General features: G+C 60.3%; 43 protein-coding genes and 1 pseudogene. 27 read left to right on the top strand and 17 right to left on the bottom strand.

Features of this window, described 5'->3' with window-relative positions; all coding sequences use genetic code 11:
- Positions 1–181: hypothetical protein (locus BN2475_RS34950; protein ID WP_218023676.1), on the top strand; the 181-nt coding region annotated here is incomplete at its 5' end.
- Positions 182–641: 460 nt separating this feature from the next.
- Here the strand turns inward: BN2475_RS34950 and BN2475_RS00010 are convergent.
- From BN2475_RS00010 to BN2475_RS00025, 4 genes are all read right to left on the bottom strand, one after another.
- Positions 642–1,076, bottom strand: coding sequence for a hypothetical protein (locus tag BN2475_RS00010; protein ID WP_094777531.1), 435 nt, complete (start codon positions 1,074–1,076; stop codon positions 642–644).
- 103 nt (positions 1,077–1,179) lie between these two features.
- A complete protein-coding gene (locus BN2475_RS00015; RefSeq protein ID WP_094777532.1) occupies positions 1,180–1,389 on the bottom strand; it encodes a hypothetical protein in 210 nt (69 codons plus the stop codon).
- Complete coding sequence (locus BN2475_RS00020) at positions 1,386–3,026, bottom strand: patatin-like phospholipase family protein (protein ID WP_094777533.1); 1,641 nt, start codon at positions 3,024–3,026, stop codon at positions 1,386–1,388. The genes BN2475_RS00015 and BN2475_RS00020 overlap by 4 nt, the downstream gene beginning before the upstream one ends.
- Positions 3,027–3,477: 451 nt before the next feature.
- Complete coding sequence (locus tag BN2475_RS00025; RefSeq protein ID WP_094777534.1) at positions 3,478–5,370, bottom strand: hypothetical protein; 1,893 nt, start codon at positions 5,368–5,370, stop codon at positions 3,478–3,480.
- Between the two features lie 275 nt (positions 5,371–5,645).
- Here BN2475_RS00025 and BN2475_RS00030 point away from each other — a divergent pair, with 275 nt between their 5' ends.
- From BN2475_RS00030 to BN2475_RS00040, 3 genes are all read left to right on the top strand, one after another.
- A complete protein-coding gene (locus tag BN2475_RS00030; protein ID WP_094777535.1) occupies positions 5,646–6,464 on the top strand; it encodes a hypothetical protein in 819 nt (272 codons plus the stop codon).
- Positions 6,465–6,470: 6 nt separating this feature from the next.
- A complete protein-coding gene (locus BN2475_RS00035; protein WP_094777536.1) occupies positions 6,471–8,267 on the top strand; it encodes a site-specific integrase in 1,797 nt (598 codons plus the stop codon).
- Between the two features lie 125 nt (positions 8,268–8,392).
- Positions 8,393–8,731: a hypothetical protein gene (locus tag BN2475_RS00040; protein ID WP_094777537.1), complete on the top strand. Its 339-nt coding sequence runs from the start codon at positions 8,393–8,395 to the stop codon at positions 8,729–8,731.
- A 445-nt stretch (positions 8,732–9,176) separates the two neighbouring features.
- Here the strand turns inward: BN2475_RS00040 and BN2475_RS00045 are convergent, their stop codons facing one another.
- The 4 genes from BN2475_RS00045 to BN2475_RS00055 form a co-directional block, all read right to left on the bottom strand.
- Positions 9,177–9,398, bottom strand: coding sequence for a hypothetical protein (locus BN2475_RS00045; protein WP_094777538.1), 222 nt, complete (start codon positions 9,396–9,398; stop codon positions 9,177–9,179).
- A 144-nt stretch (positions 9,399–9,542) separates the two neighbouring features.
- Entirely contained in the window at positions 9,543–9,749 is a 207-nt protein-coding gene (locus tag BN2475_RS33305; RefSeq protein WP_143325700.1) for a hypothetical protein, read from the bottom strand.
- A gap of 879 nt (positions 9,750–10,628) precedes the next feature.
- The gene (locus BN2475_RS00050; RefSeq protein ID WP_143325701.1) at positions 10,629–10,871 is read right to left on the bottom strand and encodes a hypothetical protein; all 243 of its coding nucleotides are present in this window, start codon (positions 10,869–10,871) and stop codon (positions 10,629–10,631) included.
- Positions 10,872–11,350: 479 nt separating this feature from the next.
- On the bottom strand, positions 11,351–11,893 hold the full coding sequence (locus BN2475_RS00055; RefSeq protein WP_094777540.1) for a hypothetical protein: 543 nt from the start codon (positions 11,891–11,893) through the stop codon (positions 11,351–11,353).
- Positions 11,894–12,599: 706 nt separating this feature from the next.
- On the opposite strand from BN2475_RS00055, the gene BN2475_RS00060 reads away from it, so the two are divergent.
- Both BN2475_RS00060 and BN2475_RS00065 read left to right on the top strand, forming a co-directional pair.
- Positions 12,600–13,253, top strand: a complete 654-nt coding sequence (locus BN2475_RS00060) for an AAA family ATPase (RefSeq protein WP_094777570.1) — start codon at positions 12,600–12,602, stop codon at positions 13,251–13,253.
- 4 nt (positions 13,254–13,257) lie between these two features.
- Entirely contained in the window at positions 13,258–14,286 is a 1,029-nt protein-coding gene (locus BN2475_RS00065) for a ParB/RepB/Spo0J family partition protein (protein WP_094777541.1), read from the top strand.
- Between the two features lie 104 nt (positions 14,287–14,390).
- Here the strand turns inward: BN2475_RS00065 and BN2475_RS00070 are convergent, their stop codons facing one another.
- The 3 genes from BN2475_RS00070 to BN2475_RS00080 form a co-directional block, all read right to left on the bottom strand.
- Complete coding sequence (locus BN2475_RS00070) at positions 14,391–15,233, bottom strand: replication initiation protein (RefSeq protein ID WP_094777542.1); 843 nt, start codon at positions 15,231–15,233, stop codon at positions 14,391–14,393.
- A 1,110-nt stretch (positions 15,234–16,343) separates the two neighbouring features.
- Positions 16,344–16,964 carry a hypothetical protein gene (locus tag BN2475_RS00075; protein ID WP_094777543.1) on the bottom strand — a complete coding sequence of 207 codons (621 nt, stop codon included), beginning with the start codon at positions 16,962–16,964 and terminating at the stop codon, positions 16,344–16,346.
- A 135-nt stretch (positions 16,965–17,099) separates the two neighbouring features.
- Entirely contained in the window at positions 17,100–18,179 is a 1,080-nt protein-coding gene (locus BN2475_RS00080; protein WP_143325702.1) for a ParA family protein, read from the bottom strand.
- A 638-nt stretch (positions 18,180–18,817) separates the two neighbouring features.
- Between BN2475_RS00080 and BN2475_RS00085 the strand changes: the two genes are divergently transcribed.
- From BN2475_RS00085 to BN2475_RS00150, 14 genes are all read left to right on the top strand, one after another.
- A complete protein-coding gene (locus BN2475_RS00085) occupies positions 18,818–19,519 on the top strand; it encodes a VirB8 family type IV secretion system protein (RefSeq protein ID WP_094777545.1) in 702 nt (233 codons plus the stop codon).
- Complete coding sequence (locus BN2475_RS00090; protein WP_094777546.1) at positions 19,516–20,394, top strand: TrbG/VirB9 family P-type conjugative transfer protein; 879 nt, start codon at positions 19,516–19,518, stop codon at positions 20,392–20,394. The genes BN2475_RS00085 and BN2475_RS00090 overlap by 4 nt, the downstream gene beginning before the upstream one ends.
- 8 nt (positions 20,395–20,402) lie before the next feature.
- Positions 20,403–21,734, top strand: coding sequence for a TraB/TrbI/VirB10 family type IV secretion system protein (locus BN2475_RS00095; RefSeq protein WP_094777547.1), 1,332 nt, complete (start codon positions 20,403–20,405; stop codon positions 21,732–21,734).
- On the top strand, positions 21,727–22,545 hold the full coding sequence (locus BN2475_RS00100) for a transglycosylase SLT domain-containing protein (RefSeq protein WP_094777548.1): 819 nt from the start codon (positions 21,727–21,729) through the stop codon (positions 22,543–22,545). Before BN2475_RS00095 ends, BN2475_RS00100 begins: the two co-directional genes overlap by 8 nt.
- On the top strand, positions 22,542–23,837 hold the full coding sequence (locus BN2475_RS00105; RefSeq protein WP_094777549.1) for a TrbG/VirB9 family P-type conjugative transfer protein: 1,296 nt from the start codon (positions 22,542–22,544) through the stop codon (positions 23,835–23,837). Before BN2475_RS00100 ends, BN2475_RS00105 begins: the two co-directional genes overlap by 4 nt.
- Positions 23,837–24,265: a lytic transglycosylase domain-containing protein gene (locus BN2475_RS00110; RefSeq protein WP_094777550.1), complete on the top strand. Its 429-nt coding sequence runs from the start codon at positions 23,837–23,839 to the stop codon at positions 24,263–24,265. Before BN2475_RS00105 ends, BN2475_RS00110 begins: the two co-directional genes overlap by 1 nt.
- Before the next feature lie 4 nt (positions 24,266–24,269).
- Positions 24,270–24,890 carry a toxin co-regulated pilus biosynthesis Q family protein gene (locus BN2475_RS00115; protein ID WP_094777551.1) on the top strand — a complete coding sequence of 207 codons (621 nt, stop codon included), beginning with the start codon at positions 24,270–24,272 and terminating at the stop codon, positions 24,888–24,890.
- A 4-nt stretch (positions 24,891–24,894) separates the two neighbouring features.
- Positions 24,895–26,526 carry a type II secretory pathway protein gene (locus BN2475_RS00120; protein ID WP_094777552.1) on the top strand — a complete coding sequence of 544 codons (1,632 nt, stop codon included), beginning with the start codon at positions 24,895–24,897 and terminating at the stop codon, positions 26,524–26,526.
- 8 nt (positions 26,527–26,534) lie between these two features.
- Positions 26,535–27,863: a type IV pilus inner membrane component PilO gene (locus tag BN2475_RS00125; RefSeq protein WP_094777571.1), complete on the top strand. Its 1,329-nt coding sequence runs from the start codon at positions 26,535–26,537 to the stop codon at positions 27,861–27,863.
- A gap of 124 nt (positions 27,864–27,987) precedes the next feature.
- A complete protein-coding gene (locus BN2475_RS00130) occupies positions 27,988–28,569 on the top strand; it encodes a hypothetical protein (protein WP_245841108.1) in 582 nt (193 codons plus the stop codon).
- A 2-nt stretch (positions 28,570–28,571) separates the two neighbouring features.
- Positions 28,572–30,833 carry an ATPase, T2SS/T4P/T4SS family gene (locus BN2475_RS00135; RefSeq protein ID WP_094777554.1) on the top strand — a complete coding sequence of 754 codons (2,262 nt, stop codon included), beginning with the start codon at positions 28,572–28,574 and terminating at the stop codon, positions 30,831–30,833.
- Positions 30,834–30,859: 26 nt separating this feature from the next.
- Positions 30,860–31,963, top strand: coding sequence for a type II secretion system F family protein (locus tag BN2475_RS00140; protein WP_425435433.1), 1,104 nt, complete (start codon positions 30,860–30,862; stop codon positions 31,961–31,963).
- 16 nt (positions 31,964–31,979) lie between these two features.
- Positions 31,980–32,588 (top strand): type 4 pilus major pilin, encoded by a 609-nt coding sequence (locus BN2475_RS00145; RefSeq protein WP_094777556.1) that lies wholly within the window; start codon positions 31,980–31,982, stop codon positions 32,586–32,588.
- Positions 32,589–32,618: 30 nt separating this feature from the next.
- A complete protein-coding gene (locus BN2475_RS00150; RefSeq protein WP_342744558.1) occupies positions 32,619–33,743 on the top strand; it encodes a hypothetical protein in 1,125 nt (374 codons plus the stop codon).
- A gap of 766 nt (positions 33,744–34,509) precedes the next feature.
- On the opposite strand, the gene BN2475_RS00155 is transcribed toward BN2475_RS00150, so the two are convergent.
- The 5 genes from BN2475_RS00155 to BN2475_RS00175 all read right to left on the bottom strand — a co-directional run bounded on the left by BN2475_RS00155 (position 34,510) and on the right by BN2475_RS00175 (position 38,707).
- Positions 34,510–35,484: a CAP domain-containing protein gene (locus tag BN2475_RS00155; protein WP_094777558.1), complete on the bottom strand. Its 975-nt coding sequence runs from the start codon at positions 35,482–35,484 to the stop codon at positions 34,510–34,512.
- Between the two features lie 198 nt (positions 35,485–35,682).
- Positions 35,683–36,048: a hypothetical protein gene (locus tag BN2475_RS00160; protein ID WP_094777559.1), complete on the bottom strand. Its 366-nt coding sequence runs from the start codon at positions 36,046–36,048 to the stop codon at positions 35,683–35,685.
- A 4-nt stretch (positions 36,049–36,052) separates the two neighbouring features.
- A complete protein-coding gene (locus BN2475_RS00165; RefSeq protein WP_245841109.1) occupies positions 36,053–36,238 on the bottom strand; it encodes a hypothetical protein in 186 nt (61 codons plus the stop codon).
- Entirely contained in the window at positions 36,225–37,412 is a 1,188-nt protein-coding gene (locus tag BN2475_RS00170) for a FlhC family transcriptional regulator (RefSeq protein WP_094777560.1), read from the bottom strand. Before BN2475_RS00170 ends, BN2475_RS00165 begins: the two co-directional genes overlap by 14 nt.
- 44 nt (positions 37,413–37,456) lie before the next feature.
- Positions 37,457–38,707 (bottom strand): hypothetical protein, encoded by a 1,251-nt coding sequence (locus BN2475_RS00175; RefSeq protein ID WP_094777561.1) that lies wholly within the window; start codon positions 38,705–38,707, stop codon positions 37,457–37,459.
- 86 nt (positions 38,708–38,793) lie between these two features.
- On the opposite strand from BN2475_RS00175, the pseudogene BN2475_RS00180 reads away from it, so the two are divergent.
- A pseudogene (locus tag BN2475_RS00180) lies at positions 38,794–39,848 on the top strand (RNA-guided endonuclease InsQ/TnpB family protein).
- Positions 39,849–40,252: 404 nt separating this feature from the next.
- Here the strand turns inward: BN2475_RS00180 and BN2475_RS00185 are convergent.
- A complete protein-coding gene (locus tag BN2475_RS00185) occupies positions 40,253–40,969 on the bottom strand; it encodes a nuclease-related domain-containing protein (RefSeq protein WP_094777562.1) in 717 nt (238 codons plus the stop codon).
- Between the two features lie 172 nt (positions 40,970–41,141).
- On the opposite strand from BN2475_RS00185, the gene BN2475_RS35220 reads away from it, so the two are divergent.
- From BN2475_RS35220 to BN2475_RS00220, 6 genes are all read left to right on the top strand, one after another.
- Positions 41,142–41,798 (top strand): hypothetical protein, encoded by a 657-nt coding sequence (locus BN2475_RS35220; protein WP_245841110.1) that lies wholly within the window; start codon positions 41,142–41,144, stop codon positions 41,796–41,798.
- A 130-nt stretch (positions 41,799–41,928) separates the two neighbouring features.
- The gene (locus tag BN2475_RS00200) at positions 41,929–42,357 is read left to right on the top strand and encodes a hypothetical protein (protein WP_094777565.1); all 429 of its coding nucleotides are present in this window, start codon (positions 41,929–41,931) and stop codon (positions 42,355–42,357) included.
- Between the two features lie 10 nt (positions 42,358–42,367).
- The gene (locus BN2475_RS00205) at positions 42,368–43,210 is read left to right on the top strand and encodes a hypothetical protein (RefSeq protein WP_094777566.1); all 843 of its coding nucleotides are present in this window, start codon (positions 42,368–42,370) and stop codon (positions 43,208–43,210) included.
- A gap of 11 nt (positions 43,211–43,221) precedes the next feature.
- Positions 43,222–43,782, top strand: a complete 561-nt coding sequence (locus BN2475_RS00210) for a single-stranded DNA-binding protein (RefSeq protein ID WP_094777567.1) — start codon at positions 43,222–43,224, stop codon at positions 43,780–43,782.
- Between the two features lie 248 nt (positions 43,783–44,030).
- Entirely contained in the window at positions 44,031–45,170 is a 1,140-nt protein-coding gene (locus BN2475_RS00215) for a primase-helicase zinc-binding domain-containing protein (RefSeq protein WP_094777568.1), read from the top strand.
- Positions 45,171–45,273: 103 nt separating this feature from the next.
- The gene (locus tag BN2475_RS00220; protein ID WP_094777569.1) at positions 45,274–45,498 is read left to right on the top strand and encodes a hypothetical protein; all 225 of its coding nucleotides are present in this window, start codon (positions 45,274–45,276) and stop codon (positions 45,496–45,498) included.
- The last annotated feature ends 151 nt before the right edge of the window (positions 45,499–45,649 follow it).

The following is a 45,649-nucleotide window of genomic DNA, read 5'->3' on the forward strand; positions in this document are numbered from 1 at the left end:
CATGGTGGACTCCTTGCGGTTCGCCGCGCGCGTTGCCGCTTCGGACTACGTCCTCCGCGCCCACGCGCAACAGCACGAGAAACCGACCACTGTCAGATTTAGTCTAGGCTATTCCACATTAATTCTGCTAGCGCGGCTTTTCTACCGCAACGCGAACTCACTGCCCGACTCGACTGACTAAGCGCAGGACGACGCCGCGCTCCGACATCCGCACAAGGGCATGTTGAAGGCCGCCGAAGTTCCACACAGAGTGCCATACAGTATGGCGTTTTTGATCTGCGCACTCAGATGGGCGCCTTCCAAAGATCAAGAAAAATGACACCTGGGTTTGCACTTGCTGCCGCTTCAAGCGAATGCACCTATCGCGCTCCTCTACAACCGCATTAGCCGAATTTGCGGACACGCCACACGCGTTAGCAAAATCAAAGGACATCAAGCGTGCGTGGGTTGCTGAAACGCAACGCATAAAAAATCGTGCGAAACCGCTGATATGCCTTGATTTGCGGTCGCAAACTGAAATCTTACATTAGCGTAATCCACGGACACGATTAGCAGTTACTACGGACTTCAACAGGAGGCGCCAACACGAGCCCTGAGTGGCCGCCGCTGGCGGACGACACGTTATTTCGAGTCAGCCTCGGCTATGGTTTTTGTGACGGCAGGCTCAAATCGCCGATCGCTACGACGAGCCGGGCCGCAGCGCCTCGAAGGATGGCTTCCAGCGGTGCCGCGGCCTTGCTGTCGGCCGGCATCGAAAGTGTCACTTGTACATTGTCAGAGATTGTTGTCAGGTTGCCCGTTTTCTCGTCGTTTTCGCTGAATGTCCAGACCACCGAATGAAGCGACGGAAGAAGCTCGTCGAGCAGGGCAATGCTCAGCGTCTCGCCATGTGATAGCGAGAGAAGCGGAGATGACGGCGAGCGTAAATCACTTGTCTCTTGCACCGACAGGCTGATCGACGTGGAAAGCAACGGGGCAACGCGCAGCCGTCGCTTCGCGTATGCCTCGATTTTCCCGAAACGAATGTTGAGCCTTTCGTGATGATCCCGCCCGTGGCTTATGTCACCTGTTTTCATTCTTGAGGCTTGCGGGACGCGTGCTCGAATTAGGCCGCGAACGGAGGGGGCGCCTCGGCGTGGAGGGACGCCAAAAGACAGGACGCGCGGCGCCCAATGGTGCTCAGGAAACGGCGACCGTCACTGAACCGGCCTTCTTGACCCGCTTCCGGCGCTCGTCGGACTCATTGATCGCCTGGTCGATCTTGGCCTCGAGATTGCGGGCCCCGTGCTCGATCGCCAAGTCCTTGAATCGCTTGGCGCGCGCCGACTCGTATAGAGGGTTCTGCGCCGCCGCCTTCTTGATGATCTTCCTGATGATTACCTTGGTCATGACGTTCCGGTACTCCGTTGAACCGCCTCGTAGACGCGGTAGTCTTGGACAAACGCTACCACGCTCTCTTCAAGGTCGGCAAGAAAACTTTCGAACTCGTCAGCCGATTCTGATCGAACCCTAATATCCGTTTCGATTACCACCACCAGCGGCTGTTCGGTCTTGCGCGACCCCGGCCTCCGCGCTTCATCCGCGTTGGAGACAGGAAGCAATATGACCTGGTGCTCGGTACTCCACACTTCGTCTGGAGGGGCGGTAAACCACCCCGGTTCGAGGCTCTCCCAGGCTCCGTCGAGAATCTCCGGATCAATGTCCGGTCCGCGAAGATCGGCGTATCCGAAGTGATAAGGGGTCGAGAGCTGCCATTCATGCGGTGCCTGCACCGCGAACGCAACCTTGAATAACGTGGGCTCCGACGGATCATTTTCCCACCATACGCGGTCCTCAGACAGGAGCAGGGCGACCGCACTTTCTGTAATCTGCCTGCAGCCGCTCCGGAGAATGGTCGGGAACTGCGTCAGCTGCTTGTCGAGCACATCGGCGATCGCGTCACGGGCCTTGTCCACGGCCTCGCACAGATCCTTCAACTTGGCATCGAAATCAAAAAGGTCCAGGCTGCAGCTGATCGGGACGTGCACCATCCTGTCGACCGCTCGCGTATGGATCTCCATCGATCCGGCGATGATCGAGGACATCAATGCGCCGGCCCAGTGCCCGCCGGTCCCGTCGTGACGATGATCGGGCTGGATCGAAAAGGCGATCGTCGGCAGATCGCTTGCCGCTGCGCGTTCCCTGTCGAGCGTCCACACCGGTAAATTTGAAGTGACGCCACCATCCAGGAAAGCGCGGCGCGTTACATCGGCCCGAACACCTGAACTCCGCTGACACGAGAAGGACCATGGCCTGAACACGACCGGCAGGCAGATCGACGCAGCGACCGCATCGGCAACAACGACGTCGGGCGTCCGCTCGTAGGAGAAGACCTCCACGCACTGGTCCGTCACGTTAGTCGCAACGACTTTCAGGGGTGTGCCGGTAATCGTGCGCAGCTGTCTGAATGTGACTTCCGCCTCGTAGCGCCCCCTCGACTTCTCTGCAATCGCATGGTCCACAAAGTCTCGCACATGCCGCACGGAACTCACCCCGCGTGACACGGTGCGGTAGATGCGCCAACCGATGAAAAGTAGCGCTATCCCGAGAGCCATACCAGTAAAAGGACGCCATATTTCGAGCGCGCCGAGCAGCACCACCAGCATCAGGAGTAGCGCTGGCGTCCACTTCACATGAGGCACGATTAGCCTCAGTACCCGGATGAATGCCCAGCCCTTGCGGGAAAACAGGTCCGTTGGCCCACGAAGCCGGAACTTCGCCCCTAGGGACGCGATGATATTTGAGCAGGTCGCGGTGTCCAGCATTTCCTTGCTCGAGTAACCGGCGGCCAGTAGTGCGGCGATCATCGCACCGGCCGAGGTGCCCGCGACGCCCTGGATGCGGATTCCCAGTTCTTCGACCGCCGCCAGGGCACCGACGTGCACGATCCCTTTTGCGCCACCGCCCTGGAAAACCACAAAGGCCGATCCTGGTGCGGTTTCAACGTCGGACCGTGAGTTGATTGTTGTGTCGTCGTTTGTGTGCATGAGCAGGAAAATTTCGTGAGCGCCGGGCGCGCGTGCGTGAGACAGGTAGCGGCCCACCGCGGGCCGCGACGACAGGCCCGTGGAAGGCACGCTGTGCCGGGCCTGCGGCAATTCGCGCCGCACCTTCGCCGGCCTCTCGACCTCTAACCGCCAAAACTTCTGCCGTTAAATCGACGACCTGGCGCGCAATCCGGCCCGATGCGAAGTGACAAATTCAATGCGGATTGAGGCGAAGTGACGCCATTCATTGCGTTCAGAGCGGAAGCAAAACTGTCAACGGAGCGCCGCCTTTCCCTGTCCTGCCGTTGGTCGGCTGTTGACAGGTTTAGCGCTCCACGTGTCCGGCACCGCGCTGTCTCGGCTTCCTGTGCGAGGCCAGCGGGCTCGTTCTCTTTCCGGTCAACAAGTACCGCGCGCGCCAGGATGACGCACTCCGACCGGCTTTCGCTCATCATGCGGCGGCGGCGTTCGCGGCATCGCGGTTCGCCAGCATCGACAGCAACAGTGCGTCCTGGTTGCTGGCGAGTTCGCTACGCACCAGCTTCAGCGCATGTTCCTGCCGGTCGAAGAACTCGCGTGCGCTGCTGAGCGTCGGGTGGCGGTGCAAGGCCTCCAGGAAAGTAGCCAGCACGGTTTTTAAATAGAACTCGAGATTCGCACAGAGCAGCGTTGCGTCGACCATCCTCTGCCCGCTGTGAACGATATCGCAGCGCGCCCGATAGATACGCTGCACATGCCACCGCATGCGTCGTTCGTGGTTCGCCAGGGTGGTCTGGAGCTTGCCTTTGTTGGTGAACACTTCGAACAACCGACGTAGATGAAGCCGCACAAACGGTGATTCCGCGCACGCGTTTTCGACCGCGTCCCGATATACCTGATTCTGCAGCAGCGCATAAAATTCGGCGAGCCCCATGCCCTTGAGTTCGACCGGTTTGCCCGCCGCATCGGCAAGCTCGATCTTCAGTTCGTTCACCAGAATCTCACGCAAGGCAACAAGGTGCTTGGGTAGGTAGGACAGCGTGACCGTCGGCGCGAGCGACTGTTCAACGCCGTTGCCGATGCCATCACCTGCGCTGCCGCTGCCTTTGACCAGGTATTCGACGGCCGTCCACCAGTTGACGAGCTTGTTTTCGAAATTTGAGGAGTCGGCACCGGTCCTGTAGAGCCGGAATGCCGAATAGATCCGATCCTTCGTCTCGGTCGCGAGTGTGCCGCTGGTGACCAGTTCCTGGAGCCGGCGCATGAAGACCTCGAGCTGTGCCGAGCTCAACGACGAGTCCGGATTGGGCACGCTGCCCGGTAATGGCAAAAGGATATGTCGGTTCGTCTTTTCCACAAGAAACGTGTCCGCGAGCTGGACGTTCTTGCGCTCATAATCGTAGCGGACGACATCCAGTACGCCCGCAATCTGATCGCTGGCGATCGAACCGGCGATCCGGCCATCCTGTGCCTCGACGGTCATGGTCGCAAACAGTCGCCCGCCGAATGCGCGGGCATACCGTTGCACGTATCCACTCGACCCGGCGCCGACTTCGGGCGCGGTCGCGCTGAACGCTATCGCGCCGACGTTCTGCGGAAAACTGGTGGGCTTGCTGACGCCATTGATCTGAAACGTGATGCGGTAAGGTTTCGGGTCGCCGGTCAGCCGCCTGAACACGTCGCGCAGCGCATCGGCAAACACATAGAGTCTGGTCGACGTTCCGGCATCGGCTGGGAGCAGCATCTCCCGATACAGTTTGAACAGCGAGGGGAAGCTCCACCCCTGGTTGACCAGCGTGCTCAGCAATGCTGACAGCACGTTATCGATTCCCCGGAGGTGCGGCTCGTGCGCGTCAAACGTCGCTCCATTGTCCAGAACCGCAAGTTCGCCGGACAGCCACGCGATGCTTTTCGGCACGAAATGCTCCTCAAGCGCGTGAATCAGTTCGCGTCCGAAGGCGTCGACCAGGAAACGGTTCTTGAGCAATTGTGTCCCGGCGAGCCTCGCAGCCTCAGTGGTCTTGCCCCCGTCCTCTGAAGCCGACTTCACCGGCTTGCTGTCAGCCACATCCTTCAGTAACGCAGTGAACTGGGACGCGGCCGGCTGAAAGACGGGGTCGGACAGGATCGACGTTGCCCCAAGGACCTCGCATGCTTCCAGCGCTACCCGACCGATGTCAGGTTCCTTGGCGTGCTCGACGTCGAACATGCGCAGCAGCTCGCGCGTGATGTTCAAAGGATTCATCGCGCGAACACGGAAGGCGTCTAGCGACGCTTCGTGGACGAGGTTGAACCAGCAATCGCAGAAGAATCGCTGGCGCGAGGTCAGCGGCTGGACACTGCTGATCCGTCGGTCGGTGCGCATCGGTTGCCCGGGGGGTAAAAAAGGGCTATTCTACGCATGCAGTCGGCGCGCAAGCGCTGGCGACAGTAAAAAGGGGTCAGGGTTTGTCGGTCTGGACGTCGTTCCGCGGCATTCTCCGCCCCGCCTCCATGACGGCCTGCAGCGCGCAGGCCGTTTTTTTTGGTCCGTTCAATCCTGATAATCGTTATTAGCAGGATTGCGTTTAATGGCCTAAAATCGGGTAGGGCGGCCCGAATGGCGGGTTTTGGCCCGTTTTGTATAACCACACCAAGAAAATGACCAAAAAAGAACAACATCCCGACAGCCCCGTGATGAAGCAGATCAAGACGGCCTCCCAGCGCGCCGGCGCGCTCCTCGATGCCGACGTGGGTCTGGCGAACCTGAACGTGCCGGTTACCAGCGCGCTGCGTCAGCCCGGAGGCCGCACGATGTTTCTCGATGTGCCGGTGCGTGCGGTGGTCGCACTCGGCCATCGGAATTTCGCGCGGACGGCGACAACCTGGCGGAGCCTGCTCGCCGGACTGCATGGCAAGACCTGGGATGAGCGTGTCATCGGCTACTTCGAGTCCGAGATCGGCCTCCAGGAATTTCCTCCGCCGGACGCCAACCGTCCGCTCGAACTCGAGGCCGTGGGCGGCATGGTGGAAGCGGTCAACGGCATGCATCGCCTCACGGCAGCGATCTGCTGGCTCGCCGCGAAGCACGGTGAGGATGCCGTGCTGCGCAAGGTGCAGGTCCATGTGAGCGAGGCGTGGCCGGAGCTGACGCGCCGGGTCGTCGACGAGACTGCCCGCGGGCACGTGGTCCAGATCGGCCTGGACTACCGCCGTGGCACGCGATGGCTGCGTGTGGAGAGGAATGGACTGGTTGAGGTCTTCGGGCTCGAGGCCAATGCAATGAAAGCGTTTCCCGATACGCGCGGCGGCATCGAACGCGGGCTTGATCGCGTTCGCGGCCTCAAATGGGGAGACCGCGGGATCTGGAAAAAGGTGGAGTGGCGCACTGTTACACCGCACATGGCGGCCGCACTGGGTGACGATGACTGGCTGAAAACGCAGCTCGCCCTCCCCGCCTACGAAGCCATTCCAGCCTGACCGGTCATGGCCAATCACCAGCAAACCGTCAGTCGCCAACGGGCCTACACGCGAAACGATTTCGCCGCGCTGCGTTCGTTCGTGCAACGCGTGCCGGCAGCGACCATTGCCCGCCTTTACTTCGGTGAGGACGACGAGGGCAATGAGCCTACGCCCGGCTGGGTGGAGTCTTACCTGCGACGCATGCAGGCTGACCTGGTTGATCTGGCCATCGAGCATGGCTCGTCCGTGCTCGCCGACCATCTGAAAAGCTCGGCGCGCGCCCATGGCAGTGCGCGACTGACGGCGGTCACCCTCAGGATGGTCGAGCAGGCCGCGGCGCTTGCGGTCGCCCGACCCAGTGCAGAGCACGGTGTTGGCATGTGGTTCCGGCCACTGGTCAGCGAACACCTGAAACGGCAAGGTATCCTGACGCTCGGCGATCTCGTCGACTTCTGCAACCGGCGCGGCGGGAGCTGGTGGCGAGCCGTCCGACGGATCGGGCCCGGGCGCGCACGTCACATCGTTGCGTGGCTGCGGCAGAACGAAAGCAACATCGGACGGACCGTCGCCGCCGATGTCGACGAGCGGCCGCCCTTCACAGCTGCCGACTCGGCCATTGTCGAGGTCGGCGGCCCGCACCGCGTACTGGTGCCAATGGAACGCATGGCATTGCGCGAAGAACTATCCGGTGCGCGAGGCCAGAACCGCGCCCAGGCCTTTTCGCAGATACGCGCGCATAACGACCTCGAGGCAATCCGCGCGTGGCTGTACCTGTACGAAGACCAGCCGAAGACACTGCGCGCCTACACCCGCGAGGTCGAGCGGTTTCTCCTGTGGGCGGTCTCTGTCCGCGGTCAGGCACTGAGCGACCTGATGGTCGAGGACTGTCAGGCCTACAAGGATTTCCTGAAAGCGCCCTCGCCCGCCTTCGTTGGACCGCGCGCGGGTCGCGCGAGCGGCCGGTGGCGCCCGTTCGCCTCCGCCGAGATGCTGCCGGAGAGCCAGAAATACGCGGTTCGTACGCTACGCGCGGCGCTGGAATGGCTGGTTGACGTCCGCTATCTGGCCAGCAATCCATGGAAAGCGGTCAAGGACCCTGTCGTGGTCGAGCGCGAGCACGACATGAAAATCGAACGCGCCCTGTCCGCGAGCCTGTGGGAGCGCGCGCGCCACTACATTGACGCCCGGTGCGAACCGGCGGCGGCGAGCTACTGGCGCACGGTGCGGGTCGCCCTGCTGCTCAGTGGCGACTCGGGACTCCGTCGCGAAGAATTGACCGTCTCCCGGCGCGAAGCGCTCTCCCCGACCACCTGGGGCGAGGACGAGGCACCGGTCTGGCAGCTGGAAGTGCTGGGCAAGCGCAAGAAGATCCGCACGGTTCCCGTCAGCCCCGCTGCGGTCGACGCGCTGCGTGCGCACTGGCGCGACCGGGGCGTCGACTTCGATGTCGCGACGGAAGGCCCGCTGATCAAGCCCGGTTTCATCCCTCCTACACCCCAGGCGCAGGACAGGCATGCGACCGGGGATGATCTGTCCTACTCACCGGATGGCATCAACAGGATGGTGCGCTGGGCGATGAAGCGGCTGGTCGCCGGAATGCCCGATCTGACCACCGAAGACATGAAGCAGCTTGTGTCGACAACCCCGCACGCGTTCCGGCACACCTTCGGCACGCAGGCGGCCGCCAGCGATGTACCGCTCGACGTCGTGCAACGCATCCTCGGTCACCGGTCTCTGCAGACCACGACGATCTATGTCCAGGCGGAGAAACAGCGGATGATGCGCGAGGCGGCAGCCTATTTCGGTAAAAGCAAGGACTGACGCCATCGAGTCTTTACGTCCCATCCGCTCACGGGCCTCGCAGGGATTGCGACAGCATCCGTCCTACACTAATTTGTGTCGCGGGACGTATCTCCAGGCTTTTGCAAAACAGATCGGAATAAGCCATGAAAGCCATCACGTGGGGCGAGTTCTGGACCGCTATCGTGGCGGTAGCTGGCGTCGTCGGGGCTGTGGTCGCCTTCATTGTTCACGCGTTGACTGTCCGGAAATCGGCGCTCGAAATCAAGAAACTCCAACTGGAAATCGCGAAGCAGCAGCGAGACGAAAAACGGGAAGAGAGCCCGATCCAGATTGCGACGATGGCGGAGATCGACAAGTATGTTGTCCGTAGTCGCACTGATTGGAAGTCCGCGGGTCGTGGTCCTTCGTGGCCGGGCAAGCTGGTTGATGCACTGATTCTTGCGGCCTTGGCGTACGGGTTGGCGAAAGCGGTCCTGTGGTAGCTCCACCGCCTGACCTAATGGCGCGCACACCCCAACTTGAAAATTGACCAGGCCTGCGCCCGGTGCTCGTCGTCGTCCGCCTTCCGTTTGGCGTTGGCCCGCGCGCCACGCGTCTTCGGCCTCGACAATCTCGGTCGGAGCCCCCATCCACTTCAGGAGCGTGACCGACAGCCCATCGTCCGGCTCCTTTTACCTGGCCTTTTCCGGCCTTCTTGGCTTTACGTCCCGCGCTCGCCTGGCTGGCACAACGGCGCTCCGCCTGCCGGTCGGGGGTTCGGCGCGCTTGCGGTCGCTGAGGGAGTACCGCGTGACGTGGCCCAGCGCATTCGTGGGCACGCGTCCCTGCAGAACACCTCGATCTATGTGCAGGCTGAACGGCAACGGATGCTTCAGGAAGCCTCCGGCTTCTACAGGAAGCGGACCTGAGGGTCCGCCCTGCCCTCGCTTACGGCTTCAGCATGCCGGCCGCGTCGAACTCCCCTGCTTCGTTGAGCGCAAACGCGAGGGGAGCGTCCACCCGCGAAATCACAAAATCGTCGGGCCATTCCCGCGGGTACTGCCAGCGTGTCAGGCCGCCATGTTCGGCCACTTCAACCGGTGAGTTGCGGCGCTTTTCTCCGGCGAGGATTGCTCGAGCCTGCTGCTTTCTGGTCTGGATGTCGGTCATGGCCTGGGTCCCTGGTTAAAACAGGAAGCGTAAGGCCACTTTTTCGCTGCGGTGTGTCCGGTTTTCCTACCCTCACGCCTCCACGCAGGTTGCGATGAGGTCGCTGCGGGCCGAGGCCCGTCTTTCCCTTACCTGCTCGACTGGCTATTCGCGGTCGGCAGGCTTCGCCGGGTTGAGCTTCGTCACCGCCTTGGGCATTCCGTTTAAACCGCTCGGCCGCGCCGCTCCTTCAAGCTGTTCCTCGGTGATGTGGCGCGGCGTCACGATTTTGGACGTCCTCGGCGCGCTGCGTTGCGCCATCGACCGTGCCGCGTTGAACCGACTCTGTAGATCGCTGTTTGACGTTTTCAATTCCCTTTCTCGTGATTCCAAGTCCCTTTCTCTCGAACGCTCCTCCATCTTCACTTGCCTATGCGCTCGGATACGCTCCCGGATAAGCGTTCTCCCGAACAAAAAATAGAAAATTACAAGAGAGACCAGAAACCAAAGAACTACTGTTTTCATAACTTTCCCCAATCAGTTTTTGCACGCGAGATAAACCACTGCTTCGCCGACAGATCCGGAAACGAACCGGTAGAACTTCTCTCCGCCGACTTGCCCGCTATAGATCCCTGATATCCCGCTCACCGTTCTTGTCTATGGGGTGATCAAACTCAACCAGTTTTCCTCAGCATGTGCGGCGCCGATCGACGCCACGGCCAGCACGGTCGCGATTAAAGTTTTGCGCATTTCGTTCCCCTTCGTGGTTGCCGGCCGTAGCGGGCTTTGTTGTTAGGCGTTCGGACTATACCGGTTGCGACCAGGAATGGCATCGCGACGACCGGCGCGCGTGTTCGTGGCCGATAACCGGGGCGGGTTGCAGGACGGGCCTGCAGGCTAGCCTTTCACCGTGAAAACGAACCGGTAGACCACGGGCTCAAAACCGAGAGAGCGCGCACCCTTCCCTCGTAGTAACGCCTCGGTCGCGCTCGCAGCGCGTTAGCCAGCCCCCTGCTCCTTGAGGGCCATCTGGCGCGAAAGCGCTTTCTAGCTATTAACAGGCAAATTCAGTATATAAGATCGGAGAATGACCATCCGTCAACCTCTACTGTTTGCTCCGCCCGCCAGCGTATATGGCCCAAGAATCGTTCTCGACTTTGCGAGAAAAGCCTCAGGGTGACTGGCAAAGATAGGCCTTGAAGGCTTCAAGGCGCCAGCTCCCGCACCGGCCGTCACGATCTGCGCTCGCCGTTACGGAGCCTGGCGCGCCTTGCCAACGACGGCGCGGGCGATGCGCAAAACGTCCGCATCCGACCCACGCCCACGCAGGCTGTTGAGGCCGAGATAGACGACGCGCAGATTGGCATCGCTGTAGTCGCCGTCCGTGTCGAGCCGGTCAAGGCTCGGACAGGCGGGACCGAAGTGATCAGCGTCGTCCACATAGAACGGCAGTCCGCTGATCGCGCACCGGTAGTCCTGCGCGGCAAGCTTCACTATCAGTTCGTCAAGCGTAACCGTCACTACGGGCCGGCCTTCGGCAGCGCGTTTTTCCTGGCGGCCACGTGCGAACCGGATGGCGCCTCGCATACTCGCACGAAGTCGGCGGAGATAGTCCGCGCGTTCGCCCACCGGTACAATTGCCGCGCGACGGGTCTCCCACGCCTTGCACGCGGCTGCCGACCGGCCAATTGAGACCGCTGCCGCGCGGCGCGTTGCCCACGCCTTGCGTACCGCTGCCGACCGCTCAACTCTCGCGGGTTCTGTGTCAGGGATCGTTCGCATCACGGCACCTCAATAGCCAAGCCTTTGCCGTAATGAGATTGGGCGGGCCGGGCGATTGTGGAAGGTGGCGTGATGCCGCATGACCGGTCATCAGGCGCATACGTGCAGAGGGCATGGCCGAAATCGCCCCGCTACGCCGTTCGCGCAGAGTGGCGATAACGCTCGCGGCCCGCTAATGGGTGTGGGTCGTCTCACTTCAACAGGCTTGGAAAATCGGGGGAGCGCACCACTTTTGCCAATAGGTCTTGAACCGAAGGCATGAATGCCTGGGCAGCTTGATTGCAGGCAGTTTCCCCATAGTAGCTGGAGGTGAAGGAATAGTGCACTGCCTGGGTCATGCTCTTGCCGTTCGATGAAGTAATGGTCAGTTGGATATCCCATGCGCCCTTCACGGTTGAGAAATCAATTGAATCAAGATGACCGGACAGCGAGATTGGAGCAGTGTCTGCATATACGCCGGCTAACTTCAATTCGGAAATCAGAGCATTTCTGATGAACGCTGCAAACGGCTCTCCGTCCGGGGTCTTTATCGGGGCGACAGCGCGGCACATGATTTCGCCAGGGCTTTGGTTGGGAACTTGGGCTTGCGTAAAGGCACCAACGCTTATTTCATGTCCTATGGACTTCAGAGCGACGACGTTATCGGCTGAAATGGAATAACGATGGACGGCATAGGTCGACGTACAGCCGGCGAGAACAGCAACAGAGAACACAGCGATAAGCATCCGTTTCATCGCGGCAAACTCCTCCTGAGATAGATTACGGGCTTCGGTGTCTTAACTGCTCGGGGTGTCTAGCCAGACGAAGGCGCACAGGGAATTGGGGTCGCTGGCCGATTTGACTTGGCTAGTGTAGCCGCATCGTGGCTATCAACGTTGCTGAAGGATATTCCATGGTGGAGGGGGCCGTCAGGTCCTTAACTGGTTTCTACGTAGAAACCATGCGACTACCGTATAAGCAAGCGAAGTGAATCGCGGCGTTTTCCAAGTGTCAGAAAACTGATAGAAATCTGCCCCTTCACGCGCACGGTGGCAGGAGCGTTTTTCGAAGTGACACTTATCTGATAGATAACTGTCACTTCTTTTGACTTTGACGGGCAATCACCTGAGACCGGCGAACCTCAGTTTCTACGTAGAAACTGGGCAGGCCCAAACTGCACCAACCTCGCGTGACCTCCCGACAAATTTCGCTGCATCGGCCGCCTGCGCCAATTTCGAATTTTCAGAGGACAGACGCAGCTGCCGACGAGCCGATCACACGTCCATCACGTGCCGTTAGCGTAAGTTTCTATAAGAAAATTTGCGCGGAAAATTGATTCAAGCAACACCATGAGAAGTTCTTCTTGAACAAATTCGTACGACTTTCTATCATTCACGCCATCGCGGTTTCTACGTAGAAACCGGGTTGATGCTGGACTCTTCCTGCAAGGAACCGTTTCCGATGGCCGCAAAGATAATTACCGTGTTCAATCAAAAGGGTGGTTCTGGCAAGACGACCACTTCGTGCAACCTTGCTGGAGTGTTGGGCCTCCGGGGCTATAAGACACTCTTGGTAGACCTCGACGACCAAGGCACAGCAACCCTGTCGGTCGGCGCGGCGTCAGATGACCGCCCCTTTCCAGCGGCGCTAAGCAACCTGTCGCGGAGTCCACGTCCCGATCGCGAGATCGCAAAATTTGTGGACGACTATCAGTTCATTGTTATTGACTGCCCGCCAGCTATTCGATCCGGTGCGCCCTCGGTCGCTCTGCTGATCTCGGACCTAGGCCTGATCCCGGTCGGCGCATCAGGCGGAAATCTCTGGGCCGTTCAGGAAGCCAAAAAGCTCGGCCTCACGGCGAGGGTGTCGAACCCCGAGCTCAAGCTTTGGTCTGTCGCTAACATGGACCAGAAAGTCACAATTGTTCAGCAGATTTTTGAAGCGGCCGCACAAGATGAAGAAATAAGTATGCTACGAACGCGATTGGGCTTTCGCACTGCGTATAAGGAAGCCGAAGTCTCTGGCGCAACCGTTTTGCAGATACGAGGCGCCAAAGCGGCTCATAAGGAAATCAACGCATTCGTCGACGAAGTCCTTGAGATCGTGGGGGAATAGGAATATGGCAAAGAAAAATTTCGCCGCCGCCCTGAATGCAGGTGTGGCGAGAGACCAAAAGCTGCGCGACGATAGCGTTTCTTCTCGGTTTGACCGCGTGGAGGCCGCACTTGGCGGCCGGACAACACTGCTGGATGCCTCACCGGACGGGCGCTCCGAAGAATCCGTAAATGCAAATGCGTATGTCGAAACCTTGGAAAGGGCAGGGAGGGTCAAGTCAACTTACGCCGCGTGGCCCATCGACAAAATTGAGGACAATCCACTGAACAGCCGGACCGTTTATCACGAAGAGAAGATTTCGGCCCGCGCAGCGTCGATGGCGAAGGATGGACAGCTCGTCCCTGCACTAGCAGCACGGCACCCGACCGATCCCGAGCGGGCAATACTTATCGATGGGCATTACCGCAAGCAAGGCGCGCTCCGCAATCGTGCCCATACCCTAGACGTCAAGCTGCTCGACGGCCTAGAAAACATTGACTTCTATCGGCTCGCGCGCGCCGCGAACAACGAGCGAGAACAGGAAACGGTCCTTGATGTTGCGTTAGGGTACAAAAAACTTCTGGACGAGGGCTATGCCAAGACGAACGACGAGCTCGCGCTTCTCGTAGAAGAAGGTAAATCCAAGGTAAGCAAGGCTCTGGCTATCCTGGATCTCCCGTCGACAATCCAAGACTTCATTTCGCTATACCCCAAGCAACTCGGCATCAATATCTCGTACGAACTTGCCCTGTACTTCAAGGCGACGAGCGAGAGCAAGACGCGCGAACTTGTACAAAAGGTCGTCGATGAAGGCCTGTCGTTTCAGAAGGTGAAGGCGATCCGGGAAGCGCTATCTCAGGAGCGCGCGCCGAGACGAACATTCTCGCGGCAATATAAGGTTTCCGGTCCTGACGGGGCATCCGTTGGTGCAATCAAAGAGTGGGGCAACGGGAACATTCAAGTGAGCCTTGAGCTCAACGACCCTGAAAGGGCTGAGACGTACATAGAAACGCTCAGGAAATTGCTCGCGGAGGACGGCCACAAAACCAACTAAATCAGATCGTGCGGGTCGGAATGTGTCACCCAACACCTGCGCGCGCAATCGGGCAGGGGATGAGGTCGAAACATGTCACTTTTCGCGACCCATCTCGCCCTGAGTCATGCAGCATCATCCAGTTCCAATCGGCTCTGCGGATTCTGAACGAACTGGAAGTCGAGGGAATTCACAGCACGCCCCAGTTTCACCGGCTTCCAGGAAATGATGAGATCCGCCTTCGTGTTCAGTTCATTTACCGCCGTTTCGATCACTCTCCGCTTGATGTCGGCGAAACGATAGGTCTCGGGAATCTCTAGAACGGACCTGAAGTCGTCCAGCGTGATCAAAAGCCGTCCACGGTCACGCTCACGCATTAGAAGTTCGAGCAAGCGCCACGAATACAACGATTGAAGCCCCCTGGCGAACTCGAGTTGATACGAGACGAAACGACGCTGGAGCATGAAAATGTGAGGCGTCAGGTCCGGAGAAAAAGAGATTTCCGCCCAGCCCTCTCCTTCATGGTAAACAGCTTTCCAGACCCAGTTAAGCGTGACCTTCCGCGGACCGTCCATATAGGTCAACGTCCGCTTCTGCAGACTGGCGCAGCCTTCCTTGAGGCCCTCATACGCAGCTGTCGCCTGTTTCTCCCCCGAGCGCGGCGCCAGCGCAGCCAAGGCCGCAAATTCGTCGGCTCTCACTCGAACCGAAACATACCCGTTGGATCGACCGTGCAAGTACGGCGACTTTTTGCTATCAATACACCGCAGGGCGGCCATCATCACGCGCTTCTCGTTGAGCGAGAGCCCCTGTTGAGAATTGACCAAAGCCCTGCTCATTGCCACAGTCCCTTTAACTCGGCCGTCTACGTCCAATGGTGGCTCGTCCGACTCTTCGATCCGCAGCGGCTCGATGTCTACAATCGAAACCGCTGGTTCATCAACACTCGGCTTCTTGCTCTTGCTCATGAAAAGTGACCGTGGTTTTGTGTGTCACAATTATAAAGTGACACGAGTATGTGGCAAGTCACCGATGTGGATAACGGTCGAAATCTGTCACACATAGCCCGCAATTTGTCCATTGGGGGTCGGATTCAGTCACGTCTGGGTCGAAAAATGTCACTTCTACATATACCTAATCGCCCCGAAAGCCTTTATCCACGGGCCTCTCAGACTTTCCGCAAAGCGTTTACAAACGGTTCTACAAACTAGCCTATTAACTGTTTTACAAATTACGGCCTAAGAAACGTTGCTCCCAAACAACGAAACGACAGAACCAGCGCCGCCCACGACGTGATACGCCCATCGAAAGGTGACGAAATCCGACCCAATGCCGGAAAGCGATGCTATTGGAGCAGCCTTTCTCCGAGCCTATAGAACAATGCATCTCCAAATGTGACGCAAAGCGACCCCGGGACCCTACGACGACTCAAGCTCCCGGACAACTAGGTCGGGATACGTCACCTTTCGACCGATTAATCAGTTTATTGGCTCCAACCGTGCAACGTGGCGCGCCAAGTCGGAGTTTGTCCCCTTTACGCTGACGCGGCGTGGGTCGGAAGCCGTCACTTCTGGTACCGGTCGACGGGTCGGGAATTGTCACCATTGAATCCAGCAGGAGAGGGCAAGCGTTCCTCGAGGCGGGTCGGAAGCCGTCACCTTTGGTCCACGGGTCGGAAATTGTCACTTTCCGTATTGGCTAATCCACAATCCAGCGCTCTTGCTCACTTGCTCACGCCGTTGGGTCGCAATCTGTCACCAATGAACTCTCCCGCCGCTTCTAAGCAGGAGACTTTGCGGCGTTCCATGATGGGATCAAGCGTCACAGCAGGTTGGAGTGACGCAAGTGCGTGTGCCGGAATACGTCAGAACCAGCCCGCTGGACCCCCTACTGACCTGTCGGCGCCGCCTTAGGGTCCCCAAGCGAACCGGCCGGCCCAGGAAGGGGAAATGCGCGGGTAATGGTTCAACACCCGAAGTGCGTGCGCGACCGCTCGGGTCGCAAAATGTCACCGACGAACAATGCGGCCGAAGGTACGCCTCGGTCGCATGGTAAGTGTCGCCCACGCGATCAGCTCGTCATGCGCTGCTTCGCGGGTTTCCTGCGGCGCTTTGCGTTCGCGCCGTCGATTTTTCGCCCGGCATCGACCGATCGGCCCAGTCGCTCGTTCCTCCAGCCAAGAGCAACAGATTCAGCATCTGTTCCAGCTTTTGAATGTGTGGTGCGATCTCTTCGATATTCGGAACGTCGAGTCGGAGATAGTTTTGACCTCTCACCCGGCTGATTCTTACTCCGTTGCGCAAGGACGCCTTTCCGGAAGTTAAGATCGAAAAGATTTCACGCGTTGGCGCATCGGGCGACACCGACTTCGATCGTTCAACGACCTCGGCTTCCCCGACTTCTTTTACGAGCTTACGCAATGTTGCGACATCGGCAAACGAGAGACTCTTACTAGCAAACAGGCCGACTACCGACTCAGGTAAGCGAGCCGCCGCGATTGTGCGTGAGATCTGGAATATAGACACGCCTAGTTCGAAGGCCATAGCGGTTTGGCTCGGCCAGAGATTCCGCTCAACCATCGAAAGATAGAAACGGCCCATCTTTAGGATGGGTGCGTTTTCTTCCTTCAGGCGACGATGGTACGCAATCGCCGTTCGGCGATTGGGAATCTGGGTCTGCGAAAGATTTTGGCTTTGCATTGTCGGTCCAATCTGCTTGGTGGGCTGTGTGACAGCGCTGCAGCGGAGCCGACGCAAAGCCGATCCGCGACCCGGTGTAGCAAAGAGCGTTAGAACGCCCGGTCAGTGTTTCCCGAGGCGACGGAAAAGGCGCCGTTATTCGTCGCCGAGCCCCATTCTCTTTAGAAGCGCGTTGGCACTCTCGAGTAGATCTGTCGCAGCCTGACCGTTAGGCTTCGACAAAATAACAGGAATCTCTGATTCTCCAGGTATTGCCTTAGAAAAGTCCCCGCTTCGACGGATGGATCGTTCAAGCCAAGCGTCGCGATAGGCTTGCGTGCAGGTCATCAACTGCCCCAAGACACGAACGCGATTGGGATCGAAAAAGTTGCCTACGATAATCAGTTCAGGATTCCTATCGAATTGCTCGCGAATCTCTGTCATAACACTCGAAAGGTACGAGAGCGCTTTGGTCGAGAATTTTTCCATCGACACTGGCGAGATGACGTAGTTGGAGGCTAGCAAGGCGCCACGCGTGATCCGATTCTTCGCAGGGGCTGCGTCGAACAAAATGATGTCGTAATCAGAAACATCGAAATCCGGATCTTTCTTCGATAAGCCGTCTCTGATGAGTTCTGCGAGGATGAGATCGGAATTGCGACCCTCCAGCGTTCCGTACGCCAGCATCGTGTCTAAACGGTCGAGATTCAAATCTGCAGGAACAATGTGAGGCCCGTACTCTCCAAACGGCTTCTTGATTGTCTCTTGAAGCCTCACGCGCCCCGCCGGATAGTTCGGTATGAGATTGCCAAAATGATATTCGACGATACGGGACTGGCTAATTCCGGCGTCGGCCGCCTCTTCGGGTGTCAACTCCGAGTCGTACCCGAAACTCAGCGTCAAGTTCGAGCGGAAATCGAGATCGATGATGAGCGTTCGAAAACCTTTGAGGGCGAAGATTGTCCCGAAATTGCTCGCGAGTGTCGTCTTGCCGACGCTTCCGTTAGGCGCATAGACCGTTGCGACGACCTGTTTATTTTTCCTCGTCTTGCTGCGTCGTTTCGCACGGTAACGGGCGAGTTCAAAAATATTTTCAATGGAGAAGAGGCGGGTCCCAGGCCCTCCCTCCTGACGCGTGACTTCAATGCCGGACTCGTCGACCATCCGACGGACCGTGTCGCTGGAAGTCGCAAGCAAATGTGCAGCCGCTTGGACCTTGAATGGTTTGGTCGCCAACAGATACCTCGATGCAATATACGTATTGGGCACAGATTGTGCCGCCTGGTAGGGCGTCGGTGCAAGGACGCTTTCTACAAATGCAGGAAAAACCTTGCAGGCTGGTGGTAGCTTGGCTGCGAGGGGGGGAACGGGTAGCGATTCCACGATACAGCATAGAGCGGGGGTATTGAGGGAGCCCGGACGAGGTTTGCAAAATGATGCGAAAATGGATACAAAAAGCCTGTATTAGGATCTGTATCCCTGCATAGTTGCGAAAAATGCAAAAGGACTCTGAACCAGTTCAGACAGGTAGCAATCGACGTCGCCAGGCCACCGAGCAGGATAGTTCTATGATTTAAAAAGACATTCGCCTTTTACTCGTTGCAAGAAAGGCACGAATTCCGCGAATTTTGCACGTGCAAAACATCTCGATCACAAACGGCTCGCCCAGTGACTCTAAACGGTTCTTGATAACTGGCCAACGGCAAAAGCTGGTGAAAATTTTGCAGCTTTCTGGGCAACGCCTCTGAACCGGCTAAATCGTGGCACGGCAAACCGGTGAACGCTGGAAAGCGACTGCAAATCGCATATCTTTCGCATGACTTGATTCCCCTGGGGACTGATTCAATTGAGTCGGCCCAAATGGATCAACCGTCATGCGTCTATTTCGCAGTAAAAAGCAGGTAGCTCTCTCGACCGCGCCAGGCGGTTATTCCGAAGAAGATCCCGAAAAGATCATCTTCGATATGGGCACGCGGCTGCGCGTCGAAGCCAATCACTGGAAGACCTTCTGCTTCATTCTCGCATTCGTTGCGGGCGGGGCAGTCTATACGCGCAATCCGCCACCGTCCGTCGTGAAGTCGTATGGCGTGTCTTCGGACGTGAATGGGCATCCTGTCGTCACGCAGCTCACCTCGTATAAACCTGACGATCAGGCGATCCGAACGTCGCTGCGCGAAACCGTCGAACGGTGGTTCACGATTGAGCCGGTGCTGACTGACGACATCCAGTCCTCGCGCATGGCCCGCAACATCAACGGCGTAAAAGCGATGATGACGGGTAACGCGCGCAACCAGTTTGCAGACTGGATCAAGGCCGACGCGCCGTTCCAGTCCATCACGCTTAACCCCAAGCTCGTGCGTGAGGTGCGCGTGACCAACGTCGCGCTGCTCGAAGATTCGACAGCGGTCGTCGAATTCACGGCGAGCACTACACAGTCGCCGACGGACAAGCCCGCTGTCCAGAAATACGCGCTGACCTTCCGCTATCAGATCGTGCCACCGGCTTCCGAAGATGCGCTCGGCTCGAATCCTTTCGGCATGTTCTATCCGTTGTTCTCCGTTCAAAAGACCCAATGATGATCGCCTCCCGCACGCTCGCTCTGTGGGTCGCCGCCTTCGCGTGCGCCGCTGCTGCCACTCCGCCTGTATTTGCTGCGAAGAAAGGCGGCTCGTCGGCATCGTTCGATCTGGCCACGGCGATAAGCGATCCGCTGAGTCCGATTAATCCGTACAACGCTGGTTCGGACCCCGTCACCATGCCAGGCGACGCGCGCATGGCGGTCTTTCCCTATAGCCGCGACCAGATCTACCGGGTCATGACCGCGCCGCTGAAGAACACGACGATCGAACTAGCGAAGGGCGAGAAGCTCACCACCGATCCGGCTATGGGCGATTCGATCCAGTGGGTGATCGATACCGATGGTGAAAACCACGTCTTCGTGAAACCGGTCAAGCCAGGTCTCGTCAACACGTTGCACCTGACGACGAACTTTCGCGAGTACGACATGACGCTTGTGTCATCGCCGATGGGCGGCCTGTTCTATCAAACCGTCCGCTTCAACTATCCGGGGTCGGTGATGGCCAAGGTCCGCGCACGGGAGCAGGCCAACGACGCGGGCGGCGGTCGCAATGACGATGGAAACGGGGCGACGGATTCCGGTCCGATCGGTGTGTCGCCCGACAAGCTCAATTTCGACTACACCGTGTCCGGTTCGGCATCGTTCCGACCGGAAACCGTTTTCGACGACGGTAAGTCGGTGTGGCTGCGCCTTCCCGCCAATGCGCCATTTGCCGTGCCGCTGGTCAAGGATCACGGCGACACCGTCAGCCCGAACTTCATCCGTCGCGGCCAGTACATCGTGGTCCAGGAACTGGCGAGCGAGATTGTGCTGCGCGCACCGAATGAGGAGGTGACTGTCAAGCGCCGCCGTCCGGGTCTGTTCGGCTTCTGAGGCTGACGATGAACCAGCAGAACGGACAGCAAAACGGTCAATCGGGCGTGCAGACTGCCCTTTTCAAGGGTAAGTCGCCACGTAACGCGCTGATCGCAGCGGGCCTCATCACGGCCCTTGTCATCGGCTCTCTCGGCTTCTACTACCAGGTAAAAGAGAATGCGAAGGCAGACGAGGAAGCTGCACTGAAGAAGAAGGCGAAGTCCGCCGAAGTAGTTGACAAGTCCAACAGCACGCAGGATCTCGACAAGACCATCGAGGACCAGCTGAGTGCCGCGCACAAGCTGGCGGCATCCGAGGCGCGTGCGGCCGCCGCAGCGCGCGCCTCGGCACAGTCGCCCCAGTCATCCGATTCCGCGCAAGGCTCGCGCGCCGGTGCGCCTTCCCTGACTGCCGACGGCTTCCTCAACGATCAGCATACGCAGTCGATCAAGGCGCAGTCGGATGAAGACGCGATCTACGCGTCGCCGATCTTCAAGGCGGGGCTGAAGGTCAAGGATTCGGTGCCGCAACAGTTGAACCAGATGCCGGGCATTCTCACGCCCGCGCAGGTCGCGGCGCAACAAGCCGCCGCCCAGCAGGCCGCGGCTGGCTCGGCAGGTGACCGTGTCGCTGCTGCGCTGTCCGCCGCCGGCGTTGGTCAGCAGGCCGGATCGCGTCCGTATTCGACGCAGGATCACGACAGCGCCTTTATGAAGAATGTGTCGGCTCAGTCGGAAAACGGCCAGGATTTCGCCCGCACCGGCTTCGTGGGCCAGGCGCGCGGTTGCGTACTTTCGCCGCCGCATCACATTGGCGTGCTCGCAACCGAGAAGCTGAATTCCGACCGTCCCGGCGCGGCCGCGCTCGTTGTCGAGAAGGACGTGTACGACAGTATCCGTGGCGATTGCCTGATGATTCCGAAGGGCAGCCTGATCACCGCGCCCTACAGTTCCGACATCCAGCCCGGGCAGGAAAGCATCCTTGTTGCCGCGACCGAGCTGCGTTTGCCCAATGGCAAGCATGTGCCGCTCTATGGCGCGCAGGGCGCAGACGGCGACGGTGCGGCAGGGTTTTCGGGTGACGTGAACAACCACTTCCTGAAGATCTTCGGTACGTCGTTCCTCACGGCGATCCTTCTGGGTGCATTCGACAAAGGCGGCACTTCGTCGACGACCACTGGCCCGCTCGGCGTTACGCAGGTTGGCACGACGGCCGGACAGGTCGCAGCGCAGACCTCGCAGTCCGTGCTGGAGCGATACAAGAACATCCCCCCGACCATTACCGACGATCCGGGCAAGCGCCGTTTCATGCTGAAGGTCAATCGCGACATCGTGCTGGAGCCGTATCACGATGAATAAGCAGGTAGCCGCGCGGCTGATTCTCTCCGCGATGCTGAGCGCGATCGCGCATCTGGCATCGGCTTCAACGATTGCTGAAGTGATCAGTCCCACGAACGTCGTGCTCGTGCACGGCAACGCGCGTGTGCTTGCGTCGTTTGACGGAAAGCCCGTGTTCTGGTGCGGCCTGCGCGCATTCGAGTCGTGGGCTGCACCCCTCGTCGGTCAACCGGTCGCAAGTAGCCCGGACATAGGTATCACGGTCTCGGTCGACGCGCACGATGTACCGCTCGAGCGCCTGCTCGTCTCAAAAGGCTGGCTGCAGCCGGTGGCCCTCGATGACGACGCCCAGGCCGCGATTGCGGAAGGCCGCGGCGGGTGGGCATGCGCGAGCGTGACCGCGCCGTTTGAGCTGATGCATACGAGTGTCGATCCGAAGGTGCTGGCAGGCATCGCGCTGAATGAATCGGGCCTCAATGGCCGGGCGTGGCCGTGGACCCTGAACATCGCGGGGCAGGGCTTTTTCTTTCGCACGCGGGAGGACGCCTACCGTGTTGTTCGGTCGTTGATCGCACACGGCCGCAGCGATTTCGACGTCGGCATCATGCAGGTGAACTGGTGCTATCACGCGCGGCGCTTTACTTCGCCGTGGCAGGCACTCGCGCCCGCGACCAGCATCCGGGTTGCCGAAGACATCCTGAACGAGAACTACAGCAAGACGCAGTCGGTTGCGAAGGCGATCGCCTATTACCACAGCGCCAATCCGGTTCCGGGCCAGGCGTATCTCGCGCGTTTTGCGCGGCACCTCAACCAGATCCAGGCCGGACTATGAAGCACACTGTTTCCCGCATCGCCTTCGCCTGCGCCACGCTGTTTGCCGTAGTCGCCTCGCACGCCGCGAACACTGACCCATTCGATTTCGATTACGAGATCGCGGGCGGAATCGCTGAGCGTCCAGCCCTCATCTTCAACGACGGAACGAAGACCTACATCCAGCCTCGCGCGGGTCAGGCCATTACCGCCGTCGGGGGCCATGCGGAAGGCCCCTATGTCGTTGTCGATGGCACGCCCGAAACGATCACGTACACGGTGGCCGGCCGCCCGGCCAGCGCGCGCTGGACGAAGGCGAATACGTTCATCGGCGGCGGGGCGCGCGGCGCGCTCGCGGCGCTGCGCGACGATCAGCCCGCCGCTTTCGACGGCTTCACAAATCGACTCGTCCTCATCGGCATGCATGGTGCGCTCGAACCGGTCCGCGCACTCAAGGCGAGCATGCCCGTGGCCAGCTTCGTCAAGGCGCTGGCCCCGCAGGGCTGGACGGGGTCTGCACAGAAGGACGTGGACATCACGGATGCAAGCGCCTTTGCCACGCGTGCGGGCGAGAACTGGATGCAGGCGCTCGATCGCCTGATGACGCAAAGCGGACTGTATGCGGACGTTGATTTCACGTCGCGCCACATCCGCCTGCACCGCGATGCGCCGAAGTCCGGCGCGCTCAACTATGCCGCTGGCGAAAAATCGCAAGCTGATGCGATCGCGCAGACCGCGGCTGCGAAAACAGAGGAAGCGGCGCCGCCCGCTCCGCCCGCTTCCCTGCTGGCCGAATACTTCGGCGCACAGGCGATCCGCGACGGCGACGACACACATACGCAGATCCGCTTCGCAGCCAGGCCGACGGGGGATCTCACGTTCAAAACGCCCGAAGGCCGTTCGCTGCATCCGAAGTGGGATGCCAGTGCGAACGTGATGACAGTCGAGCGCGCTGAGCGCATGGTCGTGTCGGACGGCACGAAGACGGTCGAGCTCGCGCGTTCCGCGGGGACGGTCTATGACTTTGACGCGGCAAGCCCGGCGCACCTTGAAGCTGTCTTTGAGCGCGACGGGCACACCTATTTCAAGTTCGCTGACTCGGTGGTGCAGATCAACGTGGCGGACGTGAAGCACCTGGGTTCCGGCGAGCAGAAGGGACGCTACTACATGTTCAACGGCACGTCGGAGCAGTTCATCGTCACTGCGGATGGCAACACCGTGAACGTCACGCGTCGCCACGACGTGAAGTACTTCGAGCGTCCTGCGCCGGGAGCGACTGTGCCGGCACCAGTCACGACCGTGGCGAAATCGTGATGAAGGGCGCGCTTCGTCTGTTCGTTGTGCTCGGGTCACTCGGATGCGCAACCGTAGCGCGGGCCGACTGCCTCGATGACGCGGCTGCGTACCGTCACATCAGCGCGCAACTGGTCCGGGCGATTGCGCAGCACGAATCGGGCATGCGCCCGGGCGCCGTGAACGTGAACAGCAACGGGACCGAAGACATCGGCCTCATGCAGATCAACTCGTCTTGGCTGCCAAAGCTTGCCCGGTATGGCATTCGCCGTGAGCACCTCTTCGACACCTGTGTGAACGCCTACGTCGGCACGTGGATTCTGGCCTCGAACATCAGACAGTTCGGGCCGACCTGGAAGGCCGTGGGTGCGTACAACGCAGTCTCGGCGCAAAAGCAGCTGATCTATGCCAACGTCATTTATCGCCGCCTGCAGCGGCAGGGGCATTAACCAAATGAATGTGACCATCGAACGCAATGAACGGGTGCGCGTGATCGCGCGTGTGCTGGCCGCGCTGGCGCTGGCGGGTTTGTCAGGCTGGACGCATGCTGCGATCGACCCCGATCAGTCGCACGTTGCGCCCCGATCCGGCGATGGCTGGCAGATCCTCTCCGCAGCCCCGTCGTCCCGCGCGACGACGGCGAATCCCGCGCCAATGGCATTGGCGTCAATAGCCGCCGCTGCGCCCGCTGCACCTGCCGCCGCTGCAACGGTCGCGCTCGCACCGACCTCATTGGGCGAATCGACAGGACCGATTGCGACGCGTGTTGCATCGGTTGTTGTGCCTGGCACGCCGGCGACACCGGGTGGCGTGCTGACGCTTTCCCTCGCGCCGCAGGACCTCAATCTGCGCAACGCGCTCGATCGCTGGTTGCAGACGCAGGGCTGGCAACTCGCGTGGAAGGTCGATGACGATCTGCCGCTCGAATTCAACGCGACCTTCTCCGGTGACTTCACGTCTGTCCTCACGCAGGTCATGAAAGCGACCAATCACATGCGCGTGCCCACGCGTATCTGCCGTCACACGAACAACGTCATCCGCGTCATCGCACGCGCGGCCAACTGCCAGGACTAACACCATGCGTCACGCTTCGATTCCCAAGACTGTCCTTGCCGCTGCCTGCTCGCTGATGATCGCCGGTTGCGCGGTCTATCAGAGCGACATCAACTCGGCTTACGACGGGGTTCATCACACCGCGAGCGACGCGATGGCCAACCTGCCTGGCTCGATGGCGCTGGTGGAAGACGTGCCGACGGCGTTCCTCGGCGACCGGCTTGTCCCGGTCGCGTATGAAGCGAAGCTGCCCGCGACGTTCCGCGAGAAGAAGGTGACGATGCCCGCGAACATCGGGATCAAGGAGATTGCGGCGCTCATCTCGGGCGCAACGGGTTATGCGGTCCATCTGAGCCCCGACGTGTTCGTGCCGCGCAGTTCGCTGGTGCCGCGCGAGTTGGCGGGTTCATCGGGTGGCAAGGGCGCAACGACAGGGTCGGGCGGGCTGAACGGCAAGGCCTTTGAAGAGCCGTTTTACGGGCAGGTTTTCACGGGCTATGCGGGCGAGTATCTGACCCGCATGACGGAAGACCTCGGTCTCGACTGGTCGTTCGACGGCTCGACCATCAACATTACGCGCTTTGTCACGCGCATGTACCAGATCGCCGCGATCCCGGGCAAGGTGTCGATCAAGTCGACCATGTCGAAGGGTATGGACACATCGACGGGCAACCAGGCGAACGGCAGCGGTGGATCGGGCGGCAATACGGGCTCATTCTCGGCACAGACGTCAACGGGGCGGGAGGGGAATTTTGACCAGATCGAGGCGATCAGGGACGCGCTCGACAAGCTGCGCTCGCCGATGGGTCGCGTGAACGTGAATCCGCAGAGCCGTCTCGTGATGGTGTACGACACGCGCGAGGCGGCAGACCGGATGGGCAGGCTGCTCGCCCAGGAAAATGCAGTTTCGACGCGTCAGGTGATGCTGCGTGTGCGCACGCTGCAGATTGCGCTGACGAGAGGCAGTCAGGCGGGCGTGAATGCCGATGTGGTGTTCAACTATATCCAGAACGGCCTGGCGAAGTATGCGATCAGCTTCACGGCACCCACGTCGCTCGCCTCGGGCGGGGGTACGGTCGGCCTGTCCGTGCTGCAATCGAACGCGCCGTTCTCGGGCACGAATGCCGTGCTCAATGCGCTTAACCAGTATGGCCGGACGGTGCAGGACAACACGCAGACGAAGCTGACACTCAACGGCCTGCCGGTTTCCATTGCGTCGTTCCAGAGCGACGACTATCTGCGTTCGACGACGGCTTCGGCAGGCAGCCTCACGGCCACTTCCGGTGGCGTGCCGGGCCTGACGCCGGGGACCGTGACGACGGGCGACTTCGTCAATATCCTGCCGTCGGTCAACGACCATAACCAGATCATCCTCGCGTACTGGAGCGACAGTTCAAAGCTGAATGGTCCGTTCACGTCGGCGTCGGTCGGGTCTGGCCAGACGCTGCAACAGATCCAGCTGGCGCACACGACCGGCACCAAGGACGATCAGACGATCGCGCTCTCGGACGGCCAGACGGTGGTGCTCTACGGCCAGATGACGGACCTTGCGGACAGCACGACGAATGGCGGTATTGCGGGTATCACGGGTCTGTGGAACAAGTCGAAGACCTTCCAGGTGATCATGCTGACGGCTACGGTCGTCCCGTCGATGTGAGCGCGGGCATGCACATTACCGATCCACTGCCGCGCGACAGGAACGCGCGCCTGGTCTTCGGGCTGGACTGGCGCGCCTATCCGGCCAGACAGATGCGCGCCGAGCGCCGCCGTTACGCCGACGACTTCGGTGCGACGCACTACGTCGAGTACCGGAGCGGCAAAGACATCATTGGCGGCTTTTGCGCACCTGACACGGGCGAGATCAGGGGCGCCAGGCTCTACTCGGGCGCGGCTCGCATTGCGCAGCATGAACGGGTGAAAGGCAAGGCTGCCGTACTCGTGATGCTGCAGGACGACCAGCGCGTGCATGTTGTCTTCGTGGTGCGCGGTGTCGTGCGCAGCGACGAAGTCCTGACGGCCCCGAAGGCGCACGAGAGGCGTCTGGCGATCGAGCAGGAATGCCTGAGGCTCAACCTGACGCTGACGACGCTCGGCTCCGGCCAGGCCGTTGGCGACGTGGACGAGAACTTCGGCGCTGCCGCGCTGCTTGGGGATCGCAAGACTGGCCGCATCGCGAAGGTACCGGTCAACCTGCCGACAGTCGTGCCTCTGCTGGTGATAGTCGCGGCCGCTGTCTTCGGGGGCATCAAGCTGATGGACTCGTTCAATCCGCCGCCCCCGCCTGCGCCGAAAGAGCCGTCGTTCGAAGAGAAATATGACGCGCTTGTGCGTCAGACGTTCGCCGCGAAGATGCCGCGCGCGAATGAACTGGCGCCGGCCATCCTCGCCGCACTTGGCAACAGTGAAACGGTCATCGCAGGCTGGGTTTTTGACAAGGCAGTCTGCGCGTCAAAGGGCAATTGCATGATCACCTACAGGCGCTACGGTGGCAGCTTCGACGATTTTGGTCGCGCTGCACCCCAGGCGCTGCGCCCGCTTCATTTCGACGCCGATGGTCTGCATCTGGGCGCACGTGGTCCGTTGATCCCTGAGGTCAATGTGGTGGCGAACAACGATGCGAAGACGTGGCCGTCGGAACAGGCTCTCATCGACATGCTGCAGACGCCGCCCCAGCGGTTGTCGACGAAGCCATTCGAGCTTGCCAGCTATGGCTACAAGGTGAATCTCGAGCCGTCGAAACCGCTGCTGGCGATCACGCCTGGCACGCCCGGCGCGCGGCCGCCACGCATGATTCGTGTCGGCGCCTGGGAAATCAGCGGATACCGGTGGCAGGCGGTTCTGCTCTCAAAGCTGCCTCCCGACATGACGCTCGACAGCATGACGGTCGAGCTGAAGCTCGATGAGCGCGGCGCTTCACGCAACCAGTCCAACCCGGCAAACGAGCAGGCCGGTATCCATTTCATCGCGAAGGGCAAATACTATGTTCTCGACTAAACGGCTGACAGCGATTGCCTGTGCCCTGGCGCTGGTATCTGGCGCCGCGCAGGCACAACAAAACAGGCCGGCTGCGCCACACACGCAGCCAGCAGGCGCGCGCGTACCCACAGCCGATATCGACATGGGTTCGCCCGCGTCCGCGAGCGTTGCAGCGGCTAGCGGTGCGGCGACAGCCAGCCCTCTGGCCAGGTCGCCTTCTGCGGCATCCCAACCAGCCGCGCAGCCGGTATCGGCTCCCGCCACGCCGCATCTGTCGATCGACGACATCGACCAGATTACCCGTTTGCAGATCGCACGCCAGCTTGGTGGCAATGGCGGGCAGCAGGGTAGTTCGGTCGCGCCGGCCAGTGCGCCCGCACCGGCACCCGTCGTCAGGGCGACGTCTGCGAGTTCCCGGGCGGAACCGGTGCGCTTCGTTGGCGCTTTCAGCGACATGCACGGGACGTCGGTGCTGTACGAGTACCGCAACGCCGCCTATCCCGCGCACGTCGGCGCGAAGCTGCTCAATGGCTGGACCGTGAAGCGAGTTGATGGATTCGTCGTCACCGTCGCGGATGGCAGGCGTATCTGGACGGAAACCATCAGCGGCGGCACGGCCAATACGCCGGATAACCCGCAGGCATCCGGCATTCCGGCGCGAGCGCTGAATGATCTGGGTGGACCGCTCCCTGCTGGCACTCCTCTTTCTGCGATGGGGAACTGACGATGAGCCTGTTCAACGGTATTGAAAAGGACGAGCCGTCTTCGCGCGGCATTCTTGGGCGGTTCCGTGCGTTGCGCGCCGGGTTCACGGACGAATCCGCGGCGTCGATGCCTATCGCCGGTGCAGACGGCAAACAGGACACCGATCGCGAGCCGCGCTTCGTGCGCAAAAGCAGGCCGCTGAAAGCAGAGCCTGTGGACACGAAGCCGGGACAGCCGATGACGCTGGGCATGCGGCTGAGAATGGCGGACGTCACCGACGTCGACGCCAATGAAGGGGACTCGCATGAAGCGGTGGGCGTTGGTCTGACACAGCCGGAAGCAACTGCGCACTCAGCAACTGGGCACGCAGCGCAGGATGAACCGGCGATGCATCGCACGGCTGAAGCGCAACCGGTCGCCGACAGCGTCGCAGCAACGAAGCGCTCCGTTGCTCCCGAATCAGCGATGGAGCCTCCCATGATGGAGCCTCCGATTGCTGAGTCTGGCGAGCTGCGGGCCGAAGCGCATGACGTTGTGCCGCCGACCGAGCCCGTTAAAGAGGTGCAGGAGGTGCACGAGCTCCATGCGCACGCGGATCTGGTCAGGCAGCAGGCTGAGTTCCTGCCGTCAGGCCTGCCGCAACTGGTCGCCGCCGACGCACTGACTTTCAAGCGCATTCTGAGTGAGCGGGGCCAGGATGCGACGCTGCGCATTACGGATGCCGCACGCCGTGAGTTTGTGGCGGTCGAAGTGCAGGCCGGTATGGCAATCGTCGTCACGACGCGGGCCTTTCATGAGTCCGCGCTTTATCCGACCTATGTGATGGATCTCGAGCGCGCCGATATCAAGGTGCATGAAGAGATGATCGCGACGGACACGGTGATTGCCGCGATCTACGCACGCGAGCGCAACCGGTCGGCGGCGATCATTCCTGAGAGTTCGCGCGCGATCGGCACGTTCCGTGACGTTACGGAAGCCGCGCATAGCTACGGTGCCAGCGACATTCACTACGAGTACCGCGATTTCAACGACGATGTCGAAGTCCGGTTCCGTGTGAACGGCGACCTCTACACGTACCGCAGGCTGCCCAAAGCGCTGGTGCGTCGCGCGCTGTCTGCCGCCTATCAGGATCTCGTCGCGCGCAACACGAACTCCGGCGAGACGTTCCAGCCGACCGCGCCGCAGTCGGCGATGATCCCGCTCGTTGTTCATACCGACATTCTCAACATCCGCTGGCAGAGCACGCCGCTCGTCGGTGGCTTCGATGTGGCGCTGCGTCTGCTCGACGGCAACTTCCGCAACTGCAAGGTGCTCATGCCCGAACAGATGGGGCTCGAGCCTAGCCAGCTTCTCATCATTGCTTCGCTGTGTAACGTCAGCGGCGGCGTCTCGATCTTCACAGGCGAAACGGGGTCGGCGAAATCGACCTTGCTGCGTGCGCTCTCGTACATGCTCACCGCGCGCGATCTGCGCAAGCAGTTCGCTGTGAACGAACCGTCCGAGTATCCGCAGCCCTGGCTTTCTGATATTTCGATTCCGCGCCGTCCCGATGAGACGGACGAAGAAGCGAACCGCAAGTGCGCCGAGGTGATCCGCTCGCTCATGCGGATGGACCCGGATGATGTGACGGTGGGGGAGATCCGCGATCGTGTCGTCGCCGGGCTCGTGGCGGAACTCGCGCTCACCGGGCACCCGGTCCGGACCACGCTTCACGCCGATAGTGCGATTGGTGCATTCATGCGCCTCGCCGGCGGGCGCCTGCAGTTGCCGATGGACGAAGTGTCCTCCGAGAAGTTCGTCAATGCCGTCGCGAACCAGAAACTGATCCCCCTGTTGTGCCCGCACTGCAAGGTGCCGGCACGTGACGTGATGTCCGCGGCGCAGATCGAAACGCTCGAACGCAAATTCGGCCTGGACACTTCGAAGATGGCGTGCCGCGACGACGGCGGTTGCGAACACTGCCGCCTGAAGGGACTGTTCACGCGGGCGGGCAAGGTGGCGGCCGGCACGAAGGGGCAGACGCTTGCAATGGAAATCTTCCGGCCAACGATGGAGTTTCTCGACTGTGTTGCCGAACGCGACTGGCGCGGCGCGGAGCAGGTATGGCGATCGGCGCGCACGACCGGCTTTGATAGCGACGACATGACGGGCAAGACCATCTATGAGCACGCGCTCTACAAGGCGTCACAAGGCATCATCGATCCGCGCTTCGTCGACACCGCGATGCGCCCATTCGGCGACTACCGGATCTTCGGTGACCGCGACGGGAGAATGCCGTCGTGATCCGCGGACTGATTCATTCGCTGTTCATGGCGCTGCCGCAAAAGGAGCGGCTGCGCATCGCCAGATGGCGCTTCCAGAAGATGCGCGAGACCTTCTATCGCGAGACGCGTCTGGACGTGGCGGCCAAGGGGCTGCGCAATCGCGAGACGCTGCTCGAGCGGCTGAACACCCTCGAAAAACGTCATCGCTCGCGCCAGTGGCTGACGTGGCCAGTTTTCCAGGCAGTCGCGAAACGCATGGTCGCCGGCGATGACTTTGCCACTGCGCTCAGGCCGTTCGTTCCAAGCCAGGAACACACGCTCCTTGACATTGCAGGTACGTCGACGCGCGAAGACGCCGCGGTGCGGGGCTTGGAGCTGGCGGAAATGGCCGCTCATGCAGAAGGGGTGCTCGCGTCGACGACGTCGCTGGAAATGGCCTATCCGGCGTTCCTGATTGTCTATCTCTACATGTTCTGCATGCTGTTCGGCGGAGAGATCTTCCCGGCTGTGGCGGACACGAAGCCGGTCGATCAATGGTTGCCGATGGGGCAGACGCTCTATGCGATCGACACGTTCTGCTACCAGTACTGGTGGCTGAGCGGTGCGATCGTCGCGGGCCTCGTCTCGTTGTACTTCTGGACCCTCAAACGCTGGACCGGACACTTCCGTAACCGCGTCGATGCCATGCCGCTGATGTGGCGTAACCGTCGCGACCTGCGTGCGGCCCTGCTGATCGTGTCGCTTGCGGGTCTCTTCGATTCGAACCTGGTCTTACGGGCGGCGCTCGACCGTTTTGCGAAGACCGCCGACCCGTGGCTCAGGTGGCACGTTGACCGCATGAGCCGGCGGCTCACGCAGCGCCCGGATGAACCGATGCGGGCGCTCGACACCGGCATCTTCTCCGAAATGGTGATCGACACGATCGCCGACGCGGCGGGTTGCGACCAGTTCGTCCAGGCCATCAAGACTCTCGGCCGTCATTCGCTGGACCGCGTCGTCGCCACCGTGCGTCGCAATGCGCGCATCACGCATTACGTGCTGCTCGGCTTCGCCGTCATGCTGTTTTTCGTGCTTGGCATCGGATCGTATGTCGCGACCGGCGCTGCGAGCTTCGACTCTTCTCCGACCACATCCGCTGCAATCAATTGACAGAGGCAAATCAATCATGAACAACAAGCCGAACCAGATCCAGACCCAGGAACAACGCAGGGCAGCGATGCTGCGCATGGCCCGCCGGCGCAGGCAGTCGGGCGAGCTTTCGATGATCGAGGCGGCAGCCGTCATGGCGGGTGCGGCGCTGCTCGCACTCATCGTCTACCAGGGCCGCAGCTTCGTGATGGATCGTATCCACGCGCACCAGTTCAAAAGCGAGGCGCAACTGTTCCGCAGCGGCATTCAGGATGCAACGTCGAACGACATTGATTTCTCGGCCGAGTCGCTGCTCACGCTTGCACAGAATCACGCCTTCGATTCGGCAGGCGCCAGGGTGAACACGGCATCCGGCACCCTGACCGGCATCTTCGGCGGCTCGGTGACGGCTGTGCCCGCCACCATCGCAACGACGGACGATGCAATGGCCGTGACCTATCCGGTTCCCGACACCGTCTGCTCGCTGGCGGTGGGCGCAATTGCGGGCGCCTATACCAAGGTTACCGTCAACGGGACGACGGTCTCCGATCCGAATACGACGTTCAATGGATCGACGGCCGGGACGGCGTGCAAGTCGGGTGGTGCAACAGCGACCATCGCGATGTACGCGACGCACAACAACTAAGGATCGCTGCCCATGTTCAGCATCGTTGAGATGGTGGTCGTGCTGGTGGCCGCCGCGCTGATGACCACGGTCGCGATCAGGGAAGACGCCGCGAAGCGGCGCACGCAGGTCATGACGGCGGAAGGTGTGAACGAGGCGGTCATCAACTCGGCGCTATCTGACTGGGTGACGAACAACTACACAACGCTGATTGCGGGCGGCCCTGTCCCGGTCATCACCAATCCGCCGACCATCAATGACCTTTTTACGCAGGGGAACCTGAAACAGCCTCACGCGCCGGGGCCGTTCTGGGGCGGGTCATACGTGATCAGCATGAGTGTCGGACCGGCAACGTGTACGGCCAGCGCGGGCGACTGCCACGTCACCTACGTCATGTATCCGTCGAAGCCGCTGACGCGTGGCGGAAAGCCTGATGTCGTCGGCGCGGCGCAGATAGCGCAGGCTGGCGGCAACGCGTTCGGGTATTCGAAAGTGCAGAACGCGGGAACGATCACCGGTCTCAACGGTGCGTGGACCGCGACCAATCCACTGGGCAGTGTCGCGGCCGCCATTCTTGCGACCAACGGGCCAACGTCGGACGGGAACTCGGTCTATATCCGGCGTGACGGCGCGCTGACATGGACGGGCGATCAGAACGTCAATCACGTCAGCCTGCACAACGTTCACGATCTGGATGCAGAGGGGACGGTGAGCGCCGCGAATGTTGATGCCACGGGCGCTGTGGCCGCAAGCGGTGCGGTAGCCGCGGGCACCAGCGTCACCGCCGGCACGACGGTCGTGCCAGGCGCCATTGGCTGGCCCCGGACGGCGTGCCCGAAGGTCAATGCGATGACGGGCGCGAGCGACAACTCGGGGCTGATGCTGTCGTGCCAGAACCTGTCCGGTGTCCTGCAATGGATGCCAATTGGCGGACCGAAGCTCTGGTACGGCTACACCGCTATCCCTTCCGGCGGCGGTACCTATGTGCCGGGTCCCGTGTGTCCTGCGGGCGGCACGCCAGGGATCGTGGTGACGGGGCAGAGCACATACACCGATCCGACTGCCGCGATCAATTACCCGACGACTGGAACCGGCCCCTGGACGGTCTACATCACGGACGGCAATGGAACGGTCATAGCCGGCAGTGCCGTCGCTAATACATTTTGCGCCTATTGATGGGAGAAAGAATGAGCCTGACGAAGGTCTTCATTAGAGTTTTGCTGGTTGTTTGCACGATGCTCGGTAGCCGCGCCGCTCTGGCAGGGCCAGTGAGGTGTTCGGTCAACAACCAGGATTCAACGTGCGTCGGTCATCTCACAACAGCGTGGCAGACCGCGCCCACGTGTCCGAGTACACCAGGTTATACGACGATAACCCCAGCGAAGTGGATCGGCTCGCAATACTCAGCGCCGGTGTGCAACTATCAGGCACCGCCTGTCTGCCCACCAGCAACTACCCAAACTTCTGCGCCGACATGGACCGGATCGAGCTGGACGCCCGCGTTTTGCCAGCCGACAACGCCACCGCTCACCATCGTGTCGGCTACCGGATTCGATGTATGGGAGGATTGCGCAGCCTTCACGAATGGCAGCAAGAGTGGCACGATGCCCGTATTGCTCTACCAGGCGACCTGGTCGGATGGCTCCACTTCGTACTACCAGTACTGGACCGGTCAGCGACTGCCGGTATTGCCGGACAGTTCGGGCAATTTCTACCTGACATCGTTTGGCGACAATTGGCCAGACGCATCGTTGTACCCGACCGGCGCCCAAAACCCCGACCCAAGCGCCCCGCCGCCGCCAGACCCCGCGTATGCGTGCAGTGGCTCCAACCACTAACCCGTGTAATCCACAAATGGAAATGCCCCATCGTCAACTGATGGGGCATTTTTTTATTTCATCTCACCTGGCGCCGCTCATCCGTCTGCGGCATCCGGATCACATCATCCGATGATGTTGCCCGTTGTGAAAGTGAAGTTCCGCGAAAACGCGGTGCCGTTCACCGTACCGTTGATCGACACTGTGTAGTTTGCATTCGGCGTAAGCGGCGCGGTGGGATAGGCGACGGCCTCGAACGCCGGAAGTAGCTTGTTCGGATCGCTCGCCGAGTCGAGTACCTGCAACGTAATGACGTTGCCCGCCGTATCTGTCATCGTGCCCGATTGCAGACGGATCGTGTCGGTCAGATTGCCGGCGACAGCTACCGGGGTCCCCCAGTTGCCTGAGGTATTCGGCGGTGTCGGCGTTTCGCCACCAGCCGAATAGGCAACGCCTGTCGTGCCCTGGCACGGGAAGGTCAAGGGCACGCTCGCCAATTTGGCTTGCATGTTCGCGAAGGTCAGCGACGCCCAGAGCTGCGGGAAGCCGTTGAACGTCGTTTCATAATTGCCGATACCGACCGACGTTGCCGGCCACACTGCGATTGCGATGTGATAGATGCCAGAGAGCCACCCATAGACGAGCTGTTGACCGTACTGGTCTTCCGTCAGCTTCTGGCTGGTGTAGAAGCCAGCACTCACACCAGCGACCGAGATAGTCTGCGGATAGCCAAAGTGCACCGCCCGGTCGCCATACGTCACTCCGGTAAAGCCTGCGTTGCCCGACACTTCGGTATCCGAGATGCCGTTATTCGTCGTAGCCAGATACTGAGCATGGGACTGTGCTGCCAGGTCCAGCACCGCATTGTCCTGAAACGCCGCAAAGCCGCATTGCTGACGCTGCGCGTTGAGCAGGTTGAAAGCCGCGAGTTGCGCGCTACCCGTCGCGTACTGCGGCGTCGTCAGATTCGTGACTGCGGTCGATGTGGAGGCTGCCGCAGTGTTGCTGCTCCCGCTGCTGCCACCGCCGCCGCCGCCGCATGCAGAGAGGGCAAGCGCGGCGGCAAAAGAAACGGCGGTCAGAGAAATGTTCTTCTTCATTATTAACTTCCTTGGATTTGTTTTTGGCCGTGCCCCTTGCGCGACCTTGATTCCATCTTAACGAGCGCCGAGCGAAGTCAAGTCTTCGTGCTGCCGCGTGCGTTTCGCGTCTCGATTTCGCATAAATGCGCATTTCCAGCGCGTCGGCATTGTAGATATATCGGAAATTATTCGTAAGTCTTGAGCCGAGCGGGCAAGCTAGCGACGCTGACGCCTGCGCCGATGAAAAATCCGCAGCCCGATGAAGGCAACCACCAACCCAAAGCCAGTGGCTTCCGGGAGAAGCCTCGCCAGTTCTGGCACGAGTCGCGCCCCCATGAAGATTGCAAAAAGCGCTATGGCTATCCGGCCGACCCATGGCTCCGCGAGCAACGTGACCAAGCGGGAGCGCTGCTCGCTCGCCCATTTACCGTATCCCTCGTTCGTCTTTTCGAGATCGAAGCCAGCCGCGTCGATTGCACGTTCGCTCTGATAGAAGCGCTCGTACCGTTCGAAGCGACCGTCCCCGTGTCCTTCCAGCCAGGCCGCGCTGCTCTCCGGTGCCATGTAATCGAAGTCGTCCATAGCCTCAGTGCATACGCCCGGCTTGCCAGCCGACAGCGCCGACAGCATTGACGATTACCTGGCCGTCTGCTTCAGCGTAGTAAACGCCGGTCTCGGGGTTCTGCCATCCGAATTGCGCATTGCCGTCGACGTCGAAAACGACCAGGCCGGCTGGCAGATCACGGCAAGTGCTCGTATCAGGCGTCAGCATTGGTCCTCCGTGCTGCGCGCTTGCGCGCGCCGAGCTGCTGCATACAAGCGGGGCAATGGAAGCGGTTGTGCATTTCGATCTTCGCGTCGTTGTTGGAAACAACGTAGTGTGTGCCACAGCCGCGGCACGGTGCGACAGTGAGACGGGCGTCGGCCGCCATGGAACGGATCAGGTTCCAACCGCGGTCCGGCATGATGAGCCTGTTTCCGCCAAACAGGCGATCGTAGACATCGTTTGTCGCAAGCAGAGCTTCGGCCGGATTTGCGTCCATTGCTGTCGCCGATCGATACAGCCATGCGTAGACGGTTGCATGCAGGCGGTGAATCGGCGTCTCGACAAACCATGACAACGACGTCGCCGTGTTGCCGCAGGGCGAGCTTTTGCCGTGGATCTGGTGATAGCGGGTACGCATCTGGTGCTGATTCAGATTGAACAGGTTCGATGCAGTCGAAGCCCGCAGGCCATATGCCATCATGGCGGTCGCGAAAGCCTCGTTTTTCAGGCGGCCTAGGCGCAGTTCACCCCACTGCGCTGCGTACGGCAGATTGCCGACGCGCGACGGCGAAGTCAGCATGATCTGATGGGCGACAAGCTCGTCCGTCAGCGTACTTGCAGTGAACTCGTACCAGAATGTCGGGCTGTCGAAGCGCCAGCGGAACAGGGGGAGTTCCTTCATGCGCGTCACGGCAAGATTGAGTTTGTGAGTCGGGACCGATATCAGGTACTTGGCCAGCTCCGTCGAAATACCGAGCAGGGGTGCGCTCATCACGCTGATATTGAGCACCTGGGTCATCAACGAAACGAAAACGACGTTCTGCTGATTCACTGCGTAGGCCAGCAATGAATCCAGCGGGGGCGTCTTGCGACGAAGCTCGTCGACGGCAACGGTCGTCGCCGTGTTGTCGACGAAACAGCGCCAATCTTCAACTGACTGTAGGGTCGGCTCGACCATCAGGAACGGAGCACGCAGCAGACTCCGCAGCGAAGACTGGTTGAGTTGCAGCTGCTCGATCTCTTTGCGCTCGACGTTAAACACCTCGTTGAAGCGCCCGTCGTTTTTCAGCATCCATTTGAGATGGTCGACCAGATTGAAGTTGACCACCTGGATCTGGTCGATGAGCCATTCAGGTACGTGGAACCGGTCGATCGCCCGATAATTTTCTTTGTTATTCACTGCTTTTGTCCTTTTATCTCTCTTGTTGCTAATTGCCTGAGGCCTCAGGCTGCGCGAACTGCTGCCACCAATTCCCCGTGAAACTTGCCGATGAGATCAGCAAGCCCGCCGAGCAGGCCCTTGTAACGGTTGACCGAGCCGTCCGCCGTCACTAGTAGCTGTGCGCTGTGGTAATCCTGAATGAAGGAGCCGAATTTCTCGACCAGTCCGGAAACCCGCTTTTCTACGGCCTCCATCTGCTGGACTTCGGATTCCTCCTTCACCTTGCGCTCTGCGAGGTCGGCAAGACGCGTCTTTGCGGCGTCACACTCAGCCGTCACGCGTTTGAGTTCCGCGAGCTTGGCTTCAGTGGCGTTTTCCAGATTCCTGATGGCCTCGGGCGTCACTTCGACTTCGACTTCCTTGATCTGCACTTTCGCGTGCGCCTCGGAGAGTTCGCGTGTCTTGTTCGTGACTTCGCGCTCGAGCTTGGCAATTTCGCTCTGCAGGCCGCTTGTCGCCTGTTCCGCATTGTTCAGATCGACCATCGTCTTGCGCAGAGACTCCTTGCCCTGCTGGAGTTCCTGGTTCAGACGCCGTGCCTCGACCGTCAGACGTTCGTTATCGTTCTTGGCGTCGTCAAGCTGGCCGTAAATCTCGGCGAGCTGGCTCGTCACCGTTTCCAATGCGCTATCCTTGTCGGAGATTCGATCCTCGTATTGCGCAATGAGTTTTTTGACGTCGCGCTTGCTCAGTTCAGCGTTCTCACGCTTTGCTTCAATAACCATCGCGACGACATCGTCGTCCTTGTTGACCAGCAACTGCATATCGCTGATCGAAAGCATTTCGACGGCGCCGCTGTTCGTGCTGAACCGCTCGTAGCAGCGCATGTAGAGGTAGACCGAATCCCGCTTTTTCCGGAAGGTGGCTTCGAGGAAGCTGTAGACCAGTTCGGCTGCTTTGTGCCGGACCTGCTTCGTGTCGCCGAGGGTGTTCACGAAGTGACCTTCGACGCGGGTACGGATGTGGTAGAACGAGCCGCCGATCCGCATGTGTTCCAGCAGGATCTTGCGAGTCGAGTGTGCGACGTCCTCCGCTTCTTCGGCAATCGAAGCGCGCAGCGCATCGCCGATCGCGTCGCCGCCAAAAAACTGTTTGACCAGTCGGCTGATTTCCGTCTCTGAGGGAACGTGCGCAAAGGCGAGGGGAAGATCGCGCTCGATTCCGTTGTTGTCGTTACTTTCGTTACCTTCGGGCCGCGTCGGATCAAAATCGTCGTCGTCGGCCGCCGTTGCGATGTCGTTACGGTTGCTCATCAGTTACTCCGGGAAACCCCGCCATTCATGGCGGGGAGGAAAGGAGCGCCGCCAACAGGCGGCATTCCCGCGTTAGAATTACCGGCATGGTTCTCGTCTACCGCTATCGCGTGAAGTCGCTTAACGGCCTGTTGAACCGGCAAAGCCGGGCGGTGAAAACTACGTCTGGAACTTCTGCAACGACACGCAGAAGCATGCGCTCCGGTGGCGCAGGAAGTGGCCGACTGGCTTTGACCTGAACATGCTGACCACCGGCAGCAGCAAGGAACTTGGCATCCATTCCGGCACGGTCAATGCAACTTGCGAGCAGTACGCGAAGTCGCGCGGCCAGCACCGGCGTGCTTACCTGCGCTATCGCGGCAGGAAGTCGCTCGGCTGGGTACCGCTGAAGGGCCGCGACCTGAAGCGTGAGGGTCAAGCGTTCCGCTTTGCCGGCAACACGTTCCGTGTGTTCGACAGCCGCCCGCTGCCCGAAGGCAAGATCAAGGACGGGACCAACTTCGCTCAGGACGCGCGCGGCAACTGGTTCCTCAACATCGCGATCGAGGTGGCCGACGTCCCCGCACGCCCGATTCGCACGGGTGTTGGCATCGACCTTGGTCTGAAGCACTTTGCCGCTCTCTCCACGGGCGAAAAGCTGCCCAATGACCGGTTCGGCCGGCGCACGGCCGACAAGCTTGCGCTGGCGCAGCGGGCGCGCAAGCACAAGCGGCATATCGCGAAGCTGCATGCCAAGGTGGCCAATGCCCGCGCCGATTCCCAGCACAAGCTCGCGCTCGATCTGGTGCGTCGGTTTGATTACATCGCAGTCGGAAACGTATCGGCCGCAAGGCTCGCCAGAACCAGGATGGCGAAAAGCGTCTACGACGCATCCTGGTCTTCCTTCCGGGACAAGCTCCGCTACAAGGCGATCGCGCACGGGGCCACGTTCGAGGAAGTGAACGAAAGCGGTTCTTCCCAGTCCTGTTCGTCGTGCGGCTCGAAAGACAGCACGACGCGGCCGAAAGGTATCGCGGGATTGCGAGTAAGAGAGTGGGCCTGCAGTAGCTGTGGTGTCGTGCATGATCGTGATACCAATGCTGCCTTGAACATTCTCCGATGCGGACGTGCATCGCCAGTTGTGGGAATCCCCTGCCTTTAGGCAGGAGAGGACGTCAACTTGCTCTCTTGAGGTTGGTCTTGTGGTCGCGCTTGGCTGGATTGGCGCTGGACGAGAGGCAGGCTGCGCGGACTCTGTCGCACGTCGCGGCAGGGGAGGCGAGCCGGCGCAGTGAGCGCGGGGAACGTGCATGCACATTGCGTTCAATGGCATTTCATGTCGCATACAACAAAACTCCATTCTTTTTGGTTCTTGTTTCACGCTCGGTCCAAGCATGGCGGATCGGACTGGTATGAACCCTGTCTTCGTCGCGCGTACGCCCAGAATACGCGTCGTTTTCGGCCCGAAAAGTCGCTAAGAAGCACAGCTTCATATAGCTTTCACGGTCTTGTGATCGGATTGCCGTCTTTTTAGCCAACTTTCAAACGGCAAGAAATTCTGGAACTTTAGGAAAAATGCGGTAATTTTTTAGGGTTTTCCCTCACTTTCAATCGATGACGGTGGATAGAATCCGATCCCGTTTCAGCGAGAGCCATTAGAGCCTCGCGAGCGGAATGGACGTTGACCTGCACTCGACCGCGCTTTTCGTGCAGCGCCATTCGAGTGCGTAGCCACTGGCGCAGATCATCGATCCGCATGAGGTTGACGGGCAGTGCCGGCGATAGCTCGCAGTTTTTGTTGGGAAACACGGCGATGCTTTCGACCCACCAGACAGCGGGCAACACGGAGCGAAGAAAGCCGACTTTCGAGCGGTTTTGAGCCAGCGGCGAACGGCGGACTTCGCTGTGCCCATCGGCGCCCACGCGTACGATCGAAAGTTCATCGCGCCCTGGCATGATCTGGCCCGTCCAGTTCTTCGTTTCGACAACGAAAATGCCGAAAGGGGTGATGGCAAGATGATCGACCTCGGCGGTCGGAAATTCGGTGCCAGGAGCGTGGTTCAGAAGGAGAGGGCCATCATGTAGATAGAAGTTATCGCCGCATAGCCAGGAGAGCGTTGCATGAAGCTCTGCCTGAACGATCGCCTCGCCTGCGTCACCGCTCTGTTCGCTCCGAAGGGTGGGAACGGCGGCCTGATTCGAACGCCCGACTCGGGCGTTCGCCTTCCTGCAGAAAAACCGCCACGCCAGATAAACCGCCGCCGCAAAAATGATCCAGTGCATGTACCTGCTCCTTAAGAAGTAACAGGTTCAGTCTGTCTGGATTTCGGCAAAGTCAAGTCGTCGACTGATCGCGGGCGGGCCGTGAGCTTTCACGACGCCCCGAAAGCTACATGGTTTGGTCGAGGTTTCCGGGTTAAGGCTCTGAACCGGCTAAGGCGGACCAGGCCGAAGCGTGTCCTCACGCGTCAAAGCTGCACGACATTCGCAAGCATTCGGCGTGGCCGTTGCTGCTGTCGCGGTTAATCTGGTCCTGTTCAACCGCGTCTTGCGACGCATCGATCTGCCGCGAGTGATCGCGCGCGTCCTTCGTATTTCTTACGCTCTCGTCGGTCTGCCAGTGCTTTCGTGCGCGCCTTTCCCGGGTCCGCACGAAAGCGCTTCGCGCCGTGTTTCCTTGCTCATCGAGCATCGAAGCCACCGGACATGGTCCGGACATTCCCTGTTGATTTTTCTGGAGAGAAAAATGTTGCGAGTCCTGTTCAAAGACGCGGCTAAAGCACCGGGCAAACTGCTCGCCCTGTGCTTCATCGTGTACTTCGCATCTCAGTCGTTCATCATCGATGTCTTTCTCTTCCTGTTCGCTGTCGCGTGGGTAGCGTCGGCAATGAAGAAGAAGTCCAAGGCCATCCTTGCAGCTGAAGCGGAAGCTGAAGCTGCGCGCGCCGAAGCTGAAAAGCTCGCCGCGGCTGCACGTGTTGCAGCCCAAGCGAAAGCACAGGCCGCTGCAATGACGGGCATGCCTGCGTCGAACGACAGCAATGCCAAACCGGCGTCGACGAAGCAGTACGCGAAGTCGGCCGTTGTTATCCCTTTCAAGACCGGTACCTGACCCAGTCAGGCTATCGCTAGTCCTTACCGTCATCTTGGGCTCTTTTGCCCAGGTGACGGCTCCTGAACCCCGCCGGGAATCCCATTCCCGCACACGGGCCATGAGATTGCCGGCATCACGGAGCAATCCCATGGAACCCCAAGTAGCTGCATGGCAGCTCGACATGTTCGGCGACTCGTCGCCGGTACTCATCACCCCAGCCAGGCCGGACCCGCTGCCCGATCCGCACCTGTGGAGCGAGGAAGTGCGCGACAAGATGGTCGACGCATTGATTTCGCTTGCAAGCGACAGCCGACGCGGCGATAGCATGCCTGAGTCTCTTATGGACTGTGCGGACCTGCTCGCGGAGCGCCTGCGTAACCGCAAGATCGACGCGGACGATTACCGCGCGACGCTCGGTTGGATCATGGGTTACTGGGATGGCGCGCTGCCTTACGTATACGTGTGCAAGGTTAACGGGGTCGATCCTGAGATCATGCAGGACGTCATTCTGAGCACGCCGTTGCTTGCGCGCGATCTGCGCGAACTGCAACGCATGTGCTTCGGCACGCTGCTGTAGGAGAAAAGACATGCCGAATGCTGCAACCCTCTTTTCCCGCGTACTCGCGGATATGTTCCCTTGCAAGACTGCCACCTCCCATCAAGCTCCTTCTCAACCCCATCAAAACCCGCACGCCGCGGCGTCGAGTACCGATGACGCGTCGGCATCAACCGTGCGACATAACGTTCCGCATCATGTCGTAGGGCAGGGGGCGCCGAACGAAACCATCGTGACGATCGGCGATGTCCCACATCTCTTTGTCGACGAGGGCGATCACATTGTCCAGTTCGCGCCGGCATTTGACGATCATGCCGAGCAAACTGAGTTCGGCATGAAGATCGTCCCCGACCTCATTCCGTACTGGTCTCAGGTCTGCATCCATCGTTGTGCGCTCAAGGAGGCACTGGCCACTGCGATCCGTCAGGTCCGCACAGGTGCCGTTCAAGGTGTGGCAAGCGCACCGCAGGCGAGCAACATAGCGCCACAAGCCACAGCAAACGAAGGCGATGAGCCGTTCGAGTCATCGGGCGGCAGGCCCGCGCGCGAGCGGCGTGTTTCGAATCACGACGGGGCGAGCGTTATAGGCCGCATCGTGTCGTGGGGCGAAGAGAAGTTTCCGGATCGCAAAAGGCCTGGGCGCTTCTATGAGTCGTTTGCGATGCACATCGAAACCGGAACGGGAGAACGCACGCTTCAGGGCGAAGGCCTCAAGGAAGCGATTGCCGAGTGCCGTTGCTCCGTTGGCGATGTCGTTTCTGTTCGCCGTCTGCGCAAGATCCAGGTGCCCGCAATACGGACCGACGGCACGCCGAAGATGGTCGACGGCAAACAGGTCATGTGGGACAAGTGGCTCTGGTCCATTACTAAATAAAGGAGTTTTAGATGGCATCTGTGAACAAGGTTATCCTCGTGGGCAACCTCGGCGCTGACCCGGAAGTACGTTACCTGCCCAGCGGCGACGCTGTGGCCAATATCCGGCTCGCAACAACCGACCGCTACAAGGACAAGGCTTCGGGCGAGATGAAGGAAGCCACCGAGTGGCACCGGGTCTCGTTTTTCGGGCGTCTCGCGGAAATCGTGTCGGAGTATCTGAAGAAGGGCTCGTCGGTGTACCTCGAAGGCCGCATCCGCACACGCAAGTGGCAGGCGCAGGACGGTACCGACCGCTATTCGACTGAGATTGTCGCGGAGCAGATGCAGATGCTCGGCGGTCGCCCTGGCGATGACCGGCGATCACGCGATGACGATGATCAGTCCGGCCAGCCGCGCGCGAGTCGTCCGACACAGCAGCCTGCTGGTGGACGCCCGGCTGCGCAACCGCGTCAGCCTGCACATGCTGAGGGCGCGTCTATGGACTATGGCGGCGGCGGAGGCTTCTCGGACATGGACGACGACATACCGTTCCATGGTTTCCATGCACGCGCGGCGTGGTCCGTGATTTGATCCCGCAAAGTCTCACCGTACTTCTTTAACCTCTCCTGTATTGCCTCACCTTCGTTGCAACGGCACACCTTCGGGTGTGTCGTGCGACGCATCTCTTCGCCAGCGTTGGCGACATCGTCTGTTCCATATACCCAATCCGTCTGCTGAAAAAAGCCGCCCGCCGATGCGCGGACCGCTTTTTTGAGCACGCGTTTTTACGCCTGTCTCAGGCACCGACCAAAACCCACTCACTTCAAGGAGAGTGATTCATGACTGTAAGAGCAAAAGAGCTGACGCCCGAGCAGTACGCGTGGCTACAGCGCAAGCTGGCCGGGTTCTCGCTCTCCCCGGAGCAATGGATTTCGCTCCTGGTGAGCTATGGCGTGCCTGCAGACCGTCTCACCGGCGACGCATGTGCATGCCCTATGTGCGGCGGAACTGACCGCTTCACCTACGACAACAAGCGTGGGCGAGGCGACTGGGTATGCCGCCATTGCAATAATGGCGATGTGATGGCGGGCGACGGCCTTCAGTTAATCACACGCGTCAACCGGATGGGGCTGTACCGGCTGATGCGTGAAATTGACGGTGGCCCTGCACCGCGGGCAACCCGTATCGCTGGCGCTGCTGAAGTACCAAAGCCTAAGCGCAAGGCAAGCCCGGAGTTCACTGCCAAGCGTCTGAACTCGATGTGGAATGCTGCGAAGCCCCTGTCGGCTGGTGACCTGGTGATGCGTTATCTGGGCGCCCGCGTGGCCGGCTTACGTGTTGCACCCTCGCCGGCGCTGCGACTCGGCATGCTCGAGTATCGGCACGAGAAGAAGGTGATCGGCAGCTGGCCAGGCATCCTCGCGCGGTTCGAGTTGCCCGATGGACGGCTCGGCACGCTGCACCGGACTTTTCTTGAACGATCGACGCCGTCAAAGGCGCAGATCGTTTCGTCCGACGGCGAAATCCTCGACCCGAAGCTCAACGACATGACGCTCAATCCGCTTGCTGGCGGTGCCGTACGTCTGATGGAGCCGAAGAACGGAGAGATCGGCGTCGCAGAGGGTCTGGAAACGGCGTGCGCCGCACACATGCTGACGGGTGTACCGATGTGGTACTGCCTGAACATCGGGCTGCTGCGTCAGTTCGTGGTGCCAGAAGGTTTCGGCATTCGCGTGGTGCATATCTTTGTCGACTTTGACGCTGTCGATCCTAAGACCGGCAAGTCTGTCGGCGTTGCGGGTGGCGTCGAGCTGGCGAAGCGTCTGCGTGCAGAAGGCTTTACCGCGATCGTTCATCGTCCGCGCTTGCGCGGCACAGACTTCGCGGACGAGTGGATGACGCGCAGCACGAACAGTGTTCCGCTTTTGACAACGCAGCGGGTCGCTCGATCCGCCGCGAAGGCTGCAGCAACAGCCTGATCTGTAACTTGAATGGCGGCGTGCGCCGCTGACAATCAACTCGCCCGGTGGGGATACTCCCCGCTGGGCAGTATTCCGTCGGGCTTTTTTCTGGAGCAGAAAAATGGCCTCGTTCAAGATTCTGTTGGGCAATTACTCGATCGTCGCGACGAACGGTGCAAGTGGTGGTCGCCAGCCGGTTGGCAAGTCGGATGCCGTGTCGTTCGATGTCATCGACCGTCGTTCGCAGGGCAACGTGCAGTTCGCTGCGCGCGATCAGACGTTTTCCGAGGCGTGGGATTTTTGCGCACGTCGTCTCCTTGTTATTGCTGCCTCGCGGCCGCACTGAACCGTGAATGCAAAACGGCTCCCCCAGTAATGGGGGAGCCTCAGACTGCTGACAAAGTCCCCCTCAAAGCCTGGCCACGCGCCGGGCTTTGTCGTTTAATGAGCGTCATGCTCAAGAACCCGACACCGATCCAGCACGAACTCGAGATGGT

Source organism: Paraburkholderia ribeironis (assembly GCF_900019265.1).
GTDB classification, from domain to species: Bacteria; Pseudomonadota; Gammaproteobacteria; order Burkholderiales; family Burkholderiaceae; genus Paraburkholderia; species Paraburkholderia ribeironis.

Excerpts from the sequence above, each read along its gene's own strand:
- BN2475_RS00010 (WP_094777531.1), bottom strand. The coding sequence starts at position 1,076 with ATGAAAACAGGTGACATAAGCCACGGGCGGGATCATCACGAAAGGCTC.
- BN2475_RS00015 (WP_094777532.1), bottom strand. The coding sequence starts at position 1,389 with ATGACCAAGGTAATCATCAGGAAGATCATCAAGAAGGCGGCGGCGCAG.
- BN2475_RS00020 (WP_094777533.1), bottom strand. The coding sequence starts at position 3,026 with ATGCACACAAACGACGACACAACAATCAACTCACGGTCCGACGTTGAA.
- BN2475_RS00025 (WP_094777534.1), bottom strand. The coding sequence starts at position 5,370 with ATGCGCACCGACCGACGGATCAGCAGTGTCCAGCCGCTGACCTCGCGC.
- BN2475_RS00030 (WP_094777535.1), top strand. The coding sequence starts at position 5,646 with ATGACCAAAAAAGAACAACATCCCGACAGCCCCGTGATGAAGCAGATC.
- BN2475_RS00035 (WP_094777536.1), top strand. The coding sequence starts at position 6,471 with ATGGCCAATCACCAGCAAACCGTCAGTCGCCAACGGGCCTACACGCGA.
- BN2475_RS00040 (WP_094777537.1), top strand. The coding sequence starts at position 8,393 with ATGAAAGCCATCACGTGGGGCGAGTTCTGGACCGCTATCGTGGCGGTA.
- BN2475_RS00045 (WP_094777538.1), bottom strand. The coding sequence starts at position 9,398 with ATGACCGACATCCAGACCAGAAAGCAGCAGGCTCGAGCAATCCTCGCC.
- BN2475_RS00055 (WP_094777540.1), bottom strand. The coding sequence starts at position 11,893 with ATGAAACGGATGCTTATCGCTGTGTTCTCTGTTGCTGTTCTCGCCGGC.
- BN2475_RS00060 (WP_094777570.1), top strand. The coding sequence starts at position 12,600 with ATGGCCGCAAAGATAATTACCGTGTTCAATCAAAAGGGTGGTTCTGGC.
- BN2475_RS00065 (WP_094777541.1), top strand. The coding sequence starts at position 13,258 with ATGGCAAAGAAAAATTTCGCCGCCGCCCTGAATGCAGGTGTGGCGAGA.
- BN2475_RS00070 (WP_094777542.1), bottom strand. The coding sequence starts at position 15,233 with ATGAGCAAGAGCAAGAAGCCGAGTGTTGATGAACCAGCGGTTTCGATT.
- BN2475_RS00075 (WP_094777543.1), bottom strand. The coding sequence starts at position 16,964 with ATGCAAAGCCAAAATCTTTCGCAGACCCAGATTCCCAATCGCCGAACG.
- BN2475_RS00085 (WP_094777545.1), top strand. The coding sequence starts at position 18,818 with ATGCGTCTATTTCGCAGTAAAAAGCAGGTAGCTCTCTCGACCGCGCCA.
- BN2475_RS00090 (WP_094777546.1), top strand. The coding sequence starts at position 19,516 with ATGATGATCGCCTCCCGCACGCTCGCTCTGTGGGTCGCCGCCTTCGCG.
- BN2475_RS00095 (WP_094777547.1), top strand. The coding sequence starts at position 20,403 with ATGAACCAGCAGAACGGACAGCAAAACGGTCAATCGGGCGTGCAGACT.
- BN2475_RS00100 (WP_094777548.1), top strand. The coding sequence starts at position 21,727 with ATGAATAAGCAGGTAGCCGCGCGGCTGATTCTCTCCGCGATGCTGAGC.
- BN2475_RS00105 (WP_094777549.1), top strand. The coding sequence starts at position 22,542 with ATGAAGCACACTGTTTCCCGCATCGCCTTCGCCTGCGCCACGCTGTTT.
- BN2475_RS00110 (WP_094777550.1), top strand. The coding sequence starts at position 23,837 with ATGAAGGGCGCGCTTCGTCTGTTCGTTGTGCTCGGGTCACTCGGATGC.
- BN2475_RS00115 (WP_094777551.1), top strand. The coding sequence starts at position 24,270 with ATGAATGTGACCATCGAACGCAATGAACGGGTGCGCGTGATCGCGCGT.
- BN2475_RS00120 (WP_094777552.1), top strand. The coding sequence starts at position 24,895 with ATGCGTCACGCTTCGATTCCCAAGACTGTCCTTGCCGCTGCCTGCTCG.
- BN2475_RS00125 (WP_094777571.1), top strand. The coding sequence starts at position 26,535 with ATGCACATTACCGATCCACTGCCGCGCGACAGGAACGCGCGCCTGGTC.
- BN2475_RS00130 (WP_245841108.1), top strand. The coding sequence starts at position 27,988 with ATGGGTTCGCCCGCGTCCGCGAGCGTTGCAGCGGCTAGCGGTGCGGCG.
- BN2475_RS00135 (WP_094777554.1), top strand. The coding sequence starts at position 28,572 with ATGAGCCTGTTCAACGGTATTGAAAAGGACGAGCCGTCTTCGCGCGGC.
- BN2475_RS00140 (WP_425435433.1), top strand. The coding sequence starts at position 30,860 with ATGGCGCTGCCGCAAAAGGAGCGGCTGCGCATCGCCAGATGGCGCTTC.
- BN2475_RS00145 (WP_094777556.1), top strand. The coding sequence starts at position 31,980 with ATGAACAACAAGCCGAACCAGATCCAGACCCAGGAACAACGCAGGGCA.
- BN2475_RS00150 (WP_342744558.1), top strand. The coding sequence starts at position 32,619 with ATGGTGGTCGTGCTGGTGGCCGCCGCGCTGATGACCACGGTCGCGATC.
- BN2475_RS00155 (WP_094777558.1), bottom strand. The coding sequence starts at position 35,484 with ATGAAGAAGAACATTTCTCTGACCGCCGTTTCTTTTGCCGCCGCGCTT.
- BN2475_RS00160 (WP_094777559.1), bottom strand. The coding sequence starts at position 36,048 with ATGGACGACTTCGATTACATGGCACCGGAGAGCAGCGCGGCCTGGCTG.
- BN2475_RS00165 (WP_245841109.1), bottom strand. The coding sequence starts at position 36,238 with ATGCTGACGCCTGATACGAGCACTTGCCGTGATCTGCCAGCCGGCCTG.
- BN2475_RS00175 (WP_094777561.1), bottom strand. The coding sequence starts at position 38,707 with ATGAGCAACCGTAACGACATCGCAACGGCGGCCGACGACGACGATTTT.
- BN2475_RS00185 (WP_094777562.1), bottom strand. The coding sequence starts at position 40,969 with ATGCACTGGATCATTTTTGCGGCGGCGGTTTATCTGGCGTGGCGGTTT.
- BN2475_RS00200 (WP_094777565.1), top strand. The coding sequence starts at position 41,929 with ATGGAACCCCAAGTAGCTGCATGGCAGCTCGACATGTTCGGCGACTCG.
- BN2475_RS00205 (WP_094777566.1), top strand. The coding sequence starts at position 42,368 with ATGCCGAATGCTGCAACCCTCTTTTCCCGCGTACTCGCGGATATGTTC.
- BN2475_RS00210 (WP_094777567.1), top strand. The coding sequence starts at position 43,222 with ATGGCATCTGTGAACAAGGTTATCCTCGTGGGCAACCTCGGCGCTGAC.
- BN2475_RS00215 (WP_094777568.1), top strand. The coding sequence starts at position 44,031 with ATGACTGTAAGAGCAAAAGAGCTGACGCCCGAGCAGTACGCGTGGCTA.
- BN2475_RS00220 (WP_094777569.1), top strand. The coding sequence starts at position 45,274 with ATGGCCTCGTTCAAGATTCTGTTGGGCAATTACTCGATCGTCGCGACG.